Source organism: Streptomyces sp. NPDC005863 (genome assembly GCF_042871345.1).
Classification (GTDB): Bacteria; Actinomycetota; Actinomycetes; order Streptomycetales; family Streptomycetaceae; genus Streptomyces.
In genome coordinates, this window is sequence record NZ_JBIAII010000002.1 from 1196636 (window position 1) to 1253798 (window position 57163).

Annotated in this window: 53 protein-coding genes and 1 pseudogene (2 of these 54 cut by a window edge); 33 read left to right on the top strand and 21 right to left on the bottom strand. The window is 70.3% G+C overall.

Going from position 1 to position 57163, the window contains the following annotated elements:
* The 7 genes from ACFYO9_RS11360 to ACFYO9_RS11390 form a co-directional block, all read right to left on the bottom strand.
* A protein-coding gene (locus tag ACFYO9_RS11360) for an FAD/NAD(P)-binding protein (RefSeq protein WP_358773627.1) crosses the window boundary here: on the bottom strand, window positions 1–520 show its 5' end (the start). 1478 nt of this gene lie to the left of the window's left edge; 520 of the gene's 1998 nt are visible here — the first part of the coding sequence; the start codon lies at window positions 518–520; the stop codon falls past the left edge of the window.
* A gap of 78 nt (window positions 521–598) precedes the next feature.
* On the bottom strand, window positions 599–1507 hold the full coding sequence (locus ACFYO9_RS11365; RefSeq protein WP_358773625.1) for a prephenate dehydrogenase: 909 nt from the start codon (window positions 1505–1507) through the stop codon (window positions 599–601).
* On the bottom strand, window positions 1507–2424 hold the full coding sequence (locus tag ACFYO9_RS11370; protein ID WP_355805842.1) for a phytanoyl-CoA dioxygenase family protein: 918 nt from the start codon (window positions 2422–2424) through the stop codon (window positions 1507–1509). The genes ACFYO9_RS11365 and ACFYO9_RS11370 overlap by 1 nt, the downstream gene beginning before the upstream one ends.
* A 62-nt stretch (window positions 2425–2486) precedes the next feature.
* Complete coding sequence (hppD, locus tag ACFYO9_RS11375; protein WP_358773623.1) at window positions 2487–3551, bottom strand: 4-hydroxyphenylpyruvate dioxygenase; 1065 nt, start codon at window positions 3549–3551, stop codon at window positions 2487–2489.
* A 22-nt stretch (window positions 3552–3573) separates the two neighbouring features.
* Complete coding sequence (locus tag ACFYO9_RS11380; RefSeq protein WP_358773621.1) at window positions 3574–4842, bottom strand: beta-ketoacyl-[acyl-carrier-protein] synthase family protein; 1269 nt, start codon at window positions 4840–4842, stop codon at window positions 3574–3576.
* Window positions 4839–6485, bottom strand: a complete 1647-nt coding sequence (locus ACFYO9_RS11385) for a class I adenylate-forming enzyme family protein (RefSeq protein ID WP_358773619.1) — start codon at window positions 6483–6485, stop codon at window positions 4839–4841. The genes ACFYO9_RS11380 and ACFYO9_RS11385 overlap by 4 nt, the downstream gene beginning before the upstream one ends.
* A gap of 69 nt (window positions 6486–6554) precedes the next feature.
* Window positions 6555–6821 carry an acyl carrier protein gene (locus tag ACFYO9_RS11390; protein ID WP_355805831.1) on the bottom strand — a complete coding sequence of 89 codons (267 nt, stop codon included), beginning with the start codon at window positions 6819–6821 and terminating at the stop codon, window positions 6555–6557.
* Window positions 6822–6839: 18 nt separating this feature from the next.
* Between ACFYO9_RS11390 and ACFYO9_RS11395 the strand changes: the two genes are divergently transcribed.
* Window positions 6840–7508 carry a 4'-phosphopantetheinyl transferase superfamily protein gene (locus tag ACFYO9_RS11395; RefSeq protein WP_358773618.1) on the top strand — a complete coding sequence of 223 codons (669 nt, stop codon included), beginning with the start codon at window positions 6840–6842 and terminating at the stop codon, window positions 7506–7508.
* 7 nt (window positions 7509–7515) lie between these two features.
* Here ACFYO9_RS11395 and ACFYO9_RS11400 read toward each other — a convergent pair whose 3' ends face one another.
* Both ACFYO9_RS11400 and ACFYO9_RS11405 read right to left on the bottom strand, forming a co-directional pair.
* Window positions 7516–8922: a class I adenylate-forming enzyme family protein gene (locus ACFYO9_RS11400; RefSeq protein ID WP_358773616.1), complete on the bottom strand. Its 1407-nt coding sequence runs from the start codon at window positions 8920–8922 to the stop codon at window positions 7516–7518.
* A gap of 322 nt (window positions 8923–9244) precedes the next feature.
* A complete protein-coding gene (locus ACFYO9_RS11405) occupies window positions 9245–10324 on the bottom strand; it encodes an alpha-hydroxy acid oxidase (protein ID WP_358773614.1) in 1080 nt (359 codons plus the stop codon).
* A 172-nt stretch (window positions 10325–10496) separates the two neighbouring features.
* On the opposite strand from ACFYO9_RS11405, the gene ACFYO9_RS11410 reads away from it, so the two are divergent.
* From ACFYO9_RS11410 to ACFYO9_RS11445, 8 genes are all read left to right on the top strand, one after another.
* On the top strand, window positions 10497–11141 hold the full coding sequence (locus ACFYO9_RS11410; protein WP_358711868.1) for a TetR/AcrR family transcriptional regulator: 645 nt from the start codon (window positions 10497–10499) through the stop codon (window positions 11139–11141).
* Between the two features lie 61 nt (window positions 11142–11202).
* Window positions 11203–12153, top strand: a complete 951-nt coding sequence (locus ACFYO9_RS11415; RefSeq protein WP_358773612.1) for an alpha/beta hydrolase — start codon at window positions 11203–11205, stop codon at window positions 12151–12153.
* A gap of 4 nt (window positions 12154–12157) precedes the next feature.
* The gene (locus ACFYO9_RS11420) at window positions 12158–13564 is read left to right on the top strand and encodes a PLP-dependent aminotransferase family protein (RefSeq protein WP_358773610.1); all 1407 of its coding nucleotides are present in this window, start codon (window positions 12158–12160) and stop codon (window positions 13562–13564) included.
* Window positions 13565–13698: 134 nt separating this feature from the next.
* The gene (locus ACFYO9_RS11425) at window positions 13699–14610 is read left to right on the top strand and encodes a TIGR03086 family metal-binding protein (protein ID WP_358773608.1); all 912 of its coding nucleotides are present in this window, start codon (window positions 13699–13701) and stop codon (window positions 14608–14610) included.
* 19 nt (window positions 14611–14629) lie between these two features.
* Window positions 14630–15604: a hypothetical protein gene (locus ACFYO9_RS11430; RefSeq protein ID WP_358773606.1), complete on the top strand. Its 975-nt coding sequence runs from the start codon at window positions 14630–14632 to the stop codon at window positions 15602–15604.
* The gene (locus tag ACFYO9_RS11435) at window positions 15594–15953 is read left to right on the top strand and encodes a holo-ACP synthase (protein ID WP_355805804.1); all 360 of its coding nucleotides are present in this window, start codon (window positions 15594–15596) and stop codon (window positions 15951–15953) included. The genes ACFYO9_RS11430 and ACFYO9_RS11435 overlap by 11 nt, the downstream gene beginning before the upstream one ends.
* Window positions 15950–16375 carry an acyl-CoA thioesterase gene (locus tag ACFYO9_RS11440; protein ID WP_355805801.1) on the top strand — a complete coding sequence of 142 codons (426 nt, stop codon included), beginning with the start codon at window positions 15950–15952 and terminating at the stop codon, window positions 16373–16375. Before ACFYO9_RS11435 ends, ACFYO9_RS11440 begins: the two co-directional genes overlap by 4 nt.
* Window positions 16372–17895 carry an AMP-binding protein gene (locus ACFYO9_RS11445; RefSeq protein ID WP_358773604.1) on the top strand — a complete coding sequence of 508 codons (1524 nt, stop codon included), beginning with the start codon at window positions 16372–16374 and terminating at the stop codon, window positions 17893–17895. The genes ACFYO9_RS11440 and ACFYO9_RS11445 overlap by 4 nt, the downstream gene beginning before the upstream one ends.
* A 66-nt stretch (window positions 17896–17961) precedes the next feature.
* Here ACFYO9_RS11445 and ACFYO9_RS11450 read toward each other — a convergent pair whose 3' ends face one another.
* Entirely contained in the window at window positions 17962–18633 is a 672-nt protein-coding gene (locus tag ACFYO9_RS11450; RefSeq protein WP_358773602.1) for a response regulator transcription factor, read from the bottom strand.
* Window positions 18630–19940, bottom strand: a complete 1311-nt coding sequence (locus ACFYO9_RS11455) for a sensor histidine kinase (RefSeq protein ID WP_388666145.1) — start codon at window positions 19938–19940, stop codon at window positions 18630–18632. Before ACFYO9_RS11455 ends, ACFYO9_RS11450 begins: the two co-directional genes overlap by 4 nt.
* Window positions 19941–20088: 148 nt before the next feature.
* Between ACFYO9_RS11455 and ACFYO9_RS11460 the strand changes: the two genes are divergently transcribed.
* Window positions 20089–20295 carry a hypothetical protein gene (locus ACFYO9_RS11460; protein ID WP_358711854.1) on the top strand — a complete coding sequence of 69 codons (207 nt, stop codon included), beginning with the start codon at window positions 20089–20091 and terminating at the stop codon, window positions 20293–20295.
* A 59-nt stretch (window positions 20296–20354) separates the two neighbouring features.
* On the opposite strand, the gene ACFYO9_RS11465 is transcribed toward ACFYO9_RS11460, so the two are convergent.
* On the bottom strand, window positions 20355–20795 hold the full coding sequence (locus ACFYO9_RS11465; protein ID WP_358773598.1) for a ribonuclease domain-containing protein: 441 nt from the start codon (window positions 20793–20795) through the stop codon (window positions 20355–20357).
* 220 nt (window positions 20796–21015) lie between these two features.
* Between ACFYO9_RS11465 and ACFYO9_RS11470 the strand changes: the two genes are divergently transcribed.
* Window positions 21016–21756 (top strand): SDR family oxidoreductase, encoded by a 741-nt coding sequence (locus ACFYO9_RS11470; RefSeq protein ID WP_355805784.1) that lies wholly within the window; start codon window positions 21016–21018, stop codon window positions 21754–21756.
* A gap of 87 nt (window positions 21757–21843) precedes the next feature.
* Here ACFYO9_RS11470 and alc read toward each other — a convergent pair whose 3' ends face one another.
* Entirely contained in the window at window positions 21844–22959 is a 1116-nt protein-coding gene (gene alc / locus ACFYO9_RS11475; RefSeq protein WP_358711848.1) for an allantoicase, read from the bottom strand.
* Between the two features lie 5 nt (window positions 22960–22964).
* Window positions 22965–24305 (bottom strand): allantoinase AllB, encoded by a 1341-nt coding sequence (gene allB / locus ACFYO9_RS11480; RefSeq protein WP_358773826.1) that lies wholly within the window; start codon window positions 24303–24305, stop codon window positions 22965–22967.
* 400 nt (window positions 24306–24705) lie between these two features.
* Here allB and ACFYO9_RS11485 point away from each other — a divergent pair, with 400 nt between their 5' ends.
* Window positions 24706–25521, top strand: coding sequence for an IclR family transcriptional regulator (locus ACFYO9_RS11485; protein ID WP_355805780.1), 816 nt, complete (start codon window positions 24706–24708; stop codon window positions 25519–25521).
* A gap of 734 nt (window positions 25522–26255) precedes the next feature.
* Here ACFYO9_RS11485 and ACFYO9_RS11490 read toward each other — a convergent pair.
* Complete coding sequence (locus ACFYO9_RS11490; protein WP_358773595.1) at window positions 26256–26735, bottom strand: universal stress protein; 480 nt, start codon at window positions 26733–26735, stop codon at window positions 26256–26258.
* Window positions 26736–26925: 190 nt separating this feature from the next.
* Between ACFYO9_RS11490 and ACFYO9_RS11495 the strand changes: the two genes are divergently transcribed.
* Entirely contained in the window at window positions 26926–28404 is a 1479-nt protein-coding gene (locus ACFYO9_RS11495) for a PLP-dependent aminotransferase family protein (protein ID WP_358773594.1), read from the top strand.
* 138 nt (window positions 28405–28542) lie between these two features.
* Here ACFYO9_RS11495 and ACFYO9_RS11500 read toward each other — a convergent pair whose 3' ends face one another.
* On the bottom strand, window positions 28543–28854 hold the full coding sequence (locus tag ACFYO9_RS11500) for a DUF5955 family protein (protein ID WP_358773593.1): 312 nt from the start codon (window positions 28852–28854) through the stop codon (window positions 28543–28545).
* A gap of 220 nt (window positions 28855–29074) precedes the next feature.
* On the opposite strand from ACFYO9_RS11500, the gene ACFYO9_RS11505 reads away from it, so the two are divergent.
* Both ACFYO9_RS11505 and aceB read left to right on the top strand, forming a co-directional pair.
* Complete coding sequence (locus ACFYO9_RS11505) at window positions 29075–29845, top strand: nucleotidyltransferase family protein (RefSeq protein WP_358773591.1); 771 nt, start codon at window positions 29075–29077, stop codon at window positions 29843–29845.
* Between the two features lie 226 nt (window positions 29846–30071).
* Window positions 30072–31691: a malate synthase A gene (aceB, locus tag ACFYO9_RS11510; RefSeq protein ID WP_355805766.1), complete on the top strand. Its 1620-nt coding sequence runs from the start codon at window positions 30072–30074 to the stop codon at window positions 31689–31691.
* Window positions 31692–31799: 108 nt separating this feature from the next.
* Here the strand turns inward: aceB and ACFYO9_RS11515 are convergent, their stop codons facing one another.
* The 4 genes from ACFYO9_RS11515 to ACFYO9_RS11530 all read right to left on the bottom strand — a co-directional run bounded on the left by ACFYO9_RS11515 (window position 31800) and on the right by ACFYO9_RS11530 (window position 35505).
* Window positions 31800–32705: a HipA family kinase gene (locus ACFYO9_RS11515; protein WP_358773589.1), complete on the bottom strand. Its 906-nt coding sequence runs from the start codon at window positions 32703–32705 to the stop codon at window positions 31800–31802.
* A gap of 325 nt (window positions 32706–33030) precedes the next feature.
* A complete protein-coding gene (locus ACFYO9_RS11520) occupies window positions 33031–33279 on the bottom strand; it encodes a hypothetical protein (protein WP_358773587.1) in 249 nt (82 codons plus the stop codon).
* A gap of 246 nt (window positions 33280–33525) precedes the next feature.
* Window positions 33526–33960 carry a hypothetical protein gene (locus ACFYO9_RS11525; RefSeq protein ID WP_358773585.1) on the bottom strand — a complete coding sequence of 145 codons (435 nt, stop codon included), beginning with the start codon at window positions 33958–33960 and terminating at the stop codon, window positions 33526–33528.
* A 42-nt stretch (window positions 33961–34002) separates the two neighbouring features.
* Complete coding sequence (locus tag ACFYO9_RS11530; protein ID WP_358773583.1) at window positions 34003–35505, bottom strand: AarF/UbiB family protein; 1503 nt, start codon at window positions 35503–35505, stop codon at window positions 34003–34005.
* Window positions 35506–36428: 923 nt separating this feature from the next.
* On the opposite strand from ACFYO9_RS11530, the gene ACFYO9_RS11535 reads away from it, so the two are divergent.
* From ACFYO9_RS11535 to ACFYO9_RS11565, 7 genes are all read left to right on the top strand, one after another.
* Window positions 36429–37454, top strand: coding sequence for a 3-oxoacyl-[acyl-carrier-protein] synthase III C-terminal domain-containing protein (locus ACFYO9_RS11535; protein ID WP_358773582.1), 1026 nt, complete (start codon window positions 36429–36431; stop codon window positions 37452–37454).
* Window positions 37451–38431, top strand: a complete 981-nt coding sequence (locus tag ACFYO9_RS11540) for an alpha/beta fold hydrolase (protein ID WP_358773580.1) — start codon at window positions 37451–37453, stop codon at window positions 38429–38431. The genes ACFYO9_RS11535 and ACFYO9_RS11540 overlap by 4 nt, the downstream gene beginning before the upstream one ends.
* Window positions 38428–40095: an AMP-binding protein gene (locus ACFYO9_RS11545; RefSeq protein WP_358773579.1), complete on the top strand. Its 1668-nt coding sequence runs from the start codon at window positions 38428–38430 to the stop codon at window positions 40093–40095. Before ACFYO9_RS11540 ends, ACFYO9_RS11545 begins: the two co-directional genes overlap by 4 nt.
* 2 nt (window positions 40096–40097) lie before the next feature.
* The gene (locus ACFYO9_RS11550) at window positions 40098–41093 is read left to right on the top strand and encodes an NAD-dependent epimerase/dehydratase family protein (protein WP_358773578.1); all 996 of its coding nucleotides are present in this window, start codon (window positions 40098–40100) and stop codon (window positions 41091–41093) included.
* A gap of 48 nt (window positions 41094–41141) precedes the next feature.
* Window positions 41142–41444, top strand: a complete 303-nt coding sequence (locus ACFYO9_RS11555) for an acyl carrier protein (protein WP_358773576.1) — start codon at window positions 41142–41144, stop codon at window positions 41442–41444.
* Window positions 41441–42664 carry a beta-ketoacyl-[acyl-carrier-protein] synthase family protein gene (locus ACFYO9_RS11560; protein ID WP_358773574.1) on the top strand — a complete coding sequence of 408 codons (1224 nt, stop codon included), beginning with the start codon at window positions 41441–41443 and terminating at the stop codon, window positions 42662–42664. The genes ACFYO9_RS11555 and ACFYO9_RS11560 overlap by 4 nt, the downstream gene beginning before the upstream one ends.
* A gap of 253 nt (window positions 42665–42917) precedes the next feature.
* A complete protein-coding gene (locus ACFYO9_RS11565) occupies window positions 42918–43592 on the top strand; it encodes a helix-turn-helix domain-containing protein (RefSeq protein ID WP_358773824.1) in 675 nt (224 codons plus the stop codon).
* Window positions 43593–44179: 587 nt separating this feature from the next.
* Here the strand turns inward: ACFYO9_RS11565 and ACFYO9_RS11570 are convergent.
* Window positions 44180–44350 carry a hypothetical protein gene (locus ACFYO9_RS11570; protein ID WP_358773572.1) on the bottom strand — a complete coding sequence of 57 codons (171 nt, stop codon included), beginning with the start codon at window positions 44348–44350 and terminating at the stop codon, window positions 44180–44182.
* A gap of 1400 nt (window positions 44351–45750) precedes the next feature.
* On the opposite strand from ACFYO9_RS11570, the gene ACFYO9_RS11575 reads away from it, so the two are divergent.
* From ACFYO9_RS11575 to ACFYO9_RS11625, 11 genes and pseudogenes are all read left to right on the top strand, one after another.
* Window positions 45751–48504 carry an aldehyde dehydrogenase family protein gene (locus ACFYO9_RS11575; protein ID WP_358773570.1) on the top strand — a complete coding sequence of 918 codons (2754 nt, stop codon included), beginning with the start codon at window positions 45751–45753 and terminating at the stop codon, window positions 48502–48504.
* Between the two features lie 85 nt (window positions 48505–48589).
* Window positions 48590–48910 (top strand): acyl carrier protein, encoded by a 321-nt coding sequence (locus tag ACFYO9_RS11580; protein WP_358773568.1) that lies wholly within the window; start codon window positions 48590–48592, stop codon window positions 48908–48910.
* A complete protein-coding gene (locus tag ACFYO9_RS11585) occupies window positions 48907–50670 on the top strand; it encodes a fatty acyl-AMP ligase (RefSeq protein WP_358773566.1) in 1764 nt (587 codons plus the stop codon). The genes ACFYO9_RS11580 and ACFYO9_RS11585 overlap by 4 nt, the downstream gene beginning before the upstream one ends.
* A 145-nt stretch (window positions 50671–50815) precedes the next feature.
* Window positions 50816–51163 (top strand): hypothetical protein, encoded by a 348-nt coding sequence (locus ACFYO9_RS11590; protein WP_358773564.1) that lies wholly within the window; start codon window positions 50816–50818, stop codon window positions 51161–51163.
* A gap of 158 nt (window positions 51164–51321) precedes the next feature.
* Window positions 51322–51849: a hypothetical protein gene (locus tag ACFYO9_RS11595; RefSeq protein WP_358773562.1), complete on the top strand. Its 528-nt coding sequence runs from the start codon at window positions 51322–51324 to the stop codon at window positions 51847–51849.
* Window positions 51846–53381: an AarF/UbiB family protein gene (locus tag ACFYO9_RS11600; protein ID WP_358773560.1), complete on the top strand. Its 1536-nt coding sequence runs from the start codon at window positions 51846–51848 to the stop codon at window positions 53379–53381. Before ACFYO9_RS11595 ends, ACFYO9_RS11600 begins: the two co-directional genes overlap by 4 nt.
* 61 nt (window positions 53382–53442) lie before the next feature.
* Window positions 53443–53709 (top strand): acyl carrier protein, encoded by a 267-nt coding sequence (locus ACFYO9_RS11605; RefSeq protein ID WP_358773558.1) that lies wholly within the window; start codon window positions 53443–53445, stop codon window positions 53707–53709.
* On the top strand, window positions 53706–54929 hold the full coding sequence (locus ACFYO9_RS11610; RefSeq protein WP_358773556.1) for a beta-ketoacyl-[acyl-carrier-protein] synthase family protein: 1224 nt from the start codon (window positions 53706–53708) through the stop codon (window positions 54927–54929). Before ACFYO9_RS11605 ends, ACFYO9_RS11610 begins: the two co-directional genes overlap by 4 nt.
* Before the next feature lie 207 nt (window positions 54930–55136).
* Window positions 55137–55265 (top strand): annotated as a pseudogene (locus ACFYO9_RS11615) (selenide, water dikinase SelD); the annotation flags it as partial.
* A gap of 249 nt (window positions 55266–55514) precedes the next feature.
* Window positions 55515–56021, top strand: a complete 507-nt coding sequence (locus ACFYO9_RS11620; protein WP_358773555.1) for a hypothetical protein — start codon at window positions 55515–55517, stop codon at window positions 56019–56021.
* Window positions 56022–56301: 280 nt separating this feature from the next.
* Window positions 56302–57163: the 5' portion of an alkyl sulfatase dimerization domain-containing protein gene (locus tag ACFYO9_RS11625; protein ID WP_358773554.1), read on the top strand. Its footprint extends 1013 nt past the window's final position; 862 of the gene's 1875 nt are visible here — the first part of the coding sequence; the start codon lies at window positions 56302–56304; its stop codon lies beyond the right edge, outside the window.

Genomic DNA, 57163 nt, shown 5'->3' on the forward strand with positions numbered 1-57163 from the left:
GCCCGTCCGCCGTGCCGGCCGCGTCGGCCGCGTCGGCCACCGAGATCGCACGGGCCGCGTGCACGACGGTGGTCAGCAGGCCCGCGGCCGTCGTCGCGACGCGCTGGAAGACCCACTGCAGGTAGTGGCCGTAGAAGGCGCGGGAGGGATAGGAGTCGGGTCCGAGCGCGCGGGCCTCGGCGAGGACGCGCTCGTCGTAATGCCGGTCGTCCATCGAGCCGATGAGGACGAGGAAGCGCGCCCATTCGTACAGGCTGGGGCCCGGCGAGAGCTGCCCGCGCAGCTCCACGCTCTCGTCGGTGAACATCGTGACCTGGGAGGCCACCGTGTTCATCAGCAGGTGTGCGGACTGGTCGCTGCGCCACACCTGTCCGGCACCGGGCGGGAACGGGTCGACCACGTGCACGGTGACCGCCGTCCCGGGCGCGGCCGACGCGGCGTTCGCACACAGCCGTTCGAGGACCGAGAGCCCGCGGGGCCCGGCACCGATGAGGCAGACGTCGAGCCGTCGGCTGGTCATAGTCAGTCTCTCCACTGCGTCGGAAGTCGTCTGGGCCCTGCCGCCCGGCCGGGCGTCGGCACCTCGGTCGCCGCCATCTCAGGTACCGGCCGCCGCACCGGTCAGGCGCGGTTCGCCCGAGGCCACCCCCGGGATCAGGCCGCGTCCCCGCACCCCGCGCACCAGGGCCGAGGTCAGGTGCGCCCTGCTGTTGCCGTACCGCTCGGGCGGCACGGCGGGCGAGGCGGCGCCCATGTCCCGCAGCGCCTCCACGAGGGTGCCGAGGTCGAGGGCGACCTCGGCGAGGACCTCGGCGACCGCCGTGGCGTTCGAGCCGAGGATGTCGGTCCACAGCTCCGCGTCGCCGCCGGCGATCCGCGTCACGTCGCGCAGCCCCTGCCCGGCGAGCTGGAGCTGGGACGCGTCCCCGTCGAGGAGGCGGGCGGCCACCAGGCTCGCCACCACATGCGGGGCGTGCGAGGTGAGGGCCACCGCCCTGTCGTGCGCGGCGTGGGCCATCACCAGGGGCCGTGCCCCGCAGAGCGCGGCCAACTCCCGCACCCGCCGCACGGTCGCCTCACCGGTCTGCGGCGTCGGCGTGAGCACCCACGGCCTGCCGCGGAACAGGTCGCCCTGCGCCGCGAGCGGCCCCGACTGCTCCCGGCCCGCCATGGGGTGGCCGCCGAGGTAGCGGGTCAGGTCGCAGCCGAGCTCCGCCGCCTCCTCCTGCGGCCGCACCTTCACGCTCGCCACATCGGTGAAGTCCCGTGCCAGCTCCCGCAGTTGGTACTCGTGCAGGGTCGCCGCGACATGCTGCGGGGGTACGGCGATGACGGCGAGGTCCACCGGCGTGCGCGGGAACCCGACGACGCCGGCCCCGAGATCGGCCGCGACCCCCGCCACCTCGGGGTCACGGTCGATGAGGTGGACGTGCACGCCCCGGCCCCGCAGGGCCAGGGCGACGGACGTACCGATCAGACCGGTTCCGACCACCGCGGCACTGCGCATCAGCGGCTGCTCCACAGCAAGGGCAGGTACTCGGGGTCGCTGTAGTCCGGCGTGCCCGCGGCGGTCCTGCGCACCAGCACGTCGTGGTTGTAGGCGACCTCGGCGCCGTCCGAGCGGCGGAACTCGCGGTAGCGGTTCTCGCCGTCCTGCAGGTGGAAGGAGATGGCGCGGCGCGGGCGGTCGCTGACGTTCGCGCCGCTGCCGTGGTAGGTGCGGCAGTGGTGGAAGTTGACGTGGCCCTTGGGGATGTCCACCGGGATCTTGCGGACCTCGACGCCGTTGTAGCGCGCGTTCTCCTCCAGCATGACGTCGAGTTCGCTGCGGTCGCGCTCGGCGAAGTGCAGCGACGTCGCGTCGTTCTCCGCGATCTCCTTCCACCGGTGGCTGCCGTCCACCATGGTGATCGTGCCCATCTCCTCGCCGCAGTCGTGGAAGGGGATGAACGCCGTCAGCATCCGCTCGGAGGTGCAGGTGGCCCAGTAGTGCCGGTCGAAGTGCCAGGGCACGATGTTCGACTGCTCCTCGGCCACCGGCGGCTTGAGGATCAGGGTGGACTGGAACACCCGGATCTGCTCGGCCTCGGCGATCCTCGCGGCGACCGCGCCGAGCAGCGGTTTGCGCAGGATGCGGCCGATCGTGTCGTCCTCGTAGTGGATGTAGTCGTTGTGGCGCTGGACCGGGCCGTGCTCCGGCTTCCAGTAGGCCAGCTTGGGCGGGCGCACCGGCAGGGTGCGGTCGCGGTGGCCGGCGTAGAAGTTCTCGCTCGCCGACTCCAGGAGGTCGATCTCCTCGTCCGTGAAGAGCTTCTGGGACAGGTACCAGCCGTGCTCGGCGTAGAAGTGGACGTCCTCGTCGGTGGGGAGGAGTGCGCGCTCCTCCTCCGTCAGGGCGAAGAGCGTGGGGTCAGATACGGTCACGGGTCTTCCTTCGGTGCGAGTGCTGCGGTGCGGGCTGCGCCGCGGATGCGGGGCTCCGGCGGTCAGGCGGTCGCCTTCTCGCGGGCCACGGCCTCGTAGAGTGCCTTGATGTTGCCGCTGCCGAACGTCCGGGCGCCGTGGCGGTCGATGACCTCCCAGAAGAAGGTCTTCCTGACGTGCGGGGACTGGGTGAAGATCTGGAAGACCTGGCCCCAGTGGTCCTGGTCGACCAGGACGTTGGTGCGCCGCAGGTCCTCGGTCTTGAGGTCCGGGCGGCCCATGCGCTCTTCCAGCTCGTCGTAGTAGGCGTCCGGGGTCTCCAGGAACCGCACGCCGCGCGCCTGAAGGGCGGGCACCGCGGAGACGATGTCGTCGGCCAGGAGCGCGAGGTGCTGTACGCCGGCGCCGCCGTGCCGGGCGAGGAAGCCGTCGATCTGGCCGGGCTTGCGGTCGGTCACCGGCTCGATGAGGGTGAAGGTCACCTTCTCGGAGGGGCTCTGCACCACCTTGGAGTCCATGGCCTGCTCGCCGACCTCGATGAACTCCTCGAAGATCTGGCGGAACCCGAAGACCTTCTCGTAGAAGGCGACGGTGGGGCGCAGCTGGCCCGCGGGCAGGCAGATCGCCGCGTGGTCCACGGTGTTCAGCAGGTGCGCGCCCTCGTCCGGGTCCTCGGCGATGATGTCCATCACGCCGGGCAGGAACTCGGAGCGGTCGCCGGTGCGCTGCACGAAGCGGTGGGCGACGTCACCGAAGCCGAGCACGGAGGCGGTGACGACCTCGGTGCCGTCCTTCGCGTGGGTGCGGGGCTCCTCGACGGCGGTGGCGCCGCGCTCCACGGCGAGGGCGAACGCCTCGGTGGCGTCGGTGACTTCGAACGCGATGTTGGCCACGCCGTCACCGTGCCGGGCCACGTACGCGGCCGCCGGGTGCTCGGGGGTCAGCGCGGAGGTGAGCACGATCTCGATGCCGCCCTGGCGCAGCAGCAGCGAGCGCCGGTCGGCCTGGCCCGTCTCGGGGCCCGCCTGCCCGCACACCCGGAAACCGAACGCGGTGCACAGGTAGAACGCCGACTGCTGGGCGTCACCGACGTAGAACTCGATGTGGTCGACAGCTCCGATGTCCACGATTGCCTTTCCTCTAGTTCCTCTAGCGCTTCTTGCGGCTGCTGGCCGCGCCGAGCAGCAGGCTGACGTTGTGCCCGCCGAAGGCGAACGAGTTGGAGATCACGGCGTCCACCCGCTGCTGGCGCGCCTCGCCCCGCACGTGGTCGAGGTCGCAGTTGGGGTCGACCTCGTCGAGGTTGTGGGTGGGCGGCAGGACGCCCCGGGAGAGGGCCAGGGCGCTGAAGGCCGCCTCCACCGCGCCGGATCCGCCCAGGAGGTGGCCCGTCATCGACTTCGTGCTGCTGATGGCGGGGGTGTTCGCCCCGAACACGGCCCGTACGGCCTTCGTCTCGGCGACGTCGCCGAGCTTGGTGGCCGTGCCGTGCGCGTTGATGTAGCCGATGTCCTCGGGGGCGAGGCCCGCGGTGGCGAGCGCGCCGCGCATGCTGTGCGCGGCCCCGTCGCCGTCGGGGCGCGGTGCGGTGGGCCGGTGGGCGTCGGTGGTGGCGCCCCAGCCGAGGAGGTCGGCGTAGCCCGCGGCGCCCCGGGCGTCGGCGTGCTCCACGCGTTCGACGACGAGCACGCCGGCGCCCTCGGCGAGCACGAAGCCGTTGCGGCGCCGGTCGAAGGGGCGGCTTGCGGCCTCGGGATCGTCGCCCCAGCCCTGGGCCAGCGCCCTGGCGTGGGCGAAGGCGAGGGCGGATGTCGGGTTGAGCGGGGCCTCGGCGCCGCCGCAGACCACCACGTCGGCCTCGCCGTAGCGGATCAGCCGGGCGGCCTCCGCGACGGCGTGGGCACCGGCGGCGCAGGCGGTGGCGATGGCCGAACTCCAGCCCCGTATCCCGTGTTTGATGGCGATGCGGGCGGCCGCCATGTTCGGCAGCATGCCGGGCAGCAGGTACGGGCTGACCGCGGTGGGCCCGCGCTCCGCCCTGGCCTGCGTCTGCGCCTCGTACGTCGAGAGTCCGCCCGCGCCGCTGGAGACGACCACGGCGACCCGGTGCGGGTCGACGTCGCGGCCGACGACCAGGCCCGCGTCGGCGAGCGCGTCGTCCGCGGCGGCGAGCGCCATCAGGGCGTAGCGGTCGACGAGCCGGCCCTCGCTGGGCGGCAGCACCTCGCGCGCCACGATGCCCGGCGCGATGCCCGCGACGTCGATGCTGCCCGCGAGCAGGTGGTCCTCGGGCGGTCTGCGCAGCCCCGACTTGCCGTGGCACAGCGCGTCGAAGTTCTGCGCGGCGCCGCGGCCGAGCGGGGTGAAGGCGCCGAGGCCGGTGACGACGGCGCCGGGCCCCGCGGTGGGTCGGGTCATGCCGCCACCCCCGCGGGAGCCTGGGCGGAGAGCAGTTCGCCGTCGAGGAAGCGCCGGCGCAGCAGGATCTTGCGGACCTTGCCGGTGGCGCCGAGGGGGATGCGGTCCGGGCTGACGACCACCACGCGCTCGACGGTGGCGGCCGCGTGGGGGTCCAGGGCGGCGAGCACCTCGGGGGTGCGGTCGGCTTCCTGGTCGGCCTGCGGGTCGAGGAGGAGCAGGACGGAGGTGGCGACCCGCTCGTCCGTCCTGACCGCGACGACGGTGCATTCGAGGACGTCGGAGCAGTCCGCGAGGACCTGCTCCTCGCAGAGCATCGTGAAGAGCCTCTTGCCGTCGCCCAGATCGACCGAGTCGACCATGCGGTCGACGTGGTAGTAGTAGCCGGCCTCGTCGCGGAAGACCAGGTCGCCGGTGAGGAAGTAGCCGTCCCTGCGGGTGCGGTAGGTGGTCACCGAGTCGTTCCAGTAGCCGAGCGAGAGCGTCGGTGCGCTGATGGCGAGCTGGCCCACCTGCCCCGTACCGAGCTTCTCGCCGTCGTCGTCGACGACCGCCACGTCGGAGAAGGCGTGCGGCTTGCCGATGCAGCGTCCGTAGCGGCTGGTGTCGGGCGTGTGGGTGATGTGGAACTGGGAGTGCCCCATCTCCGTGGAGCCGAGGCCGTCGACGAAGAACGAGCCCCGCGTGCGGACCCGCCCCTCGCTGGTGACGGACTCCCGGGTGCCGACGGCGATGAGCTTGCGGATGTGCGCCTCGTGGGCGCAGTCCCCGGTGTTCCACCAGGTCCGTACGGAGTCCATGGCGCGGGCCGAGAGGTCCTGGCCCGCGAGCTCCGACCAGGTGGTGGCGAAGCCGAGGACGGCGTGCGGCCGCCAGGACTCGATGGCGTCGAGCACCGGTCCGCCGGACTGCTGGGAGAGCACGGCGAGTTGGGTGCGGTTGGTCAGCGCGAGGTTGACCGCGATGACGGTGGCCGCGTGCGCCGAGGGCAGCGCGCCCAGCATCCGGTCGATGCCCTGGCCCTTGGGCAGCGAGAGCCGGTGGCGGATGGCGGCGAAGAGGCTGTGGTGCGAGTGGATCACGGCCTTGGGCAGCCCCGTGGTGCCCGAGGAGTGGGTGATGACCACCGGCTCGTTGCCGTGGTGGCGGTAGGGCTTGGGCGCGTCGGCCGGGTCGGCCTCGCCGAGGCCGGCCGGGTCGGCGAGGAGCGGTGTGCCGATGCCCAGGTCCTCGAGGGAGTCCCAGTGCGCGGGGTCGGCGATGACGCCGACGGCCCGCAGCCGCTTGATGTACTCGCCGGCCTGCTCGGCCGGGACCCGCCCGTTGACCAGGGCGGGGATCGCGCCGATGCGGGTCAGGGCGAGGTAGCCGAGCACCTGGTCGGCGCCCGCCGTCACAAAGACGGCGACCACGTCGCGGGGCCTGACCCCGAGGGCGTGCAGGGCCGCGGCGCGGGCCGCGACCCGCTCGCCCAGTTCGGCGAGGGTGAGGGCACGCCAGGCGGGGTGCCCGTCGACCTCGGTGTCGAAGGTGATGCTCGGGGCGTCGAGGCCGGTGCCCCGTTCGAGCAGCGTGGTCAGCACGTTGCCGACGCCGAGACCTTGGTCACCGGCGAGCTCTGCGCGCTCGTTCTTGGGATGCATTCCCCGTTGTCTCCGCTCTCTGGATCGTGCTCTCGGCGTACGGCCCGCGTGCCGGGACGGTTCTCGGACTCAGCCGGTCGTCGCCGCGGACGCGGACGCCCGCTCGACGATCTCCTTGACCAGGCCGGAGACGGTCAGGAGCGCGACGGTCTCCATCTCGTCCTCCTCGAACTTCACGCCGTACGTGTCTTCGACCTGGATGGCTATCTCCGCGACGGAGAGGGATTCGAGGTCCAGGCCGGCCGGGCCGAGCGGGGTCTCGCCGGTTACGTCGGAAACGTCGTAGTTCATGTTCTGCAGGGCCTCGATGATGAACTTCTCAACCTCAGCGGACATTTGATTGACTCCCGTTTCATGTACAGGCATCCAGGCGGTTCCCCGGACGCGGTGACGGTGCTGTGGTGCGCCACGGACGGCGACGAGCGGCGCGGGGCGCACACCTTGGTGGTGCGGGCCGCGGCCGGTCTGATCGGTGTCGCGCCGTCCGAGATCTGGTTGGAGCACGAGGCCGGGGGCCGCCCCGTACTGGGCGGTGCCGGCGCGTCGTTGCACGTGAGCGTGGCTCACGGGCGCGGGGCGCTGGCCGTCGCGGTGACCGGCCTCGCCCCCGTGGGTGTGGACGTGGAAGTGGTACGGCGGCTGCGTGCCGCGGCGATGGCCCGGGCGTGGCTGGACCCCGCCGAGGCGGCCTGGGTCGCGGCGCTGCCCGAGGGCGAGCAGTCGGTGGCGTTCTTGTGGCTGTGGACGCAGAAGGAGTCGGTCGGCAAGGCGCTCGGCCGGGGGTTGCGGCGCGGCGGCATGAGCCGCCGGGTGCCGCTGCCCGGTCAGTGGCCGCCCGGTGACGACGCTCCTCTGGCGCCGCGGCGGCTGCCCGGTGATCCGGATGTCGTCTCCGCGGCCGTCCGGGTGGACGGCGGGCGGCGCGTCGTCGGTGTCGCGCTGCACGGAGGCGCCGGTGACGCCCCGGGCGCGGGCGACGTGCGCCTCGACGTCCGCGAGGTGTCCGTGGCGGAGTTGGGCTGAGCCGGGGTCAGACCCCGGCGGCGGACCGCGCGGCGGCGCGGAGCACATCGGCGTTGCGCACCGGCTTTCCGGTGGCGGTGCGCGGCAGTTCGGGCAGTACGTGCAGGGTGCGCGGCCGCTTGTAGGGGGCGAGCCGGCCGGCGAGACAGTCCGCGAGGCCGTCGAACACGGCGCGTTCCTCGACCATCACGAAGGCTTCGATGCCGGTGCCGTGGACGACCACGGCCTCGGTGATGCCGGGCAGGGCGCTGATGGACGCCTCGATCTCCGTGAGGTCCACCTTGAGTCCGCCGACGGAGACCTGTGAGTCGAGCCGGCCGAGCACGGTGAGGAGTCCGGTGGCGTCGTCGTGGCTGCCGGCGTCCTTGGTGTGCAGCCAGCCGTCCACGAAGCGGGTGGGGTCGGAAGGGCCGACGTAGGGGGATGCGGGCAGGGCCAGCAGGATCTGGCCCTCGTCGACCCGTACCCGCATGCCGGGTGCGGGTGTCAGGCCCGGTCGGGTGGCTCCGGTGAGGTCGGTGGCGATGACGCCGGCCTCGGTCATGCCGTACATGACGCCGAGTTCGGCGTCGTAGCCGCGGATGAACCGCTCCCGGACGTCGGGCCTGACGAGTTCGCCGCCGGTGATCATGCGGCGCAGCTGGGGCAGCCGGGGCGGGTTCTGTGCGGCGGCGAGGACCGTCGCCTGCGAGGGGACGCCGAGGATGGTCGTCGGTTCGTCTCCCGCGGCGACCGCCTTGAGGATCCCGTCGACCGTCTGGCGGGCGGGCAGGACCACTTGGGCGCCGCAGGCGAGGCCGTACAGCAGTCCGCCGACCAGGCCGAGCACGTGCACGATCGAGGCGAGGACGACGATGCGCTCGCCCCTGCGGGGGTAGCCGTCGAGCCTGCCGTACCGGTCGATCTCCGCGAGCAGGCTGCCGACGGTGCGTCCGATGACCTTGGAGGGGCCGGTGGAGCCGGAGCTGAGCTGGAGCAGGATGTGCGGTGTGGCGGCCGGGCGGCCGGTGCGCAGGGGGGTGATCCGGGAGGTGACGTCGAAGAAGCCGCGGAGCGTGCCGCTGACGTCGGTGACCGGCTCGACGACCAGTTGCGGTGTCAGCCGCGCGATGGCCTTGCCCACCTCGTGGGTGGTCAACCGGTAGTCGAGGAGGGCGACTTGGGCCCCCGTACGCCAGCCGGCGAGCATCGCGACGACACAGCTGAGCGAGGGCGGCAGCCGCACCGCGACCACGCCTCCCGCGGTCAGTCCCGCCGCTTCGAAACGGGCCTGTTCGGCGGCGACGAGCTCGCGGAGTTCGGCGCGGCTCACGGCTTCGCCCAGGTGCAGGGCGACGTCCCTCCCCTCGCCCTGGAGCAATATGTCGTCGACCCAGGCGCCCTCGGTGCACCGTTTCGGTGCCGTTTCCCCCACTGGAATCCCCACCCATCTGAAAACCCGCGAACAACCCGAATGCCTTCGTGACGACATTGTCCATATACATGTCGGGCAGGTAGTCGCCACAACCCCACGGTGTCAGAACCACCGTTTCCCCTGGGCGACACCTCTATCGTTGCTCACTACCATCGAGTAATCAAGTGACGATTTCCGTCGAATAACTACTTCCAAGTAGCTTCCAAGCAGGCCCGCCGACAAGGGACTTGCACTTCTGTTCCACGGCATGCCGAATTACCCCTCCACCCGGTAAAAGGGCGAACGGGAATCGACTCAAGCAATTACAGGCGAAGGACCCGTATCAATGATGAAGAATTCCTGAATTCCCGAAGTCCCCCACTCGTGGCGCCCCCATGAGCGCCATCACTTCCTCGAACTCGTCCATCAGGACCCGGAGCACGCCGGCGACGCCCGCGGCCCCGGAATGCGCGAGACCCCAGAGCACGGGGCGTCCCACGAATACCGCGTCGGCGCCGAGACAGAGCGCCTTCGCGATGTCCGCGCCATGCCGGATCGTCCCGTCGAGGATGACCCGACAGCGCCCGTCCACGGCCTCGACGATCCCTTCGAGGGCGTCGACGGCCGGGATCGCAAAATCGAGCTGGCGGCCCCCGTGATTGGAGACGACGAGCGCCTCCACACCGTATTTCACGGCGAGTTCGGCGTCCTCGGACGCGAGCACACCCTTCAATACCAGGGGCAGAGAGGTGCGTTCACGGAGCCAGCCGATATCGCTCCAGGTAATGGAGGGGTCGAACTGCTCCCTCGAATGCCGGGCAATGGCGGATTCGCCCGCCACACCCCCGTGGGACGCGGCCATGACGGCCGGGTCGACGTTCACCGCGCGCATGCCCGCCGGAACGGCGAACCCGTTGCGCGCGTCCCGCGGGCGATGTGCCACGCGCGGCGCGTCCACGGTCAGCACCAGCGCCTCGTAGCCGGCGTCCTCCGCCCGCCGTACAAGCTCGGCCAGCGCCTCCCGCCGCCTGAGCCAGTACAGCTGCAGCCACAGGGCCCCGTTCGCCGCCTCGGCGATGTCCTCCAGGGTGCGGCTCGCGAACATGCTGACGGTGAGCGGCACACCCGCCGCACCGGCCGCCCGCGCGGTCGCCACCTCGCCCTCGGAGTGGGCCAGTTGGTGGTACGCCATGGGCGCGATGCCCAGCGGTGCGGCCCACCGCGAACCCAGCAGGGTCACGCCCGGGTCGCACGCGGAGACGTCGACGAGACAGCGGGGGCGGAGCCGGATCCGGTCGAGCGCGGCACGCCCCGCCGTGAGCATCGACTCGGTGCCGCTGCCCCCTTCGAGGAAGTCCCACACGGGCCCCGGGAGGCGCCCCTCGGCCTCGGTCCGGTACTCGCGCAACGTCAGCGCCGCCACAGTTCGTCTCCCCCGTATCCCCGTATCCCCTCGGCCGTGCGCCAAACTAAACGCACGGCCGTACAGTAACTGTACTCTTGCACAAAGCCCGCACGGTCGTCCACTTAGTGGCACGCGCTGTCCGACCGTTGGGACACGGACCCCCCGACCAGGGAGATTGAGGAGGTGGTGGGTGACCACGACCCGCACCGACGGGCGGATCGCACGCGGAAACCAGACCCGGCAGGTGATCCTGCGACGCGCCGTGGAGATCGCATCGGTGGAAGGCCTCGAAGGGCTGTCCCTGGGGCGTCTGGCAGGTGAACTCGGGCTCAGCAAGAGCGGCGTCTTCGCCCTCTTCGGCTCGAAGGAAGAGCTGCAACTGGCCACCGTGCGCGCCGCCATCAAGATCTACATCGAGTACGTCGTGCAGCCCAACCGCGAACTCCCCTCGGGGATACACCGGTTGTGGAGCCTGTGCATCAGCTGGCTCACCTACTCCGAACAGCGGGTCTTCCCCGGCGGCTGCTTCTTCTACTCCGTCTCGGCGGAGTACGACGCACGCGAGGGCAAGGTCCACGACACGGTCGCCGGCGCCCACGGCAGCTGGTTCACCTATCTCGAGCAGTCGATCGCGGAGGCGCGGGACGCGGGTGAGGTCCATGCCGACACCGACATCCCCCAACTCGCCTTCGAGCTGGTCGCCTTGCTGGAGATGGCCAACTCCGAATCCGTGCTGCACGCGAACTTCACCTGCTACGCGAGAGCGGCCGAGGGCATCCTGAACCGGCTGCGCGCCGTAGCGACCAAGCCGTCCCTGCTGCCCGACACACCTTGACCCGCACCACACCTTGACCCGCACCGCGGTCGACCGGACCGCGGCTCTGCCCGGAGGCACCATGGCATTCGATCCACAACTCCAGGCGCTGTACGACCAGCGCGCGGCGCAGGGGGTCCGCCCCCTGTACACCATGACCCTGCAGGAGGCGCGGGCCGCCGATCTCGCCGCCATCCAGGCCGACTCGGGGACCCCGGAGCCGGTGGCGCGGGTGACCGACGAGTCGATCCCCGGGCCACAGGGCCCGCTCCCCGTGCGCGTCTACCGGCCCGCGGGCGAGGGCCCGTTGCCGGTGCTCGTCTACTTCTTCGGCGGCGGCTGGACGCTCGGCTCCATCGCGACCAGTGACGCGATCTGCCGGAGTCTCGCCAACGCCGCCGGCTGCCTCACCGTCGCGGTGGGCTACCGCCTGGCGCCCGAGCACAAGTTCCCCGCGGCGCCGCAGGACTGCCTCGCCGGTCTGCGCTGGGCGGTCGAGCACGCCGGGCGGCTCGGCGGCGACCCCGCGCGGGTGGCCGTCGGCGGCGACAGCGCGGGCGGCAACCTCGCCGCGGTGGTCTCGCTCATGGCGCGCGACGCCGGGGGCCCGGACATCCTGGCCCAACTGCTCGTCTACCCCAACACCGACCACCTCGCGGACACCGCGTCGCGCCGCGAGAACACCGATCCGCTGCTCTTCAACGACAAGTCGGTGCAGTGGTATTGGGACAACTACCTGACCTCCCCCGAGGACGGCCTGAACCCCCTGGTCTCCCCGCTACGGGCGCCCGACCACTCCGGCCTCCCGCAGGCCCTGGTGATCACCGCCGAGTACGACCCGCTGCGCGACGAGGGCGAGCAGTACGCGGAGCGCCTGCGCGAGAGCGGCGTACCCGTCGAGGCCACCCGCTACCCGGGCGTGGCCCACGGCTTCTTCGCCATGGCGGGGACGCTGGACGCAGGCCGTCGCGCTGTCGAGCAGGCCGCCGCGTATCTGCGCACCGCCTTCGCCGACGCCCCGAAGAAGGACTGACCCCATGGCAGACACGACGTCGGACACGACGGCAGACATCACGGCAGACGTCACGGCAGAAAACACCTCCCCCGCATCCGCCGCATCGGCACCCGCGTCGGGGGCGCTCGCCCTCGGCGAGCTGCACGGCTCGCTCACCGACCCGGTGCTCGACGCGATGAACTTCCTCAACGAGGTCGTCGCGCGCTTCCCCGACGCCGTCTCCTTCGCGCCCGGCAGGCCCTCCGAGGGCACGTTCGAACCCGAGGACCTCGCACGCCATCTCCGTTCCTACGCCGACCACTTGGAGCGGGAGCGCGGCTGGACGCGTGACCAGGTGCGCACGGTGCTCTTCCAGTACGGGCGCACCAACGGCATCATCCACGACCTCATCGCCCGCACCCTCGCCAACGACGAGGGCATCGTCGTGAGCCCGGAGTCGGTGGTCGTGACGACCGGCTGCCAGGAGGCGATGCTGCTCACCCTGCGGGCCCTCTTCGCCCGGCCCGAGGACACCCTGCTCGTCAGCTCGCCCTGCTACGTGGGGGTCACCGGCGCCGCACGCGTGCTCGACATCGCCGTGCGCCCCGTCGCGGAGGGCGCCGCGGGCCCGGACCCCGACGCGGTCCTGGCCGCCGTGCGGGAGACCCGGGCCGAGGGACGACGGCCGCGCGCCCTGTACGTGGTGCCGGACTTCGCCAACCCGTCCGGCGCGAGCATGACCGTCGCCGCCCGCGAACGGCTCCTGGAGATCGCCGGCCAGGAGGACCTGCTGATCCTCGAAGACGATCCGTACGGGTTCTTCGTGCGGGAGGGTTCGGCGCGGCCCACCCTCAAGGCCCTGGACCGCGGGCTCCGGGTGCTGCACCTGGGGTCGTTCTCGAAGACCGCGCTGCCCGGCGCGCGCGTCGGCTACGTGGTGGCCGACCAGGAGGTGGTCGGGCCCGCGGGCGAGCGGACGCTGCTCGCCGACCAGCTCTCGAAGATCAAGAGCATGACGACGGTGAACACGTCGGCCATCGGCCAGGCCGTCATCGGCGGATTCCTCGTCGAGTCCGGCTGCCGGCTGCGCGAGGCCAACGCGGAAGCCGTCGCGTACTACCGCACCAACCTCAACACCCTTCTCGCGGAGCTCGAACGGCACTTCCCGGCCGATCGCAGGCAAGAGCTCGGGGTCGACTGGAACCGTCCCGACGGCGGCTTCTTCCTCGTCGTACGCGTCCCGTTCGTGGCGGACGCCAAGGCCCTGGAGCACTCAGCCCGCGCCTTCGGCGTGCTCTGGACGCCGATGAGCGACTTCTACCTGGCCGGTGGCGGCGATAACCAACTCCGGCTCTCCTGCAGCGCTCTGACGCCCCAACAGGTCGTTGAGGGCGTGGGGAGGCTGGCCGCGTTCATCACGGAACGGGCCGCGGAGGCGGCGACCGGTTAGCGGGCCGCGTCACGCGACGCTCCCCGATAACTAAACGTACGGTCGTGCTATTGTTTTTCTGCCCGGGCACCGTGGGGACACGGCGACGTGCGCCGCGGCCGCCCTCCTGGGCACCACTCGCCGAAAGGATCCCCATGGACGTCCGGAAGCTCGACAGGACGGCCGTACTGGAGAGCGTCCGCATCCTGGAGCAGGCGGCACCCGAGGACTGGGCGGCGCCCACTCCGTGCGCGGACTGGAACCTCCGGGAGCTGGTCGCGCACATGGCCGGCCAGCACCGTGGCTTCGCGGCCGCAGCGGCGGGCGGCGGCACGGACCTCTCCGTGTGGCGGCCCGCCGAACTCGGCGACGACCCGGTGCGGACCTACCGCGCCGCCGCCGACGAAGTCCTCGAAGCCTTCGCCCAACCCGGCGCGCTCACCCGCGAGTTCGCCCTGCCGGAGATCAGTACGACGATCACCTTCCCGGCCCCGGTCGCCATCGGGTTCCACTTCCTCGACCACGTCGTGCACGGCTGGGACGTGGCGCGGGCCATCGGTCTCGACCCGCGCCCCGACGACGACGTCGCCGAGGCCGCGCTGGTCTTCGCGCTGCGGGTGCCCGACGACGAGCGCAGGCACGGGCCCGACGCGCAGTTCCGCCCCGCGCTGGCCCCGGCCCGGGGAGCCGGGACGCTCGACCTCGCCCTCGCGGCGCTCGGGCGCACACCCGACTGGACCGCTCCGGCCGACCGCGAGCAGGGCGCCCGGGACATCACCGCAGCACCGACCCACAGGGAGACATCCATGCTTGCCGACCTCAGGACCCACGTCGCGCGCCGGCTCGGCCTGCCGCAGGAGGAGGTCTTCGACGGGCGGCCGCTCTCCGCCGTCCTGGTCGCGTCGCCGGACGCCATCAACTCCATCGACCTGCTCGACGCGTTCGCGGGCGCCCTCGCCGACACCGGCGTCGACGACGACGTGGAACTGCCGACCATGACGCTCGACCACACCGCCGAGGACGTCGTCACGGCGCTGGGCAAGCAGCTCGCCACCACCACCTCCTGACCGGAAGGCGTCCCGACCCATGCTGATCATGACCGACATCGTCAAGGAGCTCCGCGCGGGAGCCACCGTCAGCGATGTGCTGCGCGTCCAGCAGAGCTACCACGAGCAGCGCCGCTGGGGCACCGACACCCTCTTCGACGGCCGCAGGCTGTCCCGGCCCGCCCCGGGCGACAAGGCGGCGCTCTGGCACGCCTCGCGCGCCGAGCTCACCACCCAGCCCGCCGGCATCCGGCTCGCCGTGGACGGCGTGAAGCTGGCCAACGAGATACGCGAGACCAATCCGCTCGGCGCCAACGTCCTGCACATCGCCGCGGCCTGGTCGGCCCGGTACTGGCTGGAGGAGGAGGCGCACCACGAGGTCGCCTTCGGCCGGCTCATGGAGATGGCGGGCGTCGACCCGATCGACGAGGACGAGGTGATCGAGCACCGGGGCGCCTTCCCCACCGACAACTACGCCCGGGTGTGCATCCTCCAGGCCTGCGTCGAGATCGAGGCCTGCGTCTCGTACGGCTGGCAGTCCCGCACCACGGAGGACGGCCTGGTGCGTGACGTCTTCCACACGATCATGAAGGACGAGGTGCAGCACCGGCAGTACTTCGCCTCCTTCGCCAAGGCCCTCGTCGAGTCCGGGGTCTACCCCATCAAGGACGTCCTCTCGATGGCGTACACCTGGGTCCGCCCCGACGGCGGCGAGACGTTCGGCTCGGCCCGTGCGGCGCAGACCGAGCGCGAGGGCTTCGTCAACTGGTGGGAGAGGACCCGCAACGCCGAGGAGGAGTTCGGCCTCGGCGACGACGCGCTGCACGAGGGCTCCGTCCACATGAAGAAGCTGACCAGCGTGTTCGCCCTGGTCCGCGAGGTGACCGGCATCCACACCCAGTCGTACGAGGACCTCAAGCGTGCCTACTTCGCCAGCCTGCGGACGAACGATGTCGACCGGATTCGATCTGCAGTCCGTGACGGAGCTGCGCGAGAAGCGGCACTTGCTCGCTAGCGGCGCCCTGTTCACCGAGGGCGAGCGTGCGCACTGCCGCTCCCGCCCGAGCCCGGACGCCTCCCTGGCAGGGCTCTTCGCGGCCAAGGAGGCGTTCGTGAAGGCGCTCAGTTCGCTGGGCGGCGGGCCCGCGCACACCTTCCCCGAGGTGGAGGTGGTGCACGGCCCCGCGGGGCAGCCCCGGGTGCGCCTGCACGGAGGGATCGCCGCGTGGTGCCGGGAGCGGCTCATCGACGTCGAGCTGTCGATCAGCCACACCGGCGATCTGGCGGGCGCGGTCGTGGTGCTCCTGGCCCGGTCGCCGAGCGACGGAAGGGACACCGCCATGACCAAGGGACACACCCCATGACCACCGCCCCGCCGCCGACGCTGGAGCACACCTGCGAAGTCGCCCTGCGCCCCAACGACTTCGACTGGGCCGGCCACCTCAACAACAGCGTGTACGTGCAGCTCCTGGAGTCGGGGCGCTGGGAGTGGGGCCGGGCCTGGGGCGGTGATCTGCGCGAGAGCGCACCCGTCGCCGTGGTCCTGCAGCTGCGCCTCGACTACCTGGAGGCGGTCGGCTGGGACCCGGTCGGCCGGCTCGTCGTGCGCACCTCGCTGGCGGAGCGGACCGCGTACAGCTTCACGCTCGTCCAGGACGTCGAGCGGACCGACGGCACCGTGGTGGCCAGGGGCCGGGTCCGGCTCGGGCTCGTGGACCGCGACACCAAGCGGATCCGGCGGGCCGACCTCGACGCCCTGCTCGACCTCCCGAGGAGCACGCCATGACCGCGACCACCCTGCAGGAGGCCCTCGCCGGGCAGGCCCACCGGGCGGAGGCCACCGTCACCTTCGGCACCTCCGCGCGGCGGGAGCGCCTGACGTACCCCGAGTTCGCCGCGCAGATCGCCGCGGCGGCCGGCGGCTTCGCCGACCAAGGCGTACGCCGCGGGGACCGGGTGCTGCTGCGCGTCGGCAGCTCAAGGGAGGGGGTGCTCGCCCTGCTCGGTCTGATCCACCTGGGCGCGGTGCCGGTCTCCGTCAAGCCGCACGTCCCCGGGACGGCCGTCGAGCGGTACTTCGCCGCGGTGACGCAACAGCAGGGCGCTCGCCACGGTTTCCGCGTGTCCGGGCCCGGTCTGACCGAGCTCCGGCTCGTGCTGCGCACGGGGGACGCGCCGGGGCCCGCACCGGGTGCCCCGGAGGACGTGGCCTTCATCCAGTACACCAGCGGCTCCACCGGCATGCCGCGGCCCATTCCGCTCAGCCATCGGGCCGTCCTCGGCAACATCGAGGCGATCAGTGACGTCGCGGGCATGAAGCCGGGCCACGCGGGCCTCATCGCCCTGCCGCTCCACCACGACATGGGCCTCATCGGGGTGCTGACCTCGCTGGTACGGGGCATCGACCTGGTCGTCGAGGAGCCGGGCACCTTCCTGCGCAGGCCGCTCGCCGCCCTGCGCCTGGTCCGCGACGCGGAGGCCGTGCACAGCGCCTTCCCGGACTTCATGCTGCGCTATCTGGCGGCGCGGATCGGGGAGGCGGCGGGGCAGGAGGCGCCCGACCCCGGTCTGTTCGGTGCCTGGCGCACGGTCTTCTGCGGGGCCGAACCCATCCGTAAGCCGTCGATCGACACCTTCGTCGGCGCGACCCGCGGCTGGGGCTTCGACCCGACGGCGCTGGTGTTCTGCTACGGCCTCGCCGAGGCGGCTCTGATGGCCACCTCGCACCGTTACACGGACGCGGAGACCGCCTTCCACACCGAAGGCCCCGTCACCACGGCGTGCCTGGGCATCCCGATGCCCCGTCTCAACCTGCGGGTCGTCGACGCGTCGGGCCGGGAGTGCGGGGAGGCCGAGGCCGGCACCGTACAACTGCGCGGCGCCACCCTCTTCAACGGGTACGACGGGACCACCGATCACCGCGTCGCCTGGTTCGACACGGGCGATGTGGGGTGCCTGCGCTCCGGCCGGCTCCATCTGAGCGGCCGCAGGAGCGACCGCATCAGCGTCAACGGCGTGAACGTCTTCGCCGCGGACGTCGAGCAGTCGGCGACGGAGCTGCCCGGTGTCGCCGAGTGCGTGGCACTGCCGTACGAGGAGTCGTTCGCCCTGGTCGTGGTGGCCCGGCGGGGCGAGCGGATCGACCCGGCCGAAGTCGCCCAACGGGTGGCGGCCGACTTCGGTCTCGCCCCGCGGTCCGTGGTCGAGGTCGCGCACAGCGCCGTCGCACGCACCGCGAGCGGCAAGCCCGCCCGCACGCACATGGCCACGCTTCTTGAGCAGGGGGTTCTGGGCCGTCTGTCCTAGCGTCACCGCTGACCCTCGCCCCCGCCCCCGCCCCCGCGGTGCGGGTCGCCCCTGGGCCGGCTCCTCTCAGACGTCCTGGTCCAGCAGACCCGCGTCGTGCGCCAACAGGGCCACCTGCACCCGGTTGTTGAGGTCCAGCTTCGTGAGGATCCGCGAGACGTGCGCCTTGACGGTGGCGACGCTCAGATACAGCTCGGCGGCGATGTCCGCGTTGGAGCCGCCGCGGCCGACCGCGACGGCGACTTCGCGCTCGCGCTCCCCCAGCGTCTCCAGCCGCTCCAACGCCCGCCGTCTGCGGTCCAGTTGGGGGTCCACCCCGGCCACCTGGGTGATCAGCTGCCGGGTCACCGTCGGCGAGAGCACCGGTTCGCCCGCGGCCACCGCGCGGACCGCCGCGACGATCTCGGCAGGCGCGGTGTCCTTGAGCACGAATCCCGCCGCGCCCGCACGCAGCGCACGCAGCACCTGCTCGTCGGCGTGGAACGTGGTGAGGACGATGACCTCCGGCGCGCCGGGGCGCCGCCGCAGCGCCTCCGTGGCCGCGAGGCCGTCCATCGTGGGCATGCGGATGTCCATCAGGACGACGTCCGGGCGGAGTTCGGCGACGAGCGGGGCGACCTCGGTGCCGTCGCCCGCCTCGCCGACGATCTCGATGTCGTCCGCGCCGCCGAGCATGAAGGACAGTCCGGCGCGCACCAGCGGATCGTCGTCCACGAGCAGCAGCTTGATCGGTTTCATGACGCCCACGGTAGCCAGGCCTCCAGGTGGAATCCGCCGTCGGGCCCGCGCGCGTGCGAGAGTCTGCCGCCGGCCAGCGAGGCCCGTTCGGCGAGTCCGATCAGGCCCTGCCCGGAGCCGGGCACCTCGGGCACGTCGCCGGGCGGCGCGGGGTTGCGCACGGTCAGGGTCAGGCCCGCGCCGGGCGTGCCGTCGACGGTCACGGTCACCTCGGCGCCGGGGGCGTGTTTGCGGGCGTTGGTCAGGCCTTCCTGCGCGATGCGGTAGGCGGTGCGGCCGAGGGCTGCGGGCACGGCGGCAGGGTCGGCGACACGGCTGTCGAGGACGGCCTTCATGCCCGCGTCGCGGGACTCGGCGACCAGCGTCTCCAGGGCGGCCAGCGTCGGCTGGGGGCGGCCCGCGACGTCCGCGTCGCCGCCCCGCAGGACGCCGATGACCTGGCGCAGGTCCTGCAGCGCCTCGTGCGCGCTCTCCCGGATGACGCCCGCCGCCCGGGCGATCTCGGCGCGGGGTGCGTCGGGACGGAACTCCAGGGCCCCGGCGTGCACGCTGAGCAGGGTGAGGCGGTGCGCGAGCACGTCGTGCATCTCGCGGGCGATGTCCTCGCGGGCGAGGCGCTGGGCCTGTTCGGCGCGGAGCGCGGCCTCGTTCTCGGCGCGGACGGCGCGGTCGCGCAGGCTGAGCAGGAGCTCGCGACGGGAACGTACGAACATGCCCCAGCCGGTGACCGCCGCGCTCGCCAGGACGCCGAACCCGACGGCGACGCCGTAGGGCATGTCGCGGTCGGGCCGCAGCCAGAACGTGAGCGGGACCACGGCGATCGAGGCGCCGCCGATCCACGCGACGTACCGGAACGGCCGGTGCACGGCGAGCGTGAAGAGCGCCACCGCGGCCGCGCCGCCCGCCGTGTCCGAGGCGATCCCGACCGGCACCATGGCGAGCGCGAGCCCGGTCGGCCACCGTCTGCGCAGCCAGACGGCGGCACAGGCGAGCGCGCCGGCGACCTGGTCGAACTCGGCGTATCCCGGGGAGACATGCGGGTTCGCGCTGACGGCGTCGGCGCCGATCATGCCGATGAGGACAGCGGCGCAGAAGCAGCTGAAGTCGACGAGCCAGTCGCGCGCGGTCCGCCTGGACCTGCGCCCCGCGCGGCCCGGGTCGAACTCCCGGGCAATGGCGGAGGGCAGCGTCCAGGGACGGCTGCCGGGCAAGGGACGGCTGCCGGGCAAGGGACGGCTGCCCGGCAGGGGACCGCCGTCGGGGGGCTCGGGGCGCCGCGTGGGATCAGTGCCGCTCATGGTCGACAAATCTACGCACCCGTGGCGGCCCCGCCCGCGTTCCGCGCATGACCGTCGACCAAAGTCGCGCGGGTCGTCGACTTTCGGACCACCCGCGGGGTGGATCCTCGCCCCGCGGCCGATGCCCGTGGCCGGAACGCGGAGCGAGGATCTCCGCATGAAGCAGCTACTGGAGTTTCTCGGTGTGATCCTGCTGGTCCAGGGTGTGATCGGCCTGGTCAACAGGTTCTCCGGCGAGCTGCGCGGCTGGGGTCTCGTACAGCGCCTCGACGTCCTCGACGGCTACGAGATCTACGCGAGCGTGGCCCTGATCGTGCTGGCCTGCGCGCTGTTCGCGGCCGTGCGGAGCGAAGGGACGGACTGAGGCGCCGCCCGAGAACCATCCATTCAGCAGCTTGGGTCGACTCAGCAGCTTGGGCCGACTCAGCAGCCGTGGTCGACCAGGTCGAACGACGCGTAGTGGTCGGCGGTGTAGTAGTCCTCCTGATTCTTCTCGCCGGTGACGATGCGGCGGGCGCCACGGTCCTGGGAGCCCGGCGTGATGACCGTGTACTCGTGGTAGTAGCCGGAACCCTGCTGCGGCAGCACGTTCTCGCGGTTCTGGAAGACGGTGCCGTCCTGCGGGAACGGGTAGGGGCCGCCCTTGCCGATCAGGTCGAGCGTGTCGTGCGCCTGGGCGGGCAGTGCGGAGTAACAGATGTCGCCGACCGCGGTGATCGCGTACGAGACCGGGGCGGTCGAGGCGGTGGGGGCGACGGGGACGGCCGGGGCGGCGGTCGCCGTGACCGCGGCGGGGCCGCCGAGCAGAAGGGCGGCGGCGAGGGCGGTGGCGCCGAGGAATCGGCTTCGTGGGGGGATTCGCATGGGTCCAGTGTGACGCGCGTAGAGGTTGGCGTGTCAACGTCAAGTCTGTGAAGTTTTCCGGGAGTTAATCACCCGTCACCACCCGGCAACCTGGCAATCCGGCCACCCGGCCACCCGGCCACCCGCGGAGAACCGTGTCCGATGACCGCCAGCCGACACCCCCGCGAACGACTTTCATTGAACCCGTAACCACTGAAAGTCACTTGGAAGAGGTTCGGACATGTCTTCTCTCAACGGCAAGACGGCCCTGGTCACCGGCGGCAGCCGCGGCATCGGCGCGGCGATCGCGCTGCGTCTCGCCGCGGACGGCGCCGACGTCGCGATCACCTTCGTACGGAACGAGGACGCGGCCCGCGAAGTCGTCGCGAAGATCGAGTCGATGGGCCGGCGCGGCTTCGCCCTCCGGGCGGACGCGGCCGACGCCGGAGACGCGGCGGGCGCCGTGGAGCGCGCGGCCGACGACCTGGGACGCCTGGACATCCTGGTCAACAACGCGGGCATCGGCGTGCTCGGCCCGATCGGCGACCTGACGCTCGGCGACGTCGACCGGGTGCTCGCCGTCAACGTGCGCTCGGCCTACCTCGCATCGCAGGCGGCCGCGGGGCTGCTGCGCGACGGCGGCCGCATCGTCTCCGTCGGCACGGCGCTCACCCGGTACGCGGGCGGGCCCGGCGGCACCCTGTACGCCCTGAGCAAGTCGGCGCTGACCGGCATGACCAAGGCGCTCGCGCACGAGCTCGGCGGTCGCGGCATCACCGTGAACCTGATCCACCCGGGCCCGATCGACACGGAACTCAACCCGGCGGACGGCCCGTTCGCGGAGCCGCAGAAGAACAACACCGCGCTGGGCCGGTTCGGTTCGGCCGACGAGGTGGCGTCGCTGGTCGGCTATCTCGCCGGTGACGACGCCGCGTACCTCACGGGCGCCGAACTCGCCGTGGACGGCGGCCACTCGGCGTAACCCGCCGCATGTGTCCCGCCGCGGACATGAGAGTGGGGCGCACCGGGGCTGTCCACCCGGTACGCCCCACGTTCGGGGGGGGGCGGGTCAGCCGCCCAGCTCCTGGTGACGGGCGGCCAGCTTGGCCGAGCCGTCCTCGGTCAGCGAACCGAACAGGCGCAGCCGGGAGATGCCGCCGTCCGGGAAGATGTCGACGCGCACGTGCGTGCCGACGACCGGCGCGGCGAGGACGAAGCGGTGGTTGGTGTCGGGCTGCAGCCGGGTGCGGGGCAGCGCCTCGGTCCACTCGCCGCTCTCGCCGTCCCGTACGGACAGGGCGGCCCAGCCGGCGGAGTTGCCCTTGAGGTAGGCGGTGTCGATCTCGACGACGCGGACCTCGGCCTGCTGGACGAGCCGGTAGCGGATCCAGTCGTTGCCGTTGTCGCGGCGGCGGCGGGTCTCCCAGCCGTCGTCCATCTTGCGGGAGCGGCCCGGCTGGATGGTGTTGGTGGCCGGCGAGTAGAAGCGGTCGGAGGCGTCCTCGACCTGGCCGCCGTTCTCCAGGGCGACGACGTCGAACGTGCCGAGCGCGGCGAGCCACTCGGGGTCGGCGACGACCTCCCCGTACACGCGCAGGCGGGCGATGCCGCCGTCCGGGTGCTGGTTGACGCGCAGGTGCGTGAAGCGCTGCTCGACGTCGACGGCGAAGCCGTTGGCCGCGTGGCCGCCGATGGGCGTGCGGGGAACGAGCGTCGTCCACTTCACGTCGTCCCCGCAGAGCTCCTCGGGGGTCGGCGAGCCCGCGACGCTGGTGCCCTCGACGGAGACCGCCTGCGGGTAGTTGCCGCGGAAGTGCGCGGTGTCGATGACGATGCCGCGTACGACACCGGGGGCGCCGAGGCGTACGAGCGCCCAGTCGTGGTCGTCCTCGGTGGGCCAGGGGTGCTCGCCCGAGACGCCGCGCCGACGGCGGGTCTCCCAGCCGTCCATGACCTTGCCCTTGTGGCCGAAGTGCTCGGGGTCGAACACCGCGGGGTGCGCGAGCAGCAGGTTCTCGCGCATCGCGAAGAACTCGTCGTTGGCGGCGATCACACCGGCGCCGAGCTGACGGTCGGCGAGGTTGGCGTACTGGGTGAAGGGGAAGTCGGCCGTGCGGTAGTCGGCGTAGGGCTCGCCGCCGCCGTAGGGGCTCGCGTCGCCGGTGAAAGAAGGTATCGCCGTCACGGTGATCAGTTGTTCCTTTCCAGAAGACGGCCTGCGGGTTCGCTGAACTCGCCGCCGTGCAGGATGCGTTCGCCGCGCAGCCAGGTCGACTTCACGACGCCGCTGAGGGTCTTGCCCGCGTACGCCGTGACCCGGTTCCGGTGCTGCAGCTCCGCGGGGTCCACGGTGAAGGTCTCGTCGGGCGCGAGGACCGCGAAGTCGGCGTCCCGGCCGGCCTCGATGGCGCCCTTCTGCTCGAGTCCGACCAGTTGTGCGGTGCGCGCCGACATCCAGCGCACCACGTCGTCGAGGGTGTGGCCGCGCTTGCGGGCCTCGGTCCAGATCGCGGGGAGGCTGAGCTGGAGCCCGGAGATGCCGCCCCACGCGGTCGCGAAATCGTCGGTCTTGAGGTCCGCGGTGGACGGCGAGTGGTCCGTCACGATGCAGTCGATGGTGCCGTCGGCGAGCGCGTCCCAGAGCAGGTCCTGGTTGGCGCCCTCACGGATGGGCGGGCAGCACTTGAACTCGCTGGCGCCGTCGGGGACTTCCTCGGCGGTCAGGGTCAGGTAGTGCGGGCAGGTCTCGACGGTCAGCTCGACGCCCTCGCGCTTGGCGGCGGCGATGAGCGGCAGCGCGTCGGAGGAGGACAGGTGCAGGACGTGGATCCGCGCGCCGATCCGCTTGGCGACGGCGATGAGCCCCTCGATCGCGGTGTCCTCCGAGATACGGGGACGGGTCTCGAGGTAATCCGCGTACTTGGGGCCGCTCTTGTGCGGGGCGGCGTCCAGCTCGTGCGGGTCCTCGGCGTGCACGATGAGGAGTCCGCCGAACCCGGCGATCTCGGCCATCGAGGTGGCGAGCTGGTCCTGGTTCAGCTCGGGGAACTCGTCCACGCCGGAGGGCGAGAGGAAGCACTTGAATCCGTAGACGCCGGCGTCGTGCAGCGGCTTGAGGTCCTGGACGTTGTCGGGCAGGGCCCCGCCCCAGAAGCCGACGTCGATGTGCGCCTTGCTGCGGGCGACGTCCTGCTTGGTGCGCAGGTTGTCCACCGTCGTCGTGGGCGGCAGGGAGTTGAGGGGCATGTCGACGAGGGTGGTGATGCCGCCGGCGGCCGCGGCGCGGGTGGCGGTCCAGAAGCCCTCCCACTCGGTGCGGCCCGGGTCGTTCACGTGGACGTGCGTGTCGACCAGGCCGGGCAGCAGGGCGTCGTCGCCGAGGTCCTCGACGCGGGCACCGGTCGGCACCGCGGCGTCGTACGCGTCGACGGCCACGATCCGTCCGCCGCAGACGGCGACCGAGGCGGCCCGCGTTCCGTCCGGGGTGACGACGCGGGTCGAGCGGAGCACCAGCTCCACCTTCGCATCCATCGCCGCGTCCACGTCCACGTCCTTGTCGGACACCCGCGTCCCCTCTCTGCTCTCTTCTCTTCCGCTACACAGACCTTTTGGTTCCGCTTAACGGAATTCAACGTTCTGTTGAAGGAGTTTTCACGCTTGTGTCCTCGACGTCAAGAGTCGACTCCGCCACCCCGCAGGTGACTCGCCCTGATTCCGGTACGGACTGGACGTTTCCACAACGTGGAATTAGAATTCCGCTCACCAGAACGTAGCTACGCACAACGCGTGCGCCGACGGGTCGCGGGACAACCCCGCGGAGACACGGACAAAGGCCCCCTGACCGGCGACGACGGCCCGCCGCGCGAGCCCCTGCGCGAAGAACCGAACGGTAGGCTGCTTCCTTGCCCGCCAGCACCGAAAGGAACGCGCCGTGCCGACGTCAAGCGCCAGCGACGCCCCTGCTGAAATCGCCGCCACCAAGACCCCCGCCGCCAGCGGTGGTGTCCAGTCCCTCGAGCGCGCCTTCGATCTGCTCGAGCGGATGGCGGACGCGGGGGGCGAGGTCGGTCTCAGCGAGCTCTCCGCCAGCAGCGGTCTTCCGCTCCCCACCATCCACCGCCTCATGCGCACGCTGGTCGCCTGCGGGTACGTGCGCCAGCAGGCCAACCGCCGCTACTCGCTCGGCCCCCGCCTCATCCGCCTCGGCGAGTCCGCGTCCCGGCTGCTCGGCACGTGGGCACGGCCCTACCTCGCCCGGCTCGTCGAGGAGACCGGCGAGACGGCGAACATGGCGCTGCTCGACGGCGACGAGATCGTGTACGTGGCGCAGGTGCCGTCCAAGCACTCCATGCGCATGTTCACCGAGGTCGGCCGCCGGGTCCTGCCGCACTCCACGGGCGTCGGCAAGGCCCTGCTCGCGAACACCTCGCCGGACGAGGTACGGGCCCTGCTCGCCCGCACCGGCATGCCGGCCGCCACGGAGAAGACGATCACCACGCCGGAGGGTTTCCTCGACGCCCTCGAGGACGTGCGCCGCACGGGATACGCGGTGGACGACAACGAACAGGAAATCGGCGTCCGCTGCCTGGCGGTCCCGGTCCCGAACTCCCCCACGGCAGCGGCCATCTCGATCTCGGGCCCCGCGGGCCGCGTCACGGAAGCGGCAACGGACAAGATCGTGCCGGTGCTGCAGCAGGTGGCGGTGGAGTTGTCGGCGGCTTTGGTCAATGCGGGGCCTGGCTCCTGAGCCTTGGGCGGGGGGTTGTGGCCCCGGGCGGGGGCCGGCTCCTGAGCCTTGGGTGCTGAGGGGGGGCGCCCTTGGCGGGGCCTGGGCCTGAGCCGCCGGGCGCGTTCAACTCCGGGGCGAGCGCTGGCTCTGAGTCGACTGGCACGCCACGCTCCGGTTTGAGAGCGGTGCTCTGGTCCGGGTGCGGTGCTCTGGCCCGGGTGCGCCGCCCCGCGTAGAGAGCAGTGCTCTGGTTTGGCTGCGCCGCCCCGGCGTTGAGAGCGGTGCTCCCTTTCGTGCACACCTCTCCGCGCCGAGAGCGGTGCTCCGCTTTGGGTGTGCCGCTCCGCGCTGAGAGCAGCGCTCCGTTCCGAGTGAACTGCCCTGCGCCGAGAGCGGTGCTCCACTCCGGGCGCCCCGCTCCGCCCCGAGAGCGGCGCTCTGGTCCGCGCGCACCACCCAGCGACGAGAGCACCACTCCGTACCGGGTGGGCCGCCCCGCAGCGAGAGCACTGCTCCGCTCCGAGCACACCCGCCCACCTCAAGAGCACCGCTCCGTTCCGGGTGAGCTGCTCCGCGTCGAGAGCACCGCTCCGCTCCGGGTGCGCCACTCCACCCCGAGAGCACCGCTCCGGCCCGAGCACGCCTCCCCGCCCCGAAGGCACCGCTTCACCCCGGGAGGCGCCCCGCGCCAAGCACACCCCCCACCCCAAGAGCGGCGCTCCCGCCCCCGCCCCCGCCCCCGCCCCCGGCGATCAGTGGCTTGCCAGGGCGAAGTCCTGTGGGGTCATTCTGCGGAGGGTTCGGCGGAAGCCCCTCGGGGGGCGAGGGGCCGGGACCGTGAGGATCGCGCAGGGCGCGTGCGTACGGACGTGGCGCTGGGTCTGGCCCACGCCGCGGCGGCCGGCCCGCGCGCCCAGGACCAGGAGGTCGTCCGGATGCGAGGCGACCTCGCACAGCGCGGCTCCCGGGCGGGAGCGGACCACGCGGCGCGCGACCGTGACGCCGGGCGGCGCGCCGCCGAACGCCGCTTCGAAGGCGCGGTCGAGGAGGGCCCGCGCCTCGACCCACCAGTGCCGGGCCCACTCCGGGTGCGGATGGCGCAGATACAGCGCCTCCCCCTCCGGCGGCTCCCACGCGAGCACCGCGACCAGCACCCGGCCCCCGCGCCGCGCCTGCTCCGCCGCGGCCCGCAGCGCCGCGAGACTCGCGGGCGAGCCGCTGACCCCCACCACGACGCGCCCGCCGCGCGCGCTTGATCGCCCGGCGGTCCGCCCACTCGACGCCCGCTCCCTGGCGTCCGTTTCCCTTTCCTGCCCCGACATCGATGCCCCTCCCCAGGCCAAACAGCCGACTGAAGCTCTCTCAAACCGGAGTCTGTACTCTGATTGGCCTGGAGAGCAGGGCCAATCGGCGGGAGTTGGCATGGGTGGGGTACGTGTGGTCCAGACCGTGGACAGGCGGCTCGGCATCCGTCAGCTGGCCGGGTTGCTGACCGGCGTCTCCGGGGAGCGCCCCGGCTACCGCGCCCTCGCGCAGGGCGTCCGCACCCTGTTGCTCGACGGCCGCATCCCGCTCCGCACCCGCCTGCCCGCCGAGCGCGAGCTCGCCTCGGCGCTGGCGGTCAGCCGGGCCACCGTCACGGCGGCGTACGACGTGCTGCGCGAGGGCGGTTACGCGCACAGCCGCCGCGGCGCGGGCACCTGGACCGAGCTCCCGCAGGGCGGCCGGCCCTCCAACGTCGCGGCGTTCCCGGCCGGCGACGACATGCTGGACCTCGCGTCCGCCGCGCCCGGCGCCCCCGAGGCGGAACTCTCACAGGCGCTCGCCGCGGCCGGCGCGATGCTGGCCCGGCACGCGCCGACGCCGGGCTACCACCCGTACGGGATACCGGAGTTGCGGGCCGCCGTCGCCGACCGTTTCACGCGGCGCGGGCTGCCGACCCTCCCCGACCAGATCCTGATCACCACCGGCGCGCAGCACGCCCTGTCCCTGACGCTGTCCCTGCTCGGCGGGCAGGGCGACCGGGTGCTGGTCGAGAACCCGTCGTACCCGAACGCCGTCGACGCGATCCGCGACGCGCAGTTGCGGGCGGTCCCCGTGCCGGTCACGGAGGACGGCTGGGACAGCGGGCTCGTCGAGTCGTCGTTGCGGCAGGCGGCGCCCCGTATCGCGTACCTGGTACCGGACTTCCAGAATCCGACGGGCAGTCTGATGCCGCGCGAGCAACGCGTCCGCATCCTGGAGACGGCGCGCGCGACGGGCACGTGGCTGCTGATCGACGAGACCATCGCGGACATCGCGCTCGACGTCCCGCCGCCGCCTCCGTTCGCGTCGCTCGCGCCGCACGGAACGGGTGAACAGGTCGTGACCGTCGGCTCGTTGAGCAAGACACACTGGGGCGGGCTGCGCATCGGCTGGGTGCGAGCGGGGTCGGGGGTCATCACCGAACTCGCGACGAAGCGCGTGCCGAGCGACATGGCGACGCCCGTCATCGAGCAGTTGATCGCGCTCCATCTGCTGCGCGACATGGACGGCGTGCTGCGCGAGCGGCTGGAGCGGTTGCGGGTACAGCGGGAGGCGCTCGCCGCGTCGCTGGCCCGCCATGTGCCGGAGTGGCGCTGGCAGTTGCCGCCGGGCGGGCTCTCGCTCTGGGTGGACCTGGGCCGCCCGATCGCGTCGTCCCTGGCGCGGGCGGCGCCGGCGCAGGGCGTACGGATCGAGGGCGGCGCACGCTTCGGCGCGGACCCGGGTACGCACGAGCACCGGCTCCGCGTTCCGTACGTACTGCCGCCGGAACGTCTGGAGGAGGCGGTACGGCGTCTGGCGACCGCGCTGGCCGGAGACCTGCGGAGCACCGGCGACCCCACCACCGGCACCGGCCCCCGCCACTGGGTGGCCTGACCCGAACGGAAGACCCCGGCGGCGGCCGCCCCGCTCGCCACCTCCGCCCCCGCCCCGCCCCCGCAGGGCGTTCCGGCCCCCCGCCTCCGCGCAGAAGACTCCGGGGTCGGTCGTCGCGCAACAGCAACGACGGCGCTGCTACCTGGCCGTCTCCCCGAACATCTCCACCGCGCCCCGCACCCCCGCGAGCCCCGCGGCCAGCGCGCTGACAGAGCCGATCGCACCGGCCACCAGGAGCAGGGACCTGCGCATCCGGGGGACCTCGGGGGCGCCGTCGCGGGCCATCGCGGCGAGCGCGGCCAACTCGTCCTCGGCTATGCCGCGGTCCGTGAACTCCGCCGGGTGCGCGGCCAGTTCACGGCGCAGGCGGGACACGGCGGAGCGCAGCTCCGCCACCCTCGGGTCCTCGTCCTCGCCGTTCACTCGCCTCTGCTCCACACTCCGCAACACGGTTCTCCCCCTCGCACGTCTCCGTGCGGCCGTTCTCATGCATCTCTTCACCGGTCCGTCCGATGCTGGTCGGGCACCTGAGGACCGCGGGTCAGTAAACCGTTCCCGATAGCGATGCGCCACTTTGCGAATGCTGTGAGCGCTGTGACTTTTGTGGCGTCGGTGAGTGGCGTGATCTCCGTCTCGAACGCGACGTGTCCGTTGGGTGTATCCAGGAGGCATGACGACTGAAGCGACGGACGCGCGGGCCGACGGTGCGGGAGCGGCGGAAAAGGCGGGAGCAGCGGGCGAAGTCGTGGGGCTGCTGCTCGCCGCGGGTGGCGGGCGGCGTCTCGGGGGGCGGCCGAAGGCCCTGCTGGAGCACCGGGGGCGGCCGCTCGTGGAGCACGCGGTACGGGTGCTGCGCGAGGCCGGGTGTGAGCGGATCCACGTCGTGCTCGGCGCCTCCGCCGACATCGTCCGCGCCCGCGCCTCGCTCACGGGCTGCGTCCTGGTCGACAACCCGGACTGGGAGCAGGGCATGGGGTCCTCACTGCGGGCCGGGCTCGACTCACTCCGAGAGACGGAAGCGGGCACGGCCACGGACACAGGCACGGTCACAGACGCGGCCACCGGCACAGCCACAGCCGCAACCGCGGGCGCCGCCCTCGTCTCCCTCGTCGACCAGCCGGGCATCGGCCCCGCGGCCATCGCGCGCGTGCGCGCCGCGTACCGCTCCCCCATGACGCTCGCGGCCGCCTCGTACGAGGGGCGGCGGGGTCATCCGGTGCTCTTCGGCTCCGGGCACTGGGCCGGGATCGCGGCGCGCGCGGTCGGTGACCGCGGGGCACGCGACTATCTGCGCGAGCACGCCGCGGAGATCGTCCTCGTCCCGTGTGGGGACATCGCCGAGGAGTACGACATCGACACGGCGGAGGACCTCGTACGCCTGGAACCGGCCCCCGGAATCTCGCCCTCCGACACGCCGGATGCCCCGGCCCACGTGGAGTGACCGGCATGGCACTCAGCGACACGTTCTGTCGACGAAGAGAATCTCGACATCAACAAACCATTGAACTTCCACTATGAGGAAACTAGTATCCACTGACCAGAAGGCCCGTTACCTCGGACGGGGCCCGCAGCCGTACCTCGGCTCCCGTGGCACCCAGTGCCACCGTGTCTGCCCGGCGGCTGGCCCGGCACCCGTCCGTGCAGCTCTCTGAAGGAAGTGACAGGACATGTCCGCACTAGCGCCGTCGCCGCTGGCCATCGTCGACGCAGAGCCCCTGCCCCGGCAGGAAGAGGTGCTCACCGACGCGGCCCTCGCCTTTGTGGCCGAGCTGCACCGGCTGTTCACGCCCCGGCGTGACGAGCTCCTCGCCCGGCGTGCCGAGCGCCGTGCCGAGATCGCCCGCACCTCCACCCTGGACTTCCTCCCGGAGACCGCCGCGATCCGCGAGGACGACTCCTGGAAGGTCGCCCCGGCCCCGGCCGCGCTGAACGACCGCCGTGTGGAGATCACCGGCCCGACCGACCGCAAGATGACCATCAACGCCCTGAACTCGGGCGCCAAGGTCTGGCTCGCCGACTTCGAGGACGCCTCCGCGCCCACCTGGGAGAACGTGGTCCTCGGTCAGCTCAACCTCACCGACGCCTACGAGCGCCGCATCGACTTCACGGACGAGCGCACCGGCAAGTCGTACGCCCTGAAGGACGCCGGCGAGCTCGCCACGGTCGTCATGCGGCCGCGCGGCTGGCACCTGGACGAGCGCCACCTCCAGGTCGACGGCAAGCCGGTGCCCGGCGCGCTCGTCGACTTCGGGCTGTACTTCTTCCACAACGCCAAGCGCCTCATCGAGCTCGGCAAGGGCCCGTTCTTCTACCTGCCGAAGACGGAGTCGTACCTGGAGGCGCGCCTCTGGAACGACATCTTCGTCTTCGCGCAGGACTACGTCGGGATCCCGCAGGGCACGGTCCGCGCGACCGTCCTGATCGAGACGATCACCGCCGCGTACCAGATGGAGGAGATCCTCTACGAGCTGCGCGACCACGCCTCCGGCCTCAACGCCGGCCGCTGGGACTACCTCTTCTCCATCGTCAAGAACTTCCGTGACGGCGGCTCGAAGTTCGTCCTGCCGGACCGCAACCTGGTGACGATGACCGCGCCGTTCATGCGCGCGTACACCGAACTCCTCGTCCGCACCTGCCACAAGCGCGGCGCGCACGCGATCGGCGGCATGGCCGCGTTCATCCCGTCCCGCAAGGACGCGGAGGTCAACAAGGTCGCGTTCGAGAAGGTCAAGAACGACAAGGACCGCGAGGCCGGCGACGGCTTCGACGGCTCGTGGGTGGCGCACCCGGACCTGGTCCCGATCGCCATGAAGTCCTTCGACGCGGTCCTGGGCGACAAGCCCAACCAGAAGGAGCGCCTGCGCGAGGACGTGCACGTCGCGCCGGGCGACCTGATCGCCATCGACTCCCTCGACGCGAAGCCCACGTACGACGGTCTGGTCAACGCCGTCCAGGTCGGCATCCGTTACATCGAGGCGTGGCTGCGCGGCCTCGGCGCCGTCGCCATCTTCAACCTCATGGAGGACGCGGCCACCGCCGAGATCTCGCGCTCGCAGATCTGGCAGTGGATCAACGCCGGCGTCGTCTTCGAGAGCGGCGAGTCGGCGACCGCGGAGCTCGCCCGCAAGGTGGCGGCGCAGGAACTGGACGCCATCCGCGCCGAGATCGGCGACGAGGCCTTCGCGGCCGGCAAGTGGCAGCAGGCCCACGACCTCCTCCTCCAGGTCTCCCTGGACGCGGACTACGCGGACTTCCTGACCCTCCCGGCGTACGAGCAGCTGCGCTGACGTCCGTCCGTACGTCACACCTGTGACAAGGCCCCCGGCACCGCACAGCGCCGGGGGCTTTGGCGTGCCCGCGCGCCAGGAGCCCGGCCACCGGCCACCGTCTTCCGGCTAACCGAGATGTGAGGACCAGTCCTGCTCCGCCGAAGGCTTCCCGTGCAGGTCGGGGACGCGCTTCAGCCAGGCGGGGCGGCCCTTCTCGGTGGCGGCGGCGCGCCGCGCGTCGGCGGCGGCGAGCTCTCCCCTGCTGGGGAAGTCGGTGGGCAGCCAGGCCGCCGAGGCGCGGGCGCGGGCCAGCAGGAACTCCACGTACGCCGTGCGCACCCCGGCGGGCGACGAGAACCCCGGCTCGTCCGCGAGCCACGCGTCCGGCACGAGGGCGACGATCTCGCGCAGCGCCGACTCCGTGACCAGGGGCGCCAGTTCGGCGTCAGCGGCGGCCGTGTCGGGGGCGTACCCGCCGAGGGCGTGGTGGCGGAAGTCGTACGCCTTGTCCGGGGCGGTCGCCCCCCAGCGGTGGTGGAAGAGCAGGGCCGCGCCGTGGTCGATCAGCCACAGGCGTGGTGCGTGGACGCCGAACGTGGGCCAGATCATCAGGTTCGAGCTGTGCACCGTGCGGTCGACGTTCGCGGTGAGGGCGTCGAGCCACACCACCTTGCCCGCCTCCAGCGGGTCCACGTCCAGCGCCTCGGGGGTGAAGTCCGCGGCGCCCGGCAGCAGGTCCATGCCGAGGTTGACCCCGGCGCTCGCCCGCAGCAGGTCCTGGACCTCCTGGTGCGGTTCGTCGGCGGCGACCGCGGGGTCGAAGTCGACGAGGACCAGCTCGGGAAAGCGCAGCCCGAGGCGGCGCGCCAGCTCGCCGACGATGATCTCGGCGACGAGCGCCTTGCGGCCCTGGGCGGAGCCGGTGAACTTCACGACGTACGTACCGAGATCGTCGGCCTCGACGACTCCGGGCACGGAGCCACCGGACCTCAGGGGTTCGATATAGCGGGTTGCAGTGACATCTCTCAGCATTTTCCTAGGCCACCATTCCCTTGAACCTTACGATCCAAACCCACCCCAGGGGGCGTTACGAAGCAAGAAAGGTCGGCCATCAGCCCTGGGGAGAATCTGGGGAGTTTCGAATGGCATGCGGATCTCCCTGCCTAGCCAGCAAACCGACGATGGCCGTCCGGCCTTGCTTCCGGCCTCCGGCACGAGGTGAGCATAGTAACCGAGGGTGATCGCCGGGTGAGGAGTGCCCGAGCCACCGAGCCACGGTCACGACAGACTCCCCCGCCTCCAGCATGATGGAGGCGCAGGTGTGCCGCAGCACATGGAAGCCGTCCTTCGGCGCCGCCTACCACTGCCACTTCTTCGCCTCCACAGTGCGCGGCGGGATGATCCCGGCCTTGGCCAACGCAGCCTTCCCGCTGTAGGTGTTCGACATGTTCACCGCGATGGGGTTGCCGAACCGAGTGGTCAGCAACAGGGAGACCTTCCTTGGCTGCCCCTTCGGCTTCCCCCACGGGAGCTCCACCTCCACCGGAGGAAACGCTTCGACACGGCGCTTGAGTTCATCGGCCACCGAGGGGGGTATCGACGACACGAGTCCTCTTGCCCTTCGGCAAGGCGAAGGGCAACCGCCCCCTGATCGCCTGGACTTGGCGTCGGACATGGAGGAGACCTTTCGTATAATCGATGTCCTCCGGGCTCAAACCGAATACCTCGCCCTGGCGGAGTCCGCACACCAGACCATGGACGACGGCTATCCGATTGCGCGGGTTGATGACGTCACGGACTCGCAGAGCTGTCCCCAGCGGCCGAGCCTCACGGCGCTCCTTAGCAGCCTTGGTCACCGCACGGACTTCGCGTGCATCGGGTTGCTCGCGAGCCGCTTGTCCTCGACGGCCGCCGCCAGAAGGGAGGAGAGCTCGGACAGGATGCCCCGCAGGTGGTCGGTGGAGGAGACAGTCGACTCCAGCTTGGATATGAAGGTGCGCAGGTCTGCCGCCGTGATGTCCTGCAGGGGGAGTTGACCCAGGTGCGCAATGATGGGAGGGCGCGCTCTTCGCTCCTGGTTGTCTCTGGTCTTGGGGACCCCGCCCCGGCCCGGCGCAGTACGTCGCGATGTAGTCGGCGAGTGTGATGGAGCCGTCGCAGATGCCGTCCAGCGTTCAGCAGGGCGACATAAGGCGAGAGACGACCTGTGCGTGGGACAGACGAGGGCCAAGAGGACGGCGGAGCTGGGCGCTTCCCCTCGGCTACTTGTGGACTTGACAAGGCCCACCTCGACCCTGCATACCGGCGCAACCGTATGAGGCGTAGACCACTACGGCGCGTCCCGGTTCCTGCGCCGCCATTCGTACAAGGCGAACGCGCACACGAGAGTTCGCAACGTCGAGCCTAGGCAGGCGCCTATGCGGTGAGCGGGCTGCGTATGAGCGTCTTTCCCTGCATCGGCACGGAAGGCCAGTGTGCCGGCGGCGAGATCATCGGCGAACGAGTCGAAGTTTCCGAGGAGCTTGTCGTGGGCTGCGACCAACTCCAGGGTGGAGTGAGCCCGTTGTGCGGGTGAAATCGCTTCTTTAACAAAGCCTTCGACCAGATGAGGCATCAAGGCGGTGAAGGTATTGACCAAGGAGAGCTCAGGGGCCAGGCGTCGGACCGAGCCCTCCAGATTGGCGAACGACCGGCCCAAGAGAGCGATCATGGGGTGCGTTTGGATGCCACGACGCGTGGAGAGCATGAGGAGTTGGGTGAGTTTGGCACCGAAGTCGAGTTCGCCCAGCGAAGCGAAATGAATCTGCGGCACCAGGAGCGACAGGTCCTGACGGAAGGCCGACAGATCTGCACTTCGAGTGCGATGGCTCAAGGCCGCCCAGCTTCTCGAGACGGCATGTGCGTCGTTCTGCGCCAAGCCGACCAGGGCGCTCAGCAGGGACAGGCTCAACCGACGGTCGACCCGGCCGACCATCCCCCAGTCCAGGAGCGTGACACACCCTCCTGGATCGACGAAGACGTTGCCGGGGTGTGGGTCGGCGTGAAAGAAGCGGTTAAGGAAGTAGCCTTCACACATGAAACCCATCAACTCACGGCCGATGGCACATCGAACTTCCGGTTCGAAGTCGGCCGGCTGGGCCTCCTCGACACTTGTGCCATCGGCACGACTTTGGATCAGCACGTGAGGCGTGACCTCGATGACCTGCGGAACGCAGATGCGCTGGAATTTCGCGGCGACTTTCTGCGCCTCCTCCATGTTTCGAGCCTCCGCGGTGAAGTCGAACTCCGCAGCCATCGGTTGAAAGAACGCCTCCAACAGGTTCTCCAACCCCAGCCGCTCATTCAACTCTCGTGCTCGGCGGGCAAAGAGACGGGTCAGGACCCGGAGGATCCGCATGTCATCCCGAGCTGTATCGGCCACACCTGGGCGTTGTACTTTCACGACGACCTGGGCACCGCCGCGTAAACGCGCCGCGTAGACTTGGGCGATGGAGGCGGAACCAAGAGGGTAGTGCTCGTCGAACATCTCGAATTTGGTTCTCCAGGCGGGGCCGAGACTGTCGCGCAAGATCGGTTCCATCGCCGCGAAGGGCAGAACATGGACCCGATCATGCAGGCTTGCCAGCTCCCTCACCAATGCGTCGGGTATCAGGTCGGGCCGGGTCGACATGAGTTGGCCGAGTTTGATGTACAGGGGTCCCAGGTTCTCCAGCGCTCGGCGCACGGAGCATGCCGATGCCGGGCCGACCGCGGTGGATGAAGTGCCTCGGTACACCCGGGTGAGAGCCTCGCGCGCTTCGTGTGCGGCAAGGCCGACGACAGCGGATGCCACTTGCTTGCTTCGCGCGTACAAACGTTGCCCTCCTGTTGCTGGTCATGTCTCGTAGCCACAAGCTTTACGTTGATGCCCGATACGCGTATGCGGTGGGAGGGATGACCATTGCAAGGCCGGGTCTTCGACTTCGATGGCCTTCGGGCGAACCTGAGCGTGCAAGCCCTTGTCGGTCATGTCGACGCCGGCTTGCCTTCCTTATCGACACACAGCCCAGTCGCCTATTATTGCCCCGGTCTCGCTCGGTGCGACCGTTCGCGTCGACCGACTCACGTTTCTCGTCGCGGAGTTCACTCAAGGACCTGCTTCGTCGCGGGCTGGGGTCGCCCTATGCGGACAGGTCCGCTTCGGAGGATAGGACTCATGTCCACGTGGCACAAGGGGGGCACCTTCCGGCCTCTTCATATTATTTCACTAATCAATCTCGCCGCTAGTAGTTGTGCCGCCCGGCACGCCACAGCGACTGAGCCTCTTCCAATGCGTCACGCCTTGGCCAGTGAGTGACACTGAGGTATCCCAATGCGGCAAGGGGGCGCGAAGGGAACGTCTACAGCCCGCATGGGGCAGGAAGGTAATGAGGACTTCGCTACCGCGCGCCCCCTGTACAGGGATGGACGGCGCCCTACCGGCTCATGCAGTCTGCAACAGAGACACCTGCGGATAGCGCTTTTCGCTCGGGTTCCCGACCACTCGCGCTGCGTCTTCCTTGTTCGAACAATCCCCCTCCTCTCTTTGGGGAAGGCAGGCGAGCTCAGCCACCGGTTCCGTCTGCTGAATCCAAAAGGCGCGCCCTTCGGGTTTGCACGTCGGTAACAGCGCAACGCGGCCACATCACAGGGATTTCCGTCGGCTGCTCGAGGAACTCCTGGCGCGAAATCTGCGACTGAAAGATGTCCAGGACCAATATGTGGAGGTGCTGCTCCGTGCCGGAGACAAGGGCACTGCTGGAAGGGATCGCCGTCCATCTCCCGGACCGGTACGTGCCGGCAGTGGAGATCGAAGGCCTGGTCAATCGATCCAGCCCCGGCTTCCGCCCCCCGCCCGGCCTGATCTCGCAATTGACCGGGGTGAAGGGCGTACATGTCCTGGATGCCGACCAGCAGGCGTCGGACCTCGCGGCCGCCGCGGCCTCTCAGGTGCTGGACGAGACCGGTACCGGGCCGGAAGACATCGACTTGTTGATCTTCGCTTCGTCAAGTCAGGACATGATCGAACCTGCGACAGGGCACATCGTCTCGGCCAAGCTGGGTCTGCGGTGCCCCGTCTTCGACCTCAAGAACGCCTGCAACAGCATCCTCAACGCCATCGAAGTCACTCAGGCGCTCATCACCTCAAGCCAGTACAGCAGGGTGCTGGTGGTGACCGGGGAGGCACCCTCGCGCTCGGTGCGCTGGTCGGTTCCGGACGCCGCCTCCTTCGCCCGGTCATTCGCGTCCTACGGCTTCTCCGATGCCGGGGGTGCCGTCCTGTGGACATCCGCCGCGACATCCTCGGTAGGACAACGCGGGGTACTGGCAACGGAGTTCGCGGCGCGATCGGATGTGTGGGAGTGCGCGACCATCCCCACCGGCGGGACGGTTCACCCCCGCGGCGCGGACGAACATGCCTACTTCTCCATGAACGGTACTGCCATGCGCGAAGCCTTCCGCGGTCTCGGCTCCCATCGCTGGAAGGCCCTGGAAGCCCTCGGGCTCACCTGGGCCGACTTCGATTTCGTAGCGTTGCATCAGGTGGCCGTGGCGGACGTGGAGGAGGTCTGTGAACGCCTGGGACTTGCGCGCGAGCAAGTCCTCGTCACGGTCGCCGACCACGGAAACGTGGCCTCCGCCTCCCTTCTCCTGCAACTCGCCAAGGCCAGTAGCAGCGGCCGGATCAAGGCAGGAGACCTGGTGGCGTTGATCGGTCTGGCCGCCGGCGCCAGTGCCGGGCTCGGCGTGGTCCGGCTGTGACCGGCACTCGTAGGCTCTCGGCCGAGCAGGCGCGCCGGTATCCCGACTACCCCTTCCAGGGGCGCTGGTTCGATCAAGGAGGAGCTCACCAGCACTACCTGGACGAGGGCGCCGGTCAACCGCTGCTGATGCTGCACGGGAACCCCTCGTGGAGCTACATGTGGCGTCACGTGATCCTGGGGCTGCGCGGCTCATACCGATGTGTCGCGCCGGATCTCATGGGCATGGGGCTTTCGGACCGTCCCCGTGACCTGAAGGGGACGCCGATCGCCGAGTACCGTGCGACGGAGCTGGTCCGCCTCCTGGACCACCTCACCGCGCAGCACGGTGCCCCCGCGCGCGGATGGACGCTGGTGACGCACGACTGGGGCGGTCCCATCGGTCTGCGGCTGGCGCACCTGCGCCCGGGCACGGTAGGCAGGCTTGTTCTCCTCAACACCATCGGGTTTCCCTGGCCTCCTGGTTACCGACTCCCGTGGCGGCTGCGCGTCGTCAGGCGAGGGCCGCTGGGTGCGCTGATCCACCACACCAACGCGTTCGCGCACGCCGCCGTCCGCCAAGGCGTGTGCCGCCCCATGCCTCAGGCAGTTCGTGCCGCGTACCTGGCCCCCTACCGGCGTGCGCAGGACCGTGGCGCGGTGCTGCGCTTCGTGCGGGACATCCCGTTGTCCCCCTGGGACATCGGTTGGCCCCAGGCCCGGCAGCTGGGCGAGGAACTGGACGGCTTCGTCGATCTGCCGGTGTTCATCGGCTGGGGCATGCAGGACCCCGTATTCGACGGGGTGACGCTCGCGGAGTGGACGCGCCGGTTGCCGCGTGCAGCGCTCCATCTCTACCCATACGCCGGGCACTACGTCATGGAGGATGCAGCCGATCAAGTCGTACGAGACCTCCGCGCCTTCCTGGCCACATCCGACGTTCCACCTCTCCACCCGCCCGATGCGGACATGGCGCGCGAGGAAGGAGCTCCCCAGTGACGGAGAACGTGCTGGACATCTTCGCTCGGCGTAAGGCTGAGCGGGCCGGCTCGGCGGTTCTTGTCGACCATGCGGCCACCCGCCCCGTCACCTGGACGTTCGAGGCGTTTCACCAGGAGTGCCTGCGGGCTGCTGACTGGATGGCCGGCTCCGGCGTCACCGCGGGGGCTCGCACCGTCATCCTCGTCAGGTCTCCCGTCGATTTCCTGATCAGTGTCTACGCCGCTTTCGCCGTGGGAGCCGTTCCGGTCCTGGTCGATCCTCATCTGCCGCCCCGAGCCGTCCGGCGTTGTCTGGCCGACGCGCAGCCCACGGTGTTCCTGGGTGACCCGCTCGCGCACCTTGCACGACTGGCCAACGGCTGGGCACGCTCGAGGGCCTCCGTCTTCCTGTTGCCGCCCGACGCCAGGCGTCGCCGTCACCACGAGCCGAAGCCGGTGACCTTTCGTCCGGCCGCAGATGACACCGCCTTGATCGCGTTCACCTCCGGCTCGACGGGCACGCCCAAGGGCGCGGTATACACCCACAGTCATCTGAGCGCCCAGCTACAGCTTCTACGCGAGGAGTTGGGGATGGCGCCGGGGCGTGTCCTGGTATCCGCCTTTTTGCCCTTCGTTCTGTTCGGGCCGCTCCTGGGTGTGACCAGTGTGCTGCCCGACATGGACTTCTCCCGCCCCCGCCGCGTGGACCCCCGAAAGCTGACGGCCGCCCTCACCAGCAGCACCGCCGCCGCGCTGCTGGCCTCCCCCGTGGTCCTGACCGCGCTGAGCGCCCACTGCGCCAAGCGCGGTGCACACCTTGGCAGCCTGGCCGACGTGTACTCCTTCGGCGCCTCGCTCCCCTTGCCCGTTCTGACCCGGCTGCGACGGGCTCTGCCGCCCGCGGCACGGTTGCACAGCATCTATGGGGCCACCGAGTGCCTTCCGGTCAGCTCGGTCGAGAGTCGTGAACTGCTCAGCCGACGCCCCCAAGTTCTGCGTGGCCAAGGTGTGTGCCTGGGCCGTCCCGTCTCCTCCTTGACGGTCCGGGTCGCCGAGGTACGGCCCGGACCCGTGGCTCACTGGGCCGACAGTCGGCTGGTCCCACCGGGGCAGATCGGGGAGATCACCGTGGCCGGCCCGAACGTGAGCACCCGGTACGCCGGCAATCGACGCGCCACCGAACGCACCAAGGTCCACGACGGGGCCAGGGTGGTGCACCGCACCGGCGACCTGGGATGGATCGACGACGACGGCCGCCTCTGGTTCTGCGGGCGCATCGACCACCAAATCCACGCCGCCATGGGCCACTTCGCGGCGGAACCCATCGAAGCGGCGCTCGACGCCGTGCCCGGCGTCAGACGCTGTGCGCTGGTGGGCATCGGTCCGGCGGGTTGTCAGGTGCCCGTGCTGTGCGTCCAGCCGGACGCGTCTCATGGGTACGGTCGGCGGCACGAACTCATGGTGCGTGTCCTGGCGGCCGCGGCACCACTGCCGCACGGCGCGTCCATCGCACTGGTCCTCTTCCGCAGGAGACTGCCCGTCGACGTCCGGCACAACTCAAAGATCGATCGAGCCTCGCTGTCTCGCTGGGCCGCCCGCGCTCTGCTGTCTCGTCGCCGGTCCGGGCGTCTACGACGCCATACGAAGCCCTCGGCTCATGAGAGAAGGGATACGGAGAGGTGAAAGTGCTGGTCACTGGGGGCACCGGATTCCTCGGCCGGGCCATCTGCCATCAGCTGCTCCACGCCGGCCACGAGGTCCGTTCCCTCAGCCGGAGCACCGTACGGAGCCTGGTCGGTCTCGGAGTCGAGCAGCGTACCGTCGACCTGCGCGACGCCGGGAAGGTCCACGCGGCAGCCCGGCACTGTGATGCCGTGGTGCACTGTGCCGCCAAGGTGGGAACCTGGGGTACGGCGCGGGAGTTCTGGGACATCAATGTGTGCGGCACTCGCCACGTCATCGACGCCTGCCGCGCCCACTCCATCTCCCGCCTGGTCCACACCTCGTCCCCGAGCGTTGTCTTCGACGGGAGCGACATCACAGGCGGCGACGAATCGTTGCCCTACGCCCGTGGTCATCTCGGCTCGTACTCGCAGTCCAAACAACTCGCGGAGCAGATCGTCCTCGCGGCCAACAGCTCCGACCTCGCCACCACAGTCCTGCGACCCCACCTGGTCTGGGGACCGGGCGACCCACACCTGATCCCGGCGCTGCGCAGGCACGTGCACGGCTCGACCATCACCATCCCGGGAAACGGGGAGAATCGGATCGACACGGTGCACGTCACCGACGCCGCCGTCGCCCACCGGCTGGCCCTGCAACAGCTGACGCCGACCAGCCCTTTGGCAGGCAGGCCCTACTTCATCACCCAAGGGTCACCCCACACCCTCAACGAAACCCTGACCGCCCTCCTGACGGCTGTTCTGGGGCGCCCTGCCCGCATCCGCCACCTGCCGCGGCGCTGGGCAGAACCGCTGGGCGCGGGCACGGAGTTCCTCTACCGGCTCCTGCGCACCAGGAGCGAGCCCCCGCTGACCCGCTTCGTCGCCGCGGAACTCGTCACCTCCCACTGGTTCGACATCTCCGCCGCCCGGCGCGACCTCGCGTACGCCCCCCACCCACGCTGGGACTCCCGGTTGCCGGAGTTGGCCGAGTCCTTCGCGCCGCGCAACCACAGCTGACCCTGCCTGACACCGAATCGCCCGCCCCATCTCCACCTGGAGGCCTGCATGACGTCCTCGCTGTACGAAGCGGTCAAGGGCTGTCTCACCCGTCACTTCAACCTCGCGTCCGGAGAAATCCACCCGGGCAGCACGCTGGAGGACCTTGGACTGGACTCTCTGGCTCTGGTGGAGCTCTCCTGCGTACTGCAGGACGAGCTCGGCCTGACGCCGCTCACGGAGACCGAGACCGGCACGGAACCTCAGGCCATGACCCTCTCCCAGTTCGTCACCGCGCTCGAAGGCATGCAACCCCCGGGCACAATGTCGCAAGGGCAGCCGTCACGTTCCGCCACACAGGCTCCCTCATGAGCCGCACCGACATCGCCGTGACCGGCCTGGGCCTGCTCACCCCTGGCGGGGTGGGAGCGGCTGCCTCTTGGCGAAGCGTCTGCGCCGGCGTCTCCGCCGCCGCCACGGACCCCGAACTCGCTTCCGGCCCGGTGGACTTCTCGTGCCGGGTACCCGGCTTCGACGCCGCGGCGACACTGGGACCCCAGGTGTGGCGCATGGACCGCTTCGTGCAACTCGCCATGGCGGCCGCCCGCGAAGCCGTCTCCGATGCCGGTCTTCACCCTCGGACCTGGGACGGGGCACGCGTCGGCGTCGTCATCGGTGTGGGCACCGAAAGCAAGTACGCCATGACCGACGCCACGCGGCGTATGTACGACGGAAAACCCCTGACGGTCTCCCCGCTCACCGTCCCGCGTTCGACCACGAACATGGCCGCGGGCGAGGTCGCCATCGACCTCGGGATCATGGGTCCCAGCCTGGCCGTGAGCACCGCATGCGCCTCCGGCGCCACCGCCCTGGGGGTGGCGCGCGACCTCCTGCTCGCGGAGCGGTGCGACATCGTGCTGGCCGGCGGTTCGGAAGCCTCCTGCCACCCTCTCACCGCACTGTGCTTCTCCCAGATGCAGGCGCTCTCCCGGCGCGTGCACGACCCCGCGCACGCCAGCCGGCCCTTCGACAGAGACCGTGACGGATTCGTCCTCGGTGAAGGCGCCGGCATCCTTGTCCTTGAACGGGGAGCGGACGCGCATGCGCGGGGGGCAGCGGTCCGTGGCTACTTCCAGGGCTATGGATCCGCCACCGACGCCTACCACTACGCGGCCTCCCACCCTCAAGGCGAGGGAATCAGCCGGGCCTTTCACGCGGCTCTCGCCGATGCCGGCATGGAACCGGCCGACATCGACCACGTCAACGCCCACGGCACGTCAACGCCCATGAACGACCGCATCGAGGCGCAGGCTCTGGACCGGCTCTTTGCGAACGATCCTCCCCCGGTCACCTCGACCAAAGGCGTCACAGGCCACACCCTCGGCGCAGCCGGCGCCATCGAAGCAGCCTTCTCCCTCCTCGCTCTGCGCGACCAACTCATCCCTCCGACAGCCAACTTCGGTGTTCCGGATGCCGGCATCGCCCTCGACGTCGCGTCGGGGTCCTCCCGTCGGCAGACCTTGCGGGCCGTCGCCAGCAACTCCTTCGGTTTCGGCGGTCACAACAGCGTCCTGATCTTCCAACACGCCTAGCACCCAATGGCGTTGGTTCATCGCTTGTCGCATGTACGCCCTCCTGGGTCAACCGCGTCTGCCCGTGGGTGATACCGGCACGCCCGCTCATGAGGCCGTCGCCACGTGGTCTCGCACACGGACGCGGACCACGCCAAGCACGGTGGGCCCGAGACAGCTTGGCGACGGGGTCGGACATCCACGCGTCGCACCCTGGAAAGGAACACGTGCTCATGGGAAACACGCGTTGACCGAGGAGCTTGCCGGACCGACGATGGCGAATCCCCCCACGCGTCGCCGGCTCAGCATCGAGGAGCGGCGAGCGCAGCTTGTGCGGACCGCCCTCACCCTCTTCGCGGACCGAGCGCCGGAAGAGGTCGGCATCGACGACATCGCGAGAACCGCCGGCGTCTCGCGCCCCCTCGTCTACCACTACTTTCCCGGCGGCAAGGCGCAGCTCTACGAATCTGCTCTACGGTCCGCGGCCGAGGACCTCAGGGGCTGCTTCGCCCACCGCGTCGAAGGGCCGCTTCCCCATATGCTGGCCGAAGCCGTCGGCGGGTACCTGGCCTTCGTCGACGCTCACGACACCAGCTTTCGCGCACTGTCACGGGGAGGCAGGACGGTGGACGTGGTACGGATGGCGGCCGCAAGGCACATCCATGGTCTTCTTGAGATCACCGAACCGGGACTCCGCCTGCGGATGACCGTTCGCATGTGGATCGCTGCGGTGGAAACTGCTTCCACTCTCTGGCTCGCCGAGCACAAACAGCCGCCCCTGGCGGAACTGAAGGCCACACTGACGGAACAGTTCATGGTCATGCTCATGGCCACAGCAGCTCTCGATGCGCAGACCGCCCAGGCGGTACGGGAGTTGTCGGACCGCTTGCCCATGCCCCGGTACCACTCGCCGGACCACGCCGTCCGAGCGCGGAAGTCGAGTGGTTGACCACGGTGCCAGTTTCGAGGTCGTAGGAGGAGGGACACCTATGGACGTGGGCACGTTCAGGGGGCTTTCGACTGTGGCGGGGTGGGGGCGGGCGGGCTGTCCTGTGGCGGCACGGGCGAGCAGGCCGGGCGTGACGGTTCGGCGTGAGGCGTGGGGCCGCGGGGGGTTGCAGCCGGTGGGGCCGCACTTCCGGTGTGCGTGGCGGAAGGCGCGACAGTAGGCGAGGCGCTGCACGAGGTGGAGGGGGATGCGGGTGCGGGGGTGGCTGCGTCGCCGGAAGGCTTGTCGGACGCGGGCGGGGTGGTGGGGGGTCGCTCATTCGCTCGGCCGGGGGCAGCGGAGAGAGTGGGCACGGGTGCGGTCGCAGTGACGGTGGAAGGGGGCGGCTGTAACACGTAGACCCGGGTGCGAGCGGTCGTGGTGGGTACCTCGAAGGGCGGGGCAGTGACGGAGGGTGGCTCCGGCGGAGGTCTCAGCAGGGGCGCACCGGTGCAGCTTGCGGCAGCCAGACCGGTGCAGCAGACGACGAGCAAGAGCAGCAGGCTTCGCATGGTTGTCGCCTCCAACGATCACGCATTCGGTGGTGGTCAGGCGGAACGAAGGGTCTCGACGAACGTCTTCAGCCCGGTGAAGAATTGACCGATGGCGTGCACGACGTCGGCCAGGACATGGGCGCTCTGGACGGGGGCGGTGGTGATGAGGAAGAGCACGACGACGAGGAGGAGCCAGAACAGGATTCCGCGGGGGGCGCTCAGCACAGTGGGCTCCTGCGATTCGGTTGCTGCAGCATCTCGCTCACTGGGCCAGGCTCCCGGCCGGCCAAGGGCGCGTCTCTGAGGGTGGAGGGCTGTCAGGGGGCCTGGCGCACTGCAGCCCGTTGCGCACAGGCCGCCCGTGCGACGCATCACACTCCGGTCGAGGCCGCCCCACTCCCCTCACCGGGTTTGGCGGCCGCCGCCCCCTAGAGCGCACCACCCCCGGCCGGAGGGGACAACCCTTCGGCCGCGGCGCACGGTAGGTCCACCGGGCCGGGCCCGCACGGCGTGCGCGACGTCTGACCACCGGCGCTCGGCCCTCCATGTCCGCGCCCGCATACGCCCCCACTCGGGTGCCCGTGGCGGTGACACTTCAGGGCAGCCCAGGCAGCGAATACCCACCGCGTCAAGCGAGGCCTCCCCTCGGCTGGACGTCACCCTCCATCCGTCCGGCCGGCGCTATAGGCGCCTTTCCCCTGGGCTTCCGCTTGTGTTGCCTGACTGCATGAACGCCCCCTCGGTTTTGGTGCGCTAATTTCCTGCCACTTCCCCGCCTTCGGTAGTTCCGCAAGGTCGCATTGGCGTACGCGGTGGTGGAAATCAGCGCACTGCGGGAGTGCAAGTCCACCAGAGGCAGAATTGACGGCGCGTAATTGCGCCGGGCGCTGCCCTTTGCGGGAGAGTGCGCTGGCGTGCCCCAGGTCTCGCAAGGAGTGCCCTCGACTTGCCTTCTGTTCAACGGTGTTGCGGCAGCTTCCCTGACTGCCATCGAAGGAAGAGAGCCGAGCCATGGGCACTGCCCCGACCATCCAAACGGCGCGACCTGTGCCTGGATTCCCGGCCCCCTCCCCCTGCTTTCGGAACGCAGTTGATGACGCATTCGGACATCGGTACCTGCTTTCTAGACATCACATTGATGTCCTGTTGCCTCGTGCGCCGCTCGAATTGAGCCGACTACCTGCTGGACCCACATCGCTCTTGCAGCCTGGACCTGCACAGGTCGCCCGAATTCTTGTCCGCCGTTCCGTTTTGTTGTCGCAATGGCGGATGTCTGCCTTCCGCTCTCCATTTTCCCTACCTAGATTGTGGCTGTGGCGTTGCTCTCCCGTAGCCGCCCCCGACCTCTCACGGTCGTTTCTTCTCCACCCCTCCGCAGGCTCCCGTGACGGAGCGGGCCATGGTCGAACTGAAGGCGGTAGTACATGACCATCTCGGAAGAACGCACAGCGATGACCTTCTCGCCTGGCGAACCGACGGCGGGCAGTGCGCGCGGCTTCGGTTCCTACGTCGCAGGACGGGAGGTGGCGGACGAGACCGACTGGACATACTCGGTCCGTGCCACGGCGTTGATCGATGACCCGTTGGGAGCCACCGCGTACAAGAGGTCCCTCGACCAGGGCAAGATGACCGTCCACGAGTATCCGGAGATCGTTCTAGGCCGGTGCGCTGTGGCGCGCGCCGAGTTGATGGAGGCGGCGTTGTTGGCCGCGTCGGAGGCCGCCCCAATATGGGGCGCGATGCCCTTCGATCAGCGCGTGCGGTTCGCCGAGTTGTTCCGACGCGGCGTCGAGGAACACGCGCCGCAGCTGATCGAGCTGTTGGTAGGCGAAGGTCATCCGCGACGGCTGGCCGTCTCGGAGCTCTCCAATTTGCTGGCGTTCTTCGGGCCCGAGACCACCCGGTGGTGTGCCGGACAGATGCTCACCGAGGTGGAGTCGGACGGGCGACGGCTCACGCTGCACCGCCGCCCCGACGGGGTGGTGTGCGTCCAACCGCCGCAGAATACCCCGGTGATCAGCGTGGGCGCTGCGCTGCAGGCTCTGATCGCAGGCAACAGCGTGGTCGTCCGGCTCTCACGGCAGGCACCGTTGGCCGCGATGTATCTCGTGCAGCGCGTGGCGGCGCCAGCCCTGGAGGAACTCGGCGCACCACCCGGGGTCCTCTCGGCCTTGTGCGCGGATCCCGGTGCGACGCTGACGTCGTGGCTGTCGAGCCCGCTGGTCGACGACATCTTCTACTTCGGTGACAGCACCCGCGGCCTGCGCCTTCAACGTGACTGTCTGGCGCGGGGCAAGAAGCCGGTGCTCGAGCTGGCCGGCAATGACATCGTCGTGGTCTGGGACGACGCCGACCTGGAGTTCGCGACCGAGGCACTCACCGAGTCGTTCTACGCTGCCGGGCAGATCTGCTGCGGCCCCAACGTCGTGCTCGCGCATCCCTCGATCGCCGACGAGCTCCTGGAGCGGCTGCTCAAAGCCGCCCGGACAGTGCGACCGGGCTACCCCGACGATCCCGATGTCATTCTCGTCCCCACTCCCAGCGCGGCCGGCTACGACGCCGCCCTGGCCGATGCCCGCGCGCACGGCGCCCTGGTCCTCACCGGAGGCAGGCACCTGGACGTGCACGGCCAGGAGCGGGACACGGGCATCTTCCTCGAGCCGGCCGTGGTGCGGGTGGACGGTCTGGCGCGGGCGCGCCGTCTGCGCGCGGCCTGTGAGGAGACGTTCTTCCCGTTGCTGACCGTGGTGGTGCCCGCCGCCGAGGACGAAGGACAGCTGCTGGACAGCGTCCTGGACTACGTCAGGGCCAACGCATACGGGCTGCGCTGCTCGTTGTGGACACACGAGGACGGTGTCGTCACCGAGTTCCTCAACAGGACGACCACGTATGGCCAGTTGCGGGTGAACGACTCGCATCTCACGTCGGGCCCCTACCTCTCCAATCACGGCGGTACCGGACTGAGCGGCGGCGCGTTCGGCGAGGCGAACTACCCGATGCTGCGCACCAGTCATCTGCAGACGGTGTCGGTCGCCCAGGGCATCTCGCCGCGCCGGGCACTCACCGAGACGGGCGACAGGGCGGGCATCGATGTACATCTCACGCTTCCACCTCGGCCCGAGGTACGAGCCAGGGAGGCCCATCCCCTCGGATGGCCGCCGGAGGATCTGCCCGGTGGTCTGCCGGCGCCCTTCACCCCGCGCTTTCAGCAGGACCCGCACCCCACACTCAAGTGGCTGCGAAAGAACCGCCCGGTGAGTCAGATCGTCACTCCAGACGGTGTCGGATGGCTGCTGACCCGGTACGACGACGTACGCAAGGCCCACCGGGACAAGCGCGTCAGCTGCGACAGCAAACGTACCCCCGCCGGCATCCTGTGGGGCGGTGAGTGGCCCAGGGAGTTGCGCGAGCGCCTGTTCACCCACCTCCTGGACACCGACGACCCGCGCCACGGCGAGCTGCGGCGGCTGATGGCCCCGCTGTTCACGCCGCAACGCCAGAAGGGCTGGCACACGCGGATCAGTGAGATCGCCGACGAACGCATCGACAGGATGGCGGCGCGCGGACACGGCGATCTGATGGCCGAGGTCGCCTACCCGCTGGGCGCACACGTCCTGTTCTCCGTTCTCGGCGCCCCCGCGCCCGACCTGCCGCTGCTTCGCGCCCTGACATGGCGGCTGGTGGACTGGAACACTTCCGTGCCCTACTTCCGGGCGCTGGCCTATCAGGCCGACGCCATGATGGGCGACATCCTGGCGGAGAAGCGGCGCCATCCCGGCGAGGACCTGCTGTCCCTGCTGGTGCAGGCCTGTGATACGGAGCACCTCGTCACCGAGGACGAACTCCAGGGCATGTTCCTGCTCATGCTGGTGGCCGGGCAGGACCCCAGCATCAACAGCATCGGAAACAGCATGCACACACTGCTCACCCACCCCGAGCACATGGAGCAGTTGCGCGCCGAGCCCGAACTGATCTCCAGTGCGACCGATGAGCTGCTGCGCTACAACAGCCCGCTCACCTTCACCAGTTGGCGCGGCACTCTGGAGCCGGTCGACTTCAGCGGGGTGACCGTGCCGGCCAACGAGTCACTGATCGTATCCCTGGGTTCGGCCAACCGCGACGAGGCTCAGTTCGCCGACCCCGATGACCTGGACTTCCGCCGCAGCCCCAACCACCACCTGGCGTACGGCCACGGAGTGCACTACTGCCTGGGCGCACAGATCGGCAGGCTGACCGCCGAGACCGCCATCAGCACGCTGCTGCGGCGACTGCCCGACCTGCACCTGACCGGCGCCGTCCATTGGAGGCCCGGCCAGTTCGAACGCGGCCTGGAAGCCTTGCCGGTCGCCTGGAGTCCCAACGCCGTCCGCCCGAACTGACTCCCATCCCCACATGTGCTGCCACGGGTCCAGAGAGGCCCGTGGGAGCACGTGCTCGGCGGCAGAGCGGAGAAGGGAAGCGACTATGAACAGGCAAGACATCATGCGGGCCTTGGGCGAGATCATTCAGGACGTCACCGACACGCCGGCCGCACGGGTCGAGGAGAACGCGGCATTCATCGCCGACCTCGAGCTGGACTCGCTGCGGATGGTTCAGGTCGTGGTGACGGCCGAGGACAGGTTCGGCGTCACCATCAGCGACGAGGACGCCTGGGAGCTGCGCACGGTCGCCGATGCCGTGACCTACATCGAGGACGCCCTGCGGTCCGCCGACCTGAGCGGTGTGCCGCCGAGGACGGCGCAGGCAGGACTCATGGCGTTCGAGGCTTCGGGGAGGGAGGCGTGACCAGTTTCGCGGACCAACTCAGCAAGCAGGCCGAACGTTATGGGGAGAGCAGGTGGTTCGCTTTCGTGGAGTACCACCGTGGCGCGGTGGTGGAGACCGGCAGGCTGACCTTCGCCGGCCTGGATCGCCGGGCGCGGTCCCTGGCAGTCGCCCTGAACGAGGCCGGGGTGAGTGACCGAGCGGTACTGCTTCTCTACCCGGCGGGCCTGGAATTCCTGGGCGCCTTCTTCGGGTGCCTCTACGCACGTTCCGTCGCCGTGCCCGCCCCGCTGCCGGCGACCGACCCGCGCGCCCTGGAACGTGCGGAGAAGATCATCCATGACTCCGACATCCGCCTGATCCTCACTGATGCCGCCAACGAGCCGTCGCTGCGGGCGTGGTTGTGCAGCATCGGCCAACAGGAAAAGGTGGAGTGCTGGGCCACCGACACCGCCCGGCTGCCCTCGCCCGAGGCCAGGCCGCTGCCTCCCGTCGATGCCCGGACGACGGCGTACTTGCAGTACACGTCGGGCTCGACGGGGGAGCCGCGAGGTGTCGTCGTCTCGCACGGAAATCTGCTGCACAACTCCGAGCAGATCCTCGCCGTCCTGCGTTTCCCCGACACCGGCACGGGCGCCGGCTGGCTGCCGCACTACCACGACATGGGTCTGGTCGGTCAGCTCCTGCAACCCGTGTACGCAGGCGGCAACATGGTGTTCTCCTCCCCCATCACGTTCGTCGCCCGGCCACTGATCTGGCTCCAGATGATCGACAAGTACCGGGCGGCCTTCACCATGGCCCCCAACTTCGCCTACGAGTGGCTGCTACGCGGCACGCGGGACGAAGACCTCGACGAACTGGACATCTCCTGTCTTCAGTGGGCGCTGAACGGTGCCGAGCCGGTCCGCGTCTCCACGCTGCGAGCGGCCGTGGACCGGCTGGGTCCCATCGGCTTCACCGAACACGTCTGGGCGCCCGCCTACGGGATGGCCGAGTCAACGGTTCTGGTGACCGGGACCCGGCGTGGCCTGGGAGCCTGTATCCGCCGTTTCGACCCGCCGGGCCTCGAACGTCACGAAGCGATCAGCGCACGGGGAGACGTCGACGGCGTCGAACTCGCTTCCAGTGGCCGCCCCGTCGGCGTGGACCTGCGCATCGTGGGCCCCGGCAGCCGCACGCCGCTTGAGGAAGGGAGGATCGGCGAGATCTGGATCGCCGGCCCGAGCATCGCCGAAGGCTACTGGCAACAGGAAACCGCCACCCGCCACACCTTCCGGGCCCGTCTCGACGACGGCACCGGTCCCTTCCTGCGCACCGGCGACCTGGGATTCCTCCTGGACGGCGAACTCTTCGTCACCGGGCGCCTGAAGGAACTCATCATCGTCAACGGCCGCAACCTCTACCCCCAGGACCTGGAGGAGGCCGGACGCAGCGCCCACGCCGCCGCCGGAGCCGGAGCCGCCTTCGGCGTGGAGGCCGGTCACGAACACGCTGTACTCGTCCAGGAAGTCGACGAGAACAAGCTTGCGGGCCTCTCCTACGCCGACCTCTCGGCCCGCGTCAAGAGAGCCGTGAAGAGTGCGACCGGCACCCCCGTCAGCCTCATCCTCGTAGCGCGCTCCACCGTGCCCCGCACCACCAGCGGAAAGACCCAGCGCACCCGAGTGCGGGACGACCTCTTGGCCCGTCGACTCGCGCCCCTGCACGCCGACACCCACCCAGAGATACGCGCCTACCTCCCGCCCTCGCTCAGCCAGAGCGCCACCCACCCGGCCGGCTGAGCCCCAGGCCTCCCCGCCGCCATCAGCCGGCCCACTGTCGGCCACGGCCGCACGCCCCGCGCACCACAACGCAGGCGTCCGCCCGTGAGGCCACGTATCCACCGCTGCGCACCACCCGGACACACCGAACAAGGGATGACACACCATGATGCGACACCGCAAGGGCCTCTCACGGTTCCTCCACGACATCGTCGAGGACACCAAGAACCTCCTGGACGAGGTCACCGACTCCATCGGCGACGTCGAACACGACACCCGCTCCGCGGTGAGCCGGGCGCTGCGCCCCGATGAGCGCGATCACGACCGGCGAAGCGGTCGCTCCCGGCGCGAGCGGGACGACGACTACGGGGACCACGGGCCCCGCGACCGCTCAGAAGGCCTCGAGACTCAGCTCACCGGCCTGCGCGAAGAACTCCACCGTCTCGTGGAACTCCTCGGCAAGAACGACGAGGAGGCGGGAACGTCGGCCAAGGCCGGCTCGGCCTCGAAGTAGACCGCGCCGCGCGGCGGCCGCCCAGCCCAACTGTGCCGCGGCCCCCGCGGCGTTCACCGCCCTGCCTGCCCCGACCTGAACAGGCATCGGGCAGGCGGGGCTGTGCACCCGGCCGTCCGTTCGCACCAAGCCCCCTTCGACGACACGCAGGAGGCAGCATGCCCCGACACCCCTGGCAACCGGATCTCGATGCTGTTGTGCCCACCACGCCGCCCCTACCGGCCCACAACCACCAACCGAGCGATCCCCGCCCGGAAGACCTTCCCGGCGCCGGCGCGTATCCGGCGCGTACGCCGACACCCCGTGAGGTGTTCCGACGCCACCATGACCTGTTCGACGGCGAAACCGGCCGCCGACTGTGCATGCACGACCTCGTCAGCGACCTGCGCGAGGGCCGTCGTTTCACGGTGACCGACGCGTCCACAGGGCGAGACCTGACCCTGGACACTCTGTTGCAGGCTGTCTCCCTGGGCCTCGACCGACTCGACACATGGCTGGAGCGGATCCAGCAGAGCATGTTCACCTCGCATCGGAACAACCCGTGTTGTCCCACGGAGGCGAGTGGCACACCGCCGACCTGTCCGTCAGCACCGGAGCCCTGCCAGGCCCGGACGATGCCCGTGCACCGCCTCCTGGCCGGCTTTTCGCGCGTTGGTGAGCGGCACCGGCCGGGGGCAGGCGCATGAGCCGGGCACGAGCGCAGCTGCTGTTCAAGGTGATGGCGCAACTGGCCGCACGCGAACTGCCCCAGCGCCGCGGCACACCCGCCTCCGGCTGTGGTGAGCCGGTGGATCGGGCTCATCGACGTGCCGTGGACCTCCGCACCTCCCTCGAGCGGCTCGGCCCGCTGTACATCAAGATCGGACAGATCCTCTCCACCCGCCAGGACCTGGTCCCGCAGACACTGGCCTCCGAACTCGAGAGCCTGCACGACCAGGCGGCGGTCCTGCCCTTCAGTGCCATGAAACCGGTCCTGGAAGCCGAGTTGGGGCCGGGCTGGGCCGGGCGGTTCCGGAATTTCGACATGGCGCAGCCCCTGGGCGCCGCCTCACTGGCGCAGGCCTACAGCGCCCGGCTCACCACGGGTGAACAGGTGGTGGTGAAGGTACAACGGCCGGGTGTCCGCGAGATCGTCAGCGACGACATGCGCATGATCAAGAAGGCCGTTCGATTCGGCGCCAAACGCGCGCCCTACTTCAACATGACCATCGACCTGGAAGCCATGCTCGGTGTCGTCTTCGACGCCATGCGTCCCGAATGCGACTTCACTCTCGAGGCGGCGAACATGGACACCGCCCGCCGATCAGTGGCGGGTTTCGACAATCTGTGCGTTCCCGAGGTTCTGCATGCCACACCTCGCGTCCTCGTCCAGAGCATGGCGCCCGGAACCAGCATCCGTGACGCCGACCCCAGCGCTTTCAAGGACGACGAGCGCGAGGCCATCGGTACCACCCTGCTCACCTTCATGTACCACGGGTATTTCACCGACCGCAGATTCCACGCGGATCCCCACCCCGGCAACATCTTCGTGTGCCCCTCGGGGCCGACCACGCTCATCGACTGGGGGATGGTCGGCCATATCGACCGGCGGCTGAGCATGAGCGTGGTCCTCATCCTGCTCGGGCTGGCCCGCAACGACGGACCGGCTGTTACGTCCGGCTGGCTCGAGATGGGACGGCCGACTCAATGGGCCGATGTGTCGGGCTTCGGTCAGGACATGGCTGCCCTGGTACCCAAGATCCACGCCGCCCCTCTGGAGCACCTGAACTTCGGCGCCTCCCTGGGCAACGTTCTCAAGTGCTCCACGAAACGCGGTATCCAGACCAGCCCCATGATCTCCATCCTGGCCAAGTCCTTCGCCAACATCGAAGGATCGGTGCGCTACCTTGCTCCGCAGCTGTCCGTGACCGACGTCTTCGTCGAGAACATGCGTGAAGTCCTCTTCGCGTACGCCCGCGAGACGGTCTCGGAGGAGCAACTCGCCACGCACCTCATGCAGCTGATCGCCTCCTCCGCGGCCCTCCCCGGTGAGCTGCGAACCATCACCCGCTCACTCGCCCAGGGCGACCTGACGATCCAAGCGGCGCCCGTCCAGGCCGGCAAGACGTCCCTGGTGGAAAACCGCATCGACCATCGGATCCAGTACCTGGGCCGACGCCTGCTCGCTGCCGGCGCCCTGGGGGGATGGCTCTACACACGCGGCCGCCACCGTAAGTGAGGCTCTCCTCTTCTCGCTGTTCCGCAAACTCACGGCACCACCACCCACGTAGGAGCCCCTCATGGCTGATATTCGTGACGACCTCGTGCACTGCCTCACCCAGGGACTGGGTGTGCCTGCCGACACCATCACCCCCGACGTCACCTTCGAGGACCTCGGCCTCGACTCGCTCGCCCTGCTCGAACTCACCGTCATCTACGAGGAGAAGACGGGCCACGAACCGACCGGCATCACACCGCAGTCGACACTGACCGAAGCCAGTGCCGCACTCGAGGCCCTGGGCAGCCCCGACAGCGTCCAGGCATCGGCGGCCAGGGAGGCACAGTGAAACGGCAACCGGTGGCCATCACCGGAATCGGCCTGGTCACCCCCTGCGACGTGGGCACCGAAGGGTCCTGGAACGGACTGCTGTCGGCGAAGCCCACCGCGGGCGCCGATCCCGCACTCGCCGGCATGCCGGTGGACTTCTCCTGCCAGGTCGCCCACCTGGACGCGGCAGCGCGACTGACCGCCCGCGTCGCGCTGCGCCTGGACCGCTTCACACAGATGGCACTCATCGCGGCCCGCGAGGCGGTCGCCGACGCCGGCCTCGACACCGAAACGTGGGAGGGCACGCGGGTCGCCACCGTCATCGGCGTCGGTACCGCCAGCTTCGACCGCCTGGAAACCGAGGTGGTCAAACTCTCCGCGAACCGCGTGCGCACCGTCTCACCCCTGATGATTCCCCGCAGCATTCCCAATATGGCCGCGGGTGAGGTGGCGATCGCTCTGCACGCCCGTGGCCCCAGCCTCGCCACCAGTACCGCGTGTGCCTCCGGGGCCACGGCTCTGGGCACCGCGCTCATGCTGCTGCGCTCCGGAGCCTGTGACATCGCCGTCGCGGGAGGCGCCGAATCCGTCTGCAACCGCGTCTCCTCCGGCGGCTTTTCCCAACTGGGCGCGCTCTCGACTCGGGTGCACGACCCGGCAGGCGCCTCCCGCCCCTTCGACGTCGAACGCGACGGTTTCGTCCTGGCGGAGGGCGCGGCCCTGCTGGTCCTGGAGCATCCCGCGCACGCCCGCGCACGCGGTGCCCGCACCCACGCCCTGCTGGCGGGCTACGGCGCATCGTGCGACGCCCACCACCCGACGGCCCCGCCGAGCGACGGGCACGGCGCGGTGCGGGCGATGCACGCCGCCCTCACGGACGCCGGCCTCGCGCAGGACGACATCGACCACATCAACGCCCACGGCACCAGCACGCCCCTCAACGACGCGGCCGAGTACCACGCCATCCAACGCGTATTCGGCACCCCTCCCCCGGTCACCGCCAACAAGGGAGTCTGGGGGCACGCCATCGGAGCCGCCGGCGCCATCGAAGCCGCCGTCACCGCCCTCACACTGGAACACCAGACCATCCCGCCCACGGCCAACCACACCGCTCAGGACCCCGCGTTCGACCTCGACATCGTGACGGGAAGTCCACGCCCGGCAAGGCTGGATGCGGCATTGAGCAACTCCTTCGGCTTCGGCGGCCACAATGCCGTACTGGTCCTCACCACCCCGTGACGGCCAGCACCAGCGCGACGCACCCTTCGGATCGCGCATAGCCATCGGCGACCGCGTCGAAGGCCGCTGTCGCAGTCGGCTCCGCCAGCCGTGCCCAGGGTGTCCGGGGCGAACGCGTCGGCGGGCAGATCGACCGAGCCGCCCTGGCTCATCAGCACCCCCGCGTTCCCTCAACACCTCGACGCCGCCACCGTGCCCGAGGATGAACTCATCCTGCTCGCCGACGCCCAGACTTCGGGCGGCCTGCTCATCGCCGGGGAGGTTCCGGGCTATCCCGTCATCGGAGAACTCGCACCGCTCGCCGGTCCCGGCATGACGACCATCGTGATCAAGTAGCAGGCGGACGCCCACCGCGGACCGGACCTGCGGGGAATCGCCGACCACAGCTGGCACGCCGGAGGGGCCTGCCACGGCGTGGACCCGGCCCGCGCCGACAAGCCGCCGCCGTAGCGCGTGACGGCGACGGCGAGAGGGAAGGCTGGCAGCCGAACAGCGAACCACGGCAGGGCGGGAAACGGGGGAAACATCATGGCCGCGACGACATCCACATGCAGGCGGCGAGCAGGGCGTGCGTATCGGTGGGCGATGAGCATCGCGCTTGCCGCACTGGTCGGCTCGTCGGTGGCCGGCTGCACCAGCTCGGACGAGGCCGACGGGGCGTCCTCACCCGAGCGGCAGACCTCGCATGCTCCGTCCGCTCGGCCCTCCCCCGGGCAACCGTCGGCGAAGCCGTCGGTGTCGGCGGCGGACGGGCATGACGTCAGGGCCTGCGCGGACGGCAACTGCGAGATCGCGGTATCCGCGCCGGCGACGCTCCGTTTCAAGGGCCCGGCCGGCCCGGCAACCCTGTCCGTGACCGAGGTCGGCCCGAACAAGGTCGAATACACGGTGAAGTCGGGCACCGGTCATTCCCGCGGCGGGGCGAGCGGCCCGGGCCAAGGGTGCATCACGGTCCTCCGCCGCAACGGCAGCGGAAACTCCTGCGGCGGTCTGGGGGACGCCACCCGGCCGAGCCCCCAGCCCGACGCCGTGGTGATCCAGGCGGCGACCGGCAAGGACGGTACGGCCATCCTCCAGCTCGTGTCCGACTGACAGCACGGTCACTCGACGCAAGGGCGGATCCCCTATGCGCCCTGGTCGTCGCCCTGGTCGTCGCCTTGCTCGTCCGCGCCGCCCTGGCCGTCCGTGCTGCCAGTTACATGTCCTGTTCTGGTTCAGCGGGACCAAGCCACCCGGTGCAAAGTCAGCCAGCGGGCGAGGGCTGCCTCTCCTCGCCGCGCCGCTGTCCCCCGCCTTCGGTGTGACGCGTCAGCGGTGCCTCTGTGACACGTCCTCAGGCGCTCCGCGCCCCCGGCTGTGACCATCGGTGAGTATGAACGGCAGCAGCGAGCAGGAACCCGTAAGCCAGGGGCTGGCCTGGGACGACGTGCAGGACTTCGCCGACGCGGACCGCGGTCTTCTCGGCCGGCTCCGGCCCGGCAGGGTGACCGACGCGGACGGAAGCGTGGTGTGGGACGCGGACGCCTACGGCTTCCTGGACGAGGAGTGTCCGCCCACCGCGCACCCCGCACTGTGGCGGCAGAGCCGGCTGGTGGCGCGGCAGGGGCTGTACGAGGTGGTGCCCGGGATCTACCAGGTACGCGGCCTCGACCTGTCGAACATCACCTTCGTGGAGGGCGACCGCGGCGTCATCGTCGTCGATCCGCTGATCAGCGCGGAGGTCGCGGCCGCCGCGCTGGCCCTATACCGCGAGCACCGCGGTAAACGGCCGGTGACCGCGGTGATCTACACGCACTCCCACGTGGACCACTTCGGCGGAGTGCGCGGCGTCGTCGACGCGGCCGAGGTGGCGGACGGACGGGTGCCGGTCATCGCGCCGGCCGGGTTCCTCGAACACGCGGCGAGCGAGAACGTCTTCACGGGTACGGCGATGGCGCGCCGGGCCAGTTACATGTACGGGGCGGCGCTGCCCAAGGGGCCCGCCGGGCAGATCGGCTGCGGGCTCGGGCAGACCACGTCGACCGGCAGCGTCGGCCTGATCGCGCCCACCCTGGACGTCACCCGAACCGGTCAGGAGGAGACCGTCGACGGGGTGCGCGTCGTCTTCCAGCTCACCCCGGGCACCGAGGCTCCGGCGGAGATGAACTTCCACTTCCCCGAGCTGCGGGTGCTGTGCGTGGCCGAGAACGCCTGCCACACCCTGCACAACGTCCTCACCCTGCGCGGGGCCCTCG

Bases quoted from the DNA above. Each gene is read 5' to 3' on its own strand.
- ACFYO9_RS11560 (WP_358773574.1), top strand. From the start codon at position 41,441: ATGAGCCGCACCGACATCGCCGTGACCGGCCTGGGCCTGCTCACCCCT.
- ACFYO9_RS11430 (WP_358773606.1), top strand. From the start codon at position 14,630: ATGCTGATCATGACCGACATCGTCAAGGAGCTCCGCGCGGGAGCCACC.
- ACFYO9_RS11580 (WP_358773568.1), top strand. From the start codon at position 48,590: ATGAACAGGCAAGACATCATGCGGGCCTTGGGCGAGATCATTCAGGAC.
- ACFYO9_RS11420 (WP_358773610.1), top strand. From the start codon at position 12,158: ATGGCAGACACGACGTCGGACACGACGGCAGACATCACGGCAGACGTC.
- ACFYO9_RS11380 (WP_358773621.1), bottom strand. From the start codon at position 4,842: ATGACCCGACCCACCGCGGGGCCCGGCGCCGTCGTCACCGGCCTCGGC.
- ACFYO9_RS11505 (WP_358773591.1), top strand. From the start codon at position 29,075: ATGACGACTGAAGCGACGGACGCGCGGGCCGACGGTGCGGGAGCGGCG.
- ACFYO9_RS11425 (WP_358773608.1), top strand. From the start codon at position 13,699: ATGGACGTCCGGAAGCTCGACAGGACGGCCGTACTGGAGAGCGTCCGC.
- ACFYO9_RS11555 (WP_358773576.1), top strand. From the start codon at position 41,142: ATGACGTCCTCGCTGTACGAAGCGGTCAAGGGCTGTCTCACCCGTCAC.
- ACFYO9_RS11495 (WP_358773594.1), top strand. From the start codon at position 26,926: ATGGGTGGGGTACGTGTGGTCCAGACCGTGGACAGGCGGCTCGGCATC.
- ACFYO9_RS11385 (WP_358773619.1), bottom strand. From the start codon at position 6,485: ATGCATCCCAAGAACGAGCGCGCAGAGCTCGCCGGTGACCAAGGTCTC.
- ACFYO9_RS11415 (WP_358773612.1), top strand. From the start codon at position 11,203: ATGGCATTCGATCCACAACTCCAGGCGCTGTACGACCAGCGCGCGGCG.
- ACFYO9_RS11595 (WP_358773562.1), top strand. From the start codon at position 51,322: ATGCCCCGACACCCCTGGCAACCGGATCTCGATGCTGTTGTGCCCACC.
- ACFYO9_RS11565 (WP_358773824.1), top strand. From the start codon at position 42,918: ATGGCGAATCCCCCCACGCGTCGCCGGCTCAGCATCGAGGAGCGGCGA.
- allB (WP_358773826.1), bottom strand. From the start codon at position 24,305: ATGGATGCGAAGGTGGAGCTGGTGCTCCGCTCGACCCGCGTCGTCACC.
- aceB (WP_355805766.1), top strand. From the start codon at position 30,072: ATGTCCGCACTAGCGCCGTCGCCGCTGGCCATCGTCGACGCAGAGCCC.
- ACFYO9_RS11460 (WP_358711854.1), top strand. From the start codon at position 20,089: ATGAAGCAGCTACTGGAGTTTCTCGGTGTGATCCTGCTGGTCCAGGGT.
- ACFYO9_RS11465 (WP_358773598.1), bottom strand. From the start codon at position 20,795: ATGCGAATCCCCCCACGAAGCCGATTCCTCGGCGCCACCGCCCTCGCC.
- ACFYO9_RS11450 (WP_358773602.1), bottom strand. From the start codon at position 18,633: ATGAAACCGATCAAGCTGCTGCTCGTGGACGACGATCCGCTGGTGCGC.
- ACFYO9_RS11605 (WP_358773558.1), top strand. From the start codon at position 53,443: ATGGCTGATATTCGTGACGACCTCGTGCACTGCCTCACCCAGGGACTG.
- ACFYO9_RS11575 (WP_358773570.1), top strand. From the start codon at position 45,751: ATGACCGTCCACGAGTATCCGGAGATCGTTCTAGGCCGGTGCGCTGTG.
- ACFYO9_RS11445 (WP_358773604.1), top strand. From the start codon at position 16,372: ATGACCGCGACCACCCTGCAGGAGGCCCTCGCCGGGCAGGCCCACCGG.
- ACFYO9_RS11470 (WP_355805784.1), top strand. From the start codon at position 21,016: ATGTCTTCTCTCAACGGCAAGACGGCCCTGGTCACCGGCGGCAGCCGC.
- ACFYO9_RS11395 (WP_358773618.1), top strand. From the start codon at position 6,840: ATGTACAGGCATCCAGGCGGTTCCCCGGACGCGGTGACGGTGCTGTGG.
- ACFYO9_RS11600 (WP_358773560.1), top strand. From the start codon at position 51,846: ATGAGCCGGGCACGAGCGCAGCTGCTGTTCAAGGTGATGGCGCAACTG.
- ACFYO9_RS11515 (WP_358773589.1), bottom strand. From the start codon at position 32,705: ATGCTGAGAGATGTCACTGCAACCCGCTATATCGAACCCCTGAGGTCC.
- ACFYO9_RS11590 (WP_358773564.1), top strand. From the start codon at position 50,816: ATGATGCGACACCGCAAGGGCCTCTCACGGTTCCTCCACGACATCGTC.
- ACFYO9_RS11440 (WP_355805801.1), top strand. From the start codon at position 15,950: ATGACCACCGCCCCGCCGCCGACGCTGGAGCACACCTGCGAAGTCGCC.
- ACFYO9_RS11365 (WP_358773625.1), bottom strand. From the start codon at position 1,507: ATGCGCAGTGCCGCGGTGGTCGGAACCGGTCTGATCGGTACGTCCGTC.
- ACFYO9_RS11390 (WP_355805831.1), bottom strand. From the start codon at position 6,821: ATGTCCGCTGAGGTTGAGAAGTTCATCATCGAGGCCCTGCAGAACATG.
- ACFYO9_RS11620 (WP_358773555.1), top strand. From the start codon at position 55,515: ATGAGCATCGCGCTTGCCGCACTGGTCGGCTCGTCGGTGGCCGGCTGC.